The organism is Marinobacter sp. BSs20148 (assembly GCF_000283275.1).
Lineage (GTDB): Bacteria > Pseudomonadota > Gammaproteobacteria > Pseudomonadales > Oleiphilaceae > Marinobacter > Marinobacter psychrophilus.
On record NC_018268.1, the window covers coordinates 3,852,998 to 3,909,473 of the forward strand.

General features: G+C 56.0%; 57 protein-coding genes and 2 riboswitches (2 of these 59 cut by a window edge). Of the genes, 33 read left to right on the plus strand and 24 right to left on the minus strand.

What is annotated here, in order from left to right; all coding sequences use genetic code 11:
- Positions 1-778: the 3' portion of an iron chelate uptake ABC transporter family permease subunit gene (locus MRBBS_RS17600; protein WP_014872960.1), read on the plus strand. 29 nt of this gene lie to the left of the window's left edge; the window shows 778 of its 807 coding nt (coding positions 30-807); its start codon lies off the left edge, out of view; its stop codon occupies positions 776-778.
- 40 nt (positions 779-818) lie between these two features.
- Here the strand turns inward: MRBBS_RS17600 and MRBBS_RS17605 are convergent, their stop codons facing one another.
- Entirely contained in the window at positions 819-1,901 is a 1,083-nt protein-coding gene (locus MRBBS_RS17605; RefSeq protein ID WP_014872961.1) for a patatin-like phospholipase family protein, read from the minus strand.
- Between the two features lie 206 nt (positions 1,902-2,107).
- On the opposite strand from MRBBS_RS17605, the gene MRBBS_RS17610 reads away from it, so the two are divergent.
- From MRBBS_RS17610 to MRBBS_RS17650, 11 genes are all read left to right on the plus strand, one after another.
- The gene (locus MRBBS_RS17610) at positions 2,108-2,716 is read left to right on the plus strand and encodes a hypothetical protein (protein ID WP_014872962.1); all 609 of its coding nucleotides are present in this window, start codon (positions 2,108-2,110) and stop codon (positions 2,714-2,716) included.
- A gap of 5 nt (positions 2,717-2,721) precedes the next feature.
- A complete protein-coding gene (locus MRBBS_RS20155; RefSeq protein WP_014872963.1) occupies positions 2,722-2,925 on the plus strand; it encodes a diguanylate cyclase domain-containing protein in 204 nt (67 codons plus the stop codon).
- A gap of 87 nt (positions 2,926-3,012) precedes the next feature.
- Positions 3,013-3,585: a GTP cyclohydrolase I FolE gene (gene folE, locus MRBBS_RS17615; protein WP_014872964.1), complete on the plus strand. Its 573-nt coding sequence runs from the start codon at positions 3,013-3,015 to the stop codon at positions 3,583-3,585.
- A gap of 84 nt (positions 3,586-3,669) precedes the next feature.
- Positions 3,670-4,092: a CoA-binding protein gene (locus tag MRBBS_RS17620; protein WP_014872965.1), complete on the plus strand. Its 423-nt coding sequence runs from the start codon at positions 3,670-3,672 to the stop codon at positions 4,090-4,092.
- Between the two features lie 4 nt (positions 4,093-4,096).
- On the plus strand, positions 4,097-4,273 hold the full coding sequence (locus MRBBS_RS19260) for an EAL domain-containing protein (RefSeq protein ID WP_014872966.1): 177 nt from the start codon (positions 4,097-4,099) through the stop codon (positions 4,271-4,273).
- Positions 4,274-4,285: 12 nt separating this feature from the next.
- A complete protein-coding gene (locus MRBBS_RS17625; RefSeq protein WP_014872967.1) occupies positions 4,286-4,594 on the plus strand; it encodes a hypothetical protein in 309 nt (102 codons plus the stop codon).
- Positions 4,595-4,674: 80 nt separating this feature from the next.
- Entirely contained in the window at positions 4,675-5,106 is a 432-nt protein-coding gene (locus MRBBS_RS17630) for a MerR family transcriptional regulator (protein WP_014872968.1), read from the plus strand.
- 3 nt (positions 5,107-5,109) lie between these two features.
- Positions 5,110-7,710, plus strand: coding sequence for a heavy metal translocating P-type ATPase (locus tag MRBBS_RS17635; RefSeq protein ID WP_014872969.1), 2,601 nt, complete (start codon positions 5,110-5,112; stop codon positions 7,708-7,710).
- Positions 7,711-7,810: 100 nt separating this feature from the next.
- Entirely contained in the window at positions 7,811-8,260 is a 450-nt protein-coding gene (locus tag MRBBS_RS17640; protein ID WP_014872970.1) for a DUF411 domain-containing protein, read from the plus strand.
- Between the two features lie 208 nt (positions 8,261-8,468).
- On the plus strand, positions 8,469-10,172 hold the full coding sequence (locus MRBBS_RS17645) for a diguanylate cyclase domain-containing protein (RefSeq protein WP_014872971.1): 1,704 nt from the start codon (positions 8,469-8,471) through the stop codon (positions 10,170-10,172).
- Positions 10,173-10,284: 112 nt separating this feature from the next.
- Positions 10,285-12,261, plus strand: coding sequence for a ribonuclease R family protein (locus MRBBS_RS17650; RefSeq protein WP_014872972.1), 1,977 nt, complete (start codon positions 10,285-10,287; stop codon positions 12,259-12,261).
- Here the strand turns inward: MRBBS_RS17650 and MRBBS_RS17655 are convergent.
- Complete coding sequence (locus tag MRBBS_RS17655; RefSeq protein WP_041635369.1) at positions 12,209-13,132, minus strand: acyltransferase; 924 nt, start codon at positions 13,130-13,132, stop codon at positions 12,209-12,211. The two genes, MRBBS_RS17650 and MRBBS_RS17655, sit on opposite strands and share 53 nt — an antisense overlap.
- A 150-nt stretch (positions 13,133-13,282) precedes the next feature.
- On the opposite strand from MRBBS_RS17655, the gene MRBBS_RS17660 reads away from it, so the two are divergent.
- From MRBBS_RS17660 to MRBBS_RS17675, 4 genes are all read left to right on the plus strand, one after another.
- A complete protein-coding gene (locus MRBBS_RS17660; protein ID WP_014872973.1) occupies positions 13,283-14,194 on the plus strand; it encodes a LysR family transcriptional regulator in 912 nt (303 codons plus the stop codon).
- Between the two features lie 103 nt (positions 14,195-14,297).
- The gene (locus tag MRBBS_RS17665) at positions 14,298-15,512 is read left to right on the plus strand and encodes a multidrug effflux MFS transporter (RefSeq protein WP_014872974.1); all 1,215 of its coding nucleotides are present in this window, start codon (positions 14,298-14,300) and stop codon (positions 15,510-15,512) included.
- Positions 15,513-15,627: 115 nt separating this feature from the next.
- A complete protein-coding gene (tpx, locus tag MRBBS_RS17670; protein WP_014872975.1) occupies positions 15,628-16,125 on the plus strand; it encodes a thiol peroxidase in 498 nt (165 codons plus the stop codon).
- Positions 16,126-16,321: 196 nt separating this feature from the next.
- Complete coding sequence (locus tag MRBBS_RS17675) at positions 16,322-17,614, plus strand: MATE family efflux transporter (protein ID WP_050996759.1); 1,293 nt, start codon at positions 16,322-16,324, stop codon at positions 17,612-17,614.
- Between the two features lie 38 nt (positions 17,615-17,652).
- On the opposite strand, the gene MRBBS_RS17680 is transcribed toward MRBBS_RS17675, so the two are convergent.
- Positions 17,653-18,081 (minus strand): thioesterase family protein, encoded by a 429-nt coding sequence (locus tag MRBBS_RS17680; protein WP_014872977.1) that lies wholly within the window; start codon positions 18,079-18,081, stop codon positions 17,653-17,655.
- A gap of 94 nt (positions 18,082-18,175) precedes the next feature.
- Here MRBBS_RS17680 and MRBBS_RS17685 point away from each other — a divergent pair, with 94 nt between their 5' ends.
- Positions 18,176-19,813 (plus strand): MBL fold metallo-hydrolase, encoded by a 1,638-nt coding sequence (locus tag MRBBS_RS17685; RefSeq protein ID WP_014872978.1) that lies wholly within the window; start codon positions 18,176-18,178, stop codon positions 19,811-19,813.
- Between the two features lie 231 nt (positions 19,814-20,044).
- Positions 20,045-21,442, plus strand: coding sequence for a succinylglutamate desuccinylase/aspartoacylase family protein (locus MRBBS_RS17690; RefSeq protein ID WP_014872979.1), 1,398 nt, complete (start codon positions 20,045-20,047; stop codon positions 21,440-21,442).
- Between the two features lie 24 nt (positions 21,443-21,466).
- On the opposite strand, the gene MRBBS_RS17695 is transcribed toward MRBBS_RS17690, so the two are convergent.
- A complete protein-coding gene (locus MRBBS_RS17695) occupies positions 21,467-22,663 on the minus strand; it encodes a MalY/PatB family protein (RefSeq protein ID WP_014872980.1) in 1,197 nt (398 codons plus the stop codon).
- A gap of 119 nt (positions 22,664-22,782) precedes the next feature.
- On the opposite strand from MRBBS_RS17695, the gene MRBBS_RS17700 reads away from it, so the two are divergent.
- The 3 genes from MRBBS_RS17700 (at position 22,783) to MRBBS_RS17710 (ending at position 27,433) form a co-directional block, all read left to right on the plus strand.
- Positions 22,783-23,676, plus strand: a complete 894-nt coding sequence (locus MRBBS_RS17700; RefSeq protein WP_014872982.1) for a prenyltransferase — start codon at positions 22,783-22,785, stop codon at positions 23,674-23,676.
- 190 nt (positions 23,677-23,866) lie between these two features.
- On the plus strand, positions 23,867-26,368 hold the full coding sequence (locus MRBBS_RS17705; protein WP_014872983.1) for an acyl-CoA dehydrogenase: 2,502 nt from the start codon (positions 23,867-23,869) through the stop codon (positions 26,366-26,368).
- 165 nt (positions 26,369-26,533) lie between these two features.
- A complete protein-coding gene (locus MRBBS_RS17710; RefSeq protein ID WP_014872984.1) occupies positions 26,534-27,433 on the plus strand; it encodes a DMT family transporter in 900 nt (299 codons plus the stop codon).
- Between the two features lie 103 nt (positions 27,434-27,536).
- On the opposite strand, the gene MRBBS_RS17715 is transcribed toward MRBBS_RS17710, so the two are convergent.
- Both MRBBS_RS17715 and bamE read right to left on the minus strand, forming a co-directional pair.
- Entirely contained in the window at positions 27,537-28,175 is a 639-nt protein-coding gene (locus MRBBS_RS17715) for a MarC family protein (RefSeq protein ID WP_014872985.1), read from the minus strand.
- Between the two features lie 175 nt (positions 28,176-28,350).
- Entirely contained in the window at positions 28,351-28,659 is a 309-nt protein-coding gene (gene bamE, locus MRBBS_RS17720; RefSeq protein WP_014872986.1) for an outer membrane protein assembly factor BamE, read from the minus strand.
- 167 nt (positions 28,660-28,826) lie between these two features.
- On the opposite strand from bamE, the gene MRBBS_RS20520 reads away from it, so the two are divergent.
- The 3 genes from MRBBS_RS20520 to MRBBS_RS17730 all read left to right on the plus strand — a co-directional run bounded on the left by MRBBS_RS20520 (position 28,827) and on the right by MRBBS_RS17730 (position 30,051).
- A complete protein-coding gene (locus MRBBS_RS20520; RefSeq protein ID WP_014872987.1) occupies positions 28,827-29,012 on the plus strand; it encodes a hypothetical protein in 186 nt (61 codons plus the stop codon).
- Positions 29,013-29,044: 32 nt separating this feature from the next.
- A complete protein-coding gene (locus tag MRBBS_RS20525; protein ID WP_014872988.1) occupies positions 29,045-29,212 on the plus strand; it encodes a potassium channel family protein in 168 nt (55 codons plus the stop codon).
- 152 nt (positions 29,213-29,364) lie between these two features.
- Positions 29,365-30,051 (plus strand): OmpW/AlkL family protein, encoded by a 687-nt coding sequence (locus MRBBS_RS17730; protein ID WP_014872989.1) that lies wholly within the window; start codon positions 29,365-29,367, stop codon positions 30,049-30,051.
- A gap of 169 nt (positions 30,052-30,220) precedes the next feature.
- Here the strand turns inward: MRBBS_RS17730 and MRBBS_RS17735 are convergent, their stop codons facing one another.
- The 3 genes from MRBBS_RS17735 to rlmE all read right to left on the minus strand — a co-directional run bounded on the left by MRBBS_RS17735 (position 30,221) and on the right by rlmE (position 33,950).
- The gene (locus MRBBS_RS17735) at positions 30,221-31,555 is read right to left on the minus strand and encodes a DEAD/DEAH box helicase (RefSeq protein WP_014872990.1); all 1,335 of its coding nucleotides are present in this window, start codon (positions 31,553-31,555) and stop codon (positions 30,221-30,223) included.
- Positions 31,556-31,869: 314 nt separating this feature from the next.
- A complete protein-coding gene (locus tag MRBBS_RS17740) occupies positions 31,870-33,216 on the minus strand; it encodes a hypothetical protein (protein WP_014872991.1) in 1,347 nt (448 codons plus the stop codon).
- A gap of 113 nt (positions 33,217-33,329) precedes the next feature.
- Positions 33,330-33,950, minus strand: a complete 621-nt coding sequence (gene rlmE / locus MRBBS_RS17745; RefSeq protein ID WP_014872992.1) for a 23S rRNA (uridine(2552)-2'-O)-methyltransferase RlmE — start codon at positions 33,948-33,950, stop codon at positions 33,330-33,332.
- A 237-nt stretch (positions 33,951-34,187) separates the two neighbouring features.
- Here rlmE and MRBBS_RS17750 point away from each other — a divergent pair, with 237 nt between their 5' ends.
- Positions 34,188-34,988 carry a TrmH family RNA methyltransferase gene (locus MRBBS_RS17750; RefSeq protein WP_014872993.1) on the plus strand — a complete coding sequence of 267 codons (801 nt, stop codon included), beginning with the start codon at positions 34,188-34,190 and terminating at the stop codon, positions 34,986-34,988.
- A gap of 56 nt (positions 34,989-35,044) precedes the next feature.
- Here MRBBS_RS17750 and ahpF read toward each other — a convergent pair whose 3' ends face one another.
- Positions 35,045-36,613, minus strand: a complete 1,569-nt coding sequence (gene ahpF / locus MRBBS_RS17755; RefSeq protein ID WP_014872994.1) for an alkyl hydroperoxide reductase subunit F — start codon at positions 36,611-36,613, stop codon at positions 35,045-35,047.
- A gap of 279 nt (positions 36,614-36,892) precedes the next feature.
- Between ahpF and MRBBS_RS17760 the strand changes: the two genes are divergently transcribed.
- Entirely contained in the window at positions 36,893-37,624 is a 732-nt protein-coding gene (locus MRBBS_RS17760; RefSeq protein WP_014872995.1) for a DUF3581 domain-containing protein, read from the plus strand.
- Between the two features lie 234 nt (positions 37,625-37,858).
- Here MRBBS_RS17760 and ahpC read toward each other — a convergent pair whose 3' ends face one another.
- From ahpC to MRBBS_RS17775, 3 genes are all read right to left on the minus strand, one after another.
- A complete protein-coding gene (ahpC, locus tag MRBBS_RS17765; RefSeq protein WP_014872996.1) occupies positions 37,859-38,422 on the minus strand; it encodes an alkyl hydroperoxide reductase subunit C in 564 nt (187 codons plus the stop codon).
- 179 nt (positions 38,423-38,601) lie between these two features.
- The gene (locus tag MRBBS_RS17770) at positions 38,602-39,531 is read right to left on the minus strand and encodes a putative RNA methyltransferase (protein ID WP_041635713.1); all 930 of its coding nucleotides are present in this window, start codon (positions 39,529-39,531) and stop codon (positions 38,602-38,604) included.
- 123 nt (positions 39,532-39,654) lie between these two features.
- Positions 39,655-39,921: a DksA/TraR family C4-type zinc finger protein gene (locus MRBBS_RS17775; RefSeq protein WP_014872998.1), complete on the minus strand. Its 267-nt coding sequence runs from the start codon at positions 39,919-39,921 to the stop codon at positions 39,655-39,657.
- A gap of 336 nt (positions 39,922-40,257) precedes the next feature.
- Here MRBBS_RS17775 and MRBBS_RS17780 point away from each other — a divergent pair, with 336 nt between their 5' ends.
- Complete coding sequence (locus MRBBS_RS17780) at positions 40,258-40,464, plus strand: cold-shock protein (protein ID WP_007348184.1); 207 nt, start codon at positions 40,258-40,260, stop codon at positions 40,462-40,464.
- 196 nt (positions 40,465-40,660) lie between these two features.
- Positions 40,661-41,038: a thiol-disulfide oxidoreductase DCC family protein gene (locus MRBBS_RS17785; RefSeq protein ID WP_014872999.1), complete on the plus strand. Its 378-nt coding sequence runs from the start codon at positions 40,661-40,663 to the stop codon at positions 41,036-41,038.
- A gap of 92 nt (positions 41,039-41,130) precedes the next feature.
- Here MRBBS_RS17785 and MRBBS_RS17790 read toward each other — a convergent pair whose 3' ends face one another.
- The 3 genes from MRBBS_RS17790 to MRBBS_RS17800 form a co-directional block, all read right to left on the minus strand.
- Positions 41,131-42,435, minus strand: a complete 1,305-nt coding sequence (locus MRBBS_RS17790) for a TRAP transporter large permease (RefSeq protein ID WP_014873000.1) — start codon at positions 42,433-42,435, stop codon at positions 41,131-41,133.
- On the minus strand, positions 42,425-42,919 hold the full coding sequence (locus MRBBS_RS17795) for a TRAP transporter small permease (protein ID WP_014873001.1): 495 nt from the start codon (positions 42,917-42,919) through the stop codon (positions 42,425-42,427). Before MRBBS_RS17795 ends, MRBBS_RS17790 begins: the two co-directional genes overlap by 11 nt.
- Positions 42,920-42,991: 72 nt before the next feature.
- Positions 42,992-44,002 (minus strand): DctP family TRAP transporter solute-binding subunit, encoded by a 1,011-nt coding sequence (locus MRBBS_RS17800; protein ID WP_014873002.1) that lies wholly within the window; start codon positions 44,000-44,002, stop codon positions 42,992-42,994.
- A 234-nt stretch (positions 44,003-44,236) separates the two neighbouring features.
- Here MRBBS_RS17800 and MRBBS_RS17805 point away from each other — a divergent pair, with 234 nt between their 5' ends.
- Positions 44,237-45,022 carry a DUF1499 domain-containing protein gene (locus MRBBS_RS17805; protein ID WP_014873003.1) on the plus strand — a complete coding sequence of 262 codons (786 nt, stop codon included), beginning with the start codon at positions 44,237-44,239 and terminating at the stop codon, positions 45,020-45,022.
- Positions 45,022-47,298 carry a mechanosensitive ion channel family protein gene (locus MRBBS_RS17810; RefSeq protein WP_050996668.1) on the plus strand — a complete coding sequence of 759 codons (2,277 nt, stop codon included), beginning with the start codon at positions 45,022-45,024 and terminating at the stop codon, positions 47,296-47,298. The genes MRBBS_RS17805 and MRBBS_RS17810 overlap by 1 nt, the downstream gene beginning before the upstream one ends.
- 80 nt (positions 47,299-47,378) lie before the next feature.
- On the opposite strand, the gene MRBBS_RS17815 is transcribed toward MRBBS_RS17810, so the two are convergent.
- From MRBBS_RS17815 to MRBBS_RS17825, 3 genes are all read right to left on the minus strand, one after another.
- Positions 47,379-48,179 (minus strand): thiazole synthase, encoded by an 801-nt coding sequence (locus MRBBS_RS17815; RefSeq protein WP_014873005.1) that lies wholly within the window; start codon positions 48,177-48,179, stop codon positions 47,379-47,381.
- A 96-nt stretch (positions 48,180-48,275) separates the two neighbouring features.
- Complete coding sequence (locus tag MRBBS_RS17820; RefSeq protein ID WP_144012728.1) at positions 48,276-49,592, minus strand: LLM class flavin-dependent oxidoreductase; 1,317 nt, start codon at positions 49,590-49,592, stop codon at positions 48,276-48,278.
- Positions 49,592-50,365, minus strand: coding sequence for a 3-oxoacyl-ACP reductase (locus MRBBS_RS17825; protein WP_014873007.1), 774 nt, complete (start codon positions 50,363-50,365; stop codon positions 49,592-49,594). Before MRBBS_RS17825 ends, MRBBS_RS17820 begins: the two co-directional genes overlap by 1 nt.
- 47 nt (positions 50,366-50,412) lie before the next feature.
- Positions 50,413-50,509, minus strand: a riboswitch (TPP riboswitch).
- Positions 50,510-50,599: 90 nt separating this feature from the next.
- A riboswitch (TPP riboswitch) is annotated at positions 50,600-50,708 on the plus strand.
- A 110-nt stretch (positions 50,709-50,818) separates the two neighbouring features.
- On the opposite strand from MRBBS_RS17825, the gene MRBBS_RS17830 reads away from it, so the two are divergent.
- Positions 50,819-52,258: a sodium:solute symporter family protein gene (locus MRBBS_RS17830; RefSeq protein ID WP_014873008.1), complete on the plus strand. Its 1,440-nt coding sequence runs from the start codon at positions 50,819-50,821 to the stop codon at positions 52,256-52,258.
- Positions 52,259-52,268: 10 nt separating this feature from the next.
- On the opposite strand, the gene MRBBS_RS17835 is transcribed toward MRBBS_RS17830, so the two are convergent.
- Positions 52,269-52,514 carry a TIGR03643 family protein gene (locus tag MRBBS_RS17835; RefSeq protein ID WP_007348173.1) on the minus strand — a complete coding sequence of 82 codons (246 nt, stop codon included), beginning with the start codon at positions 52,512-52,514 and terminating at the stop codon, positions 52,269-52,271.
- A 77-nt stretch (positions 52,515-52,591) separates the two neighbouring features.
- The gene (locus tag MRBBS_RS17840; RefSeq protein ID WP_014873010.1) at positions 52,592-53,227 is read right to left on the minus strand and encodes an SOUL family heme-binding protein; all 636 of its coding nucleotides are present in this window, start codon (positions 53,225-53,227) and stop codon (positions 52,592-52,594) included.
- A 203-nt stretch (positions 53,228-53,430) separates the two neighbouring features.
- On the opposite strand from MRBBS_RS17840, the gene MRBBS_RS17845 reads away from it, so the two are divergent.
- Positions 53,431-53,856 (plus strand): universal stress protein, encoded by a 426-nt coding sequence (locus MRBBS_RS17845; RefSeq protein WP_014873011.1) that lies wholly within the window; start codon positions 53,431-53,433, stop codon positions 53,854-53,856.
- On the opposite strand, the gene MRBBS_RS17850 is transcribed toward MRBBS_RS17845, so the two are convergent.
- From MRBBS_RS17850 to MRBBS_RS17860, 3 genes are all read right to left on the minus strand, one after another.
- Positions 53,853-54,827: a M23 family metallopeptidase gene (locus MRBBS_RS17850; RefSeq protein WP_014873012.1), complete on the minus strand. Its 975-nt coding sequence runs from the start codon at positions 54,825-54,827 to the stop codon at positions 53,853-53,855. The genes MRBBS_RS17845 and MRBBS_RS17850 overlap by 4 nt on opposite strands.
- A gap of 86 nt (positions 54,828-54,913) precedes the next feature.
- Positions 54,914-55,588: a hypothetical protein gene (locus tag MRBBS_RS17855; protein WP_007348170.1), complete on the minus strand. Its 675-nt coding sequence runs from the start codon at positions 55,586-55,588 to the stop codon at positions 54,914-54,916.
- 143 nt (positions 55,589-55,731) lie between these two features.
- A complete protein-coding gene (locus tag MRBBS_RS17860) occupies positions 55,732-56,403 on the minus strand; it encodes an SDR family oxidoreductase (protein WP_014873013.1) in 672 nt (223 codons plus the stop codon).
- Positions 56,404-56,468: 65 nt separating this feature from the next.
- Between MRBBS_RS17860 and MRBBS_RS17865 the strand changes: the two genes are divergently transcribed.
- Positions 56,469-56,476 carry the 5' portion of a zinc-dependent peptidase gene (locus MRBBS_RS17865; RefSeq protein ID WP_014873014.1) on the plus strand. It continues 826 nt past the right edge of the window, so 8 of the gene's 834 nt are visible here — the first part of the coding sequence; it begins with the start codon at positions 56,469-56,471; its stop codon lies off the right edge, out of view.

The following is a 56,476-nucleotide window of genomic DNA, read 5'->3' on the forward strand; positions in this document are numbered from 1 at the left end:
CTGGCGTGCGCTGATCGGCGGCTTGGGTGTCGCTCTGGTAGCGGGGCCTCTCGGCTGTTTTGTGGTTTGGCGGCGGCTCGCCTATTTTGGCGACACACTGGCCCATTCGGCGCTTCTAGGCATTGCCCTGAGCTTCGTGATTCAGGTGCCTATTAATGTCGGGGTGATTATCACTTGCTTGGGGTTGGCTCTGGCGCTGGTGCTGTTTTCCCGCAGCAAAACATTAGCCACCGATACCCTGCTGGGCATACTGGCCCACAGTGCCCTGGCCATTGGACTGGTCACCCTGAGCTTTATGCCCTCGGTGCGAATGGACCTTACCGGGCTGCTGTTTGGCGATCTGCTGGCCATGAGCCGCAGCGATCTATGGTGGATTTACGGCGGTGCCGCCACTATTTTGTGCCTGCTGGCGCTGCTGTGGCGTGGCCTGCTGATGAGCACCATTCACGAAGAACTGGCGCGGGTTGAAGGGGTGCCGGTAGAACGCCTGCGGCTGGCCCTGATTCTGATGTTCGCTATTGTGATTGCGGTAGCCATGAAAATTGTCGGCGTGCTGCTGATTACTGCGCTGCTGATTATTCCCGCCGCCACCGCAAGGCGCCTGGCACGCACACCCGAACAGATGGTGGCCATGGCGATGCTGTTCGGCTTTGTTGCCGTGACCGGCGGGTTGGCCCTGTCATGGGAACTGGACACACCGGCGGGGCCGTCGGTGGTGGTTACCGCATTCAGCTGTTTTCTGCTGATCTCCGCGGTTGGCGGCAAACAACGTGCATAAATCGGCTTAACAGAAGAGTTCTCGCATCCAAACGCAGCGGCTACAGCGGCTGCATCACTGAATCCCACTGGCGCTTTTCCACCAATTCCATGAATTCATCACCCAGGCGCTCACTCTCGGCAATCGCCCGACGCCAGGCTTTTTCGCGGCCGGCATCGTCGCCCAGGTACTTTTCAAAATCACGACGGTCCGGCAGCTTTCCATTGGGCAAACTCGCCAGATAGTCCGCCGAGGGCGCCAGCAACAGCACATCCTGCACATGTGACGCGTTAGACTTGCGCCAAGGTAAAGACTTATCAAACCAACCGGGAATTATTCGGTCGGTAAAATGCGGATACAGCACAACACCGGGCTGCTGGTACGGCAAATCCAGGTGATAATCCAATAAACCGCCGTCGCGATAAAGTCCTGCTGGCGCTCCAGGAATGTTTGCCACCCCCGACATCACCATCGGAATTGAAGCCGAGGCCAGCAACGCCGTGAGCAGGTTGTCTTGATTCAATGCAATGGTGTGGCTGGCGAAATCGCGCAGCTCCTCTAACGGTACCGGTGTGCGAGTGTCCTGCACAATGGCCCGTTCCATGACCCGACCCAGATGCCGGCGTCCCAGCATGTTGCTAGCTATGGCGTGCAGCAGCCCCAGGGTCAGACGACCGCGGCTATCGTGCCGCAACAGTCCCAAACTGCGCACCACCATGACGCTCAGCCGATACTGCGGGTGATTCAAAATATGCTGTTCACGCCCACCCAGTAACTGTTGCAGAAACTCGAGGCTTTTACGGGTTACTTCGGCGGCGCTGACCCCTTTTGTAAAACGCTGCTGGGTGTATAGCTCCGCTAGCAACTCCAACTGAGCCACCGGGTTATCAGACGACGCCACCGCCGCAAAGCGCCAGCTGCCAATAGACGATCCCACCAACGCTCTGGGCTGCGGCGCGCTCGGCAGCCAATGACCAAACAGGGTTTTATCCAGGCCGCTCAGGCCCAAGGCTTTGGGCCCACCGGCAGCGCCAGGAATCACGTGAACATCCCCGGCGCTCAGCGGGTTATCCCGTAACCGCCTCATGGCACGAGTACCGGCTCGAATCGTTAAAGCCGGTGTGCGAATATGAATAGCGGTCATGGTTTCTCCTTAACAGGGGACGCGGGCAAGAAAGCCGCAAAGTGTCATCATTATTGGGTTTGGCCGCGGTTTCTCCAGCGAACACGACAACGATTATTCAACAGGGCAGCTTTTTTTCACGGCAAGCCGTGCTAAATTTGACGTATCGAGTAATAAAAAAACCAGCGCGCCAAGCCGCAACATCGGGCTGACGAAGGGAGCTCTAGGTGGCCATACCTTTTTTTTTATCGGAAAAATTTACCAGCAACCCAACTTTGGTGGTGATGGGGTTTCGCCGCCAGTTGGTTTATCATCTGCATTTCTGGGCTTGCCTGGCCGTAGCCCCGCTGATTGTGGTGCAGTGGCTTCATCAGAATTACCTATTGTCTGCCCTACTCTTTCTTTTCTGCGCCAACGCCTTACTGGTGATTGGCTTTTTGCGCTTCCGCCAGCACTACTTCTTGCGGGGCTGGCTGTTTCCGCTACTGGCGATGATCTGCGCGGTCTATTCTACCGCCATTAACGGCCATGCCGGGCTTTACTGGGCCTACCCTGCCATTACTGCTGTATTTTTTCTAATGCCCCTGCGGGATGCCGCCATCAGCAACTTTGTGTTTTTAGCTCTGATGGTGGTCATGGCTTTTTACGTATTTCCCCTGCCAGAGTTTTGGCGTATTACCACATCACTAGGGCTGACTTGCCTGTTCGCACTGATTTTTGCCTGGCTGGTGGGGCGCTTGCAGCAAGAAATGACAGAACTTGCCACCACAGACCCACTCACCGGCTGCCGGAAACCAGCCTGCCCGAAGCCGAGACACTGGCCCGTGAGCTGGTAAAGAGCGTGGCCGTTGGACCGTTCCAGACGGGTATTGGGGTCACCATCAGCGGCGGCCTGACGCAAGCCTGCGCCAACGAGACCTGGTCAGTCTGGCTCAAGCGTGCAGACCAGGCACTGTATAAAGCCAAATCCGATGGCCGCAACCGTGTTGTGCAGTTAACTGGCAGCTCGCCGCCAGCCGATATCGGCCTTCAGGGCGACCGCTGAAACGCTACGGCGCTTACCCATAGAGATCATGGCCATTTTGCCTTAAGCTTCCGCCCTTGCCAGATTCAGTAAACCGGACCCTTATTTATGAGCAATTCCCTGACAGACGATCTTGCTGGCCACTACCGCGCCATTATTAATGGCTTGGGTGAAAACTGTGACCGCGAAGGCCTGCAAAACACGCCTCTGCGCGCGGCCAAAGCCATGCAGTTTCTAACTCGCGGGTACCAGCAGGATCTGAACGAGTTGGTCAACAACGCGGTGTTCGAATCCGCCATGGACGAAATGGTGGTGATACAGGACATAGAACTGTACAGCATGTGTGAACATCACGTGTTGCCTTTTATCGGCAAGTGCCACATTGCCTACCTGCCCCAGGGCAAGGTCCTGGGGCTGTCCAAATTCGCGCGCATTGTCGATATGTACGCAAGGCGCCTACAAATTCAGGAAAACCTGACCCGACAGATTGCGGAAGCGGTAGAAAGTGTGACCAACGCCAAGGGCGTGGCCGTCGTGATCGAAGCCCAGCACATGTGCATGATGATGCGTGGCGTCGAAAAACAGAACTCGAAAATGAAGACCTCGATGATGCTCGGCCAGTTCCGAAAGTCACAGGCCACCCGCCTGGAATTCTTCAATCTGATCAGTACCAACCGTTGATCAGGTTCACATTGGCCAGATGGGACACTAGGTAACTGGTAGCACTTACATTGCTATTTTCTTCCTCGACAGGAGCGTTACATCATGACTGAGGCGTCTGACTCGCAGATTCTCGACATTCTGCAGCAGGTCCGCACCATAGCGTTGGTGGGCGCCAGTGAGAAAACCAGCCGACCGTCCCACGAGGTTATGCATTACTTGCAACAGCAGGGCTATCGGGTAATACCCGTTAACCCACGTTTGGCCGGCCAACAGCTACTGGGTGAAACCGTTTTTGCGGATCTTGAATCACTGCCGGTCGCGGTCGACATGGCAGACCTGTTCCTGGCTGTGCAACGCACCGACGCGGTGATCGACCAGGCTATCGCCATGAAAATTCCGGTCTTGTGGCTCCAAATTGGCGTTATTAACCACCAAGGCGCCGATCGCGCGCGACACGCGGGCATGAAAGTGGTGATGGACCGCTGTCCAAAGATGGAAATACCTCGGCTCATACACCGAGGCTGAAATAATGGCCAACAATCTAGGCATCCAGGTGATGGCCGAAGGCGTAGAAACTAAGAGCCAGCTTAATTTTCTGCGCCAGTATGGTTGCGATGTGGCTAAAGGTTATCCGATCAGCCGTCCTATTCCCGCCGTCCAGCTGGAGCAGTGGCTGAAGCCGCAACACGCTGAAATCCCACTTTAACCGTGAGACTCCATGACACATTATCTGACCACCGAACAAGACGCGCGCCTGCGCCGCTGGGAACGGTGGAACCGCAATTATTTTCTATTCGCCTTTACGGCGTTAATTATCATTTTGGTGTTCAGCAGCCAACTAGGGTTGTCTAGCGCCGATGATTGGGACGGGCTGGGCATCATTCTGGTGCTATTGGTGGGGCCAATAGTGGCTATGCAGCTGAAGCTGACCTGTCCCGCATGTAGCGAAAAGCTGGGTTGGCAAGCCAAACTAATGGTTCCGGAACAGTGCAAGCACTGCGGCTGCTTTCTTCGCGCCAAAGGCTGACAACAGGCTCGTAACATTTGACCTATGAGCGGCTAACAGGTTTTAAGCTACACTTATCGTAAAAGGCGACGGGGTAGTTTATGAAAGTAAAAGACATGGCTCGTGCCGCTGGGGTAACGCCCGACACGGTGCGCTTCTATTCTCGCGAACAACTGTTGGCACCCAGCCGCGATCCGGCGAACAACTACCAACATTTCTCCAGCGATGATTTGCGCCGCCTACGTTTTGCCCGTAAGGCCCGCCAGCTTGGTTTTTCTCTGCCCGAGATCCGCGACATTTTGAACCAAGCCGACGACGAGCATTCCCCCTGTCCCATGGTACGCGGCGTGTTTGAAAAACGCCTGGCCGAGGTTGAACGCCGGATTAACGAACTCCAGCAATTGCACCAGCGCATGCAAAAGGCCCTGGAGGCTTGGCGAGACATGCCCGATGGCACGCCAGACGGCCATACCATCTGCCGTTTAATTGAACACTGGGATCAGGCCGAACCTAACTTGGCAGAGGAACTCTAAACCATGGACAGCACAGCCGCTAACACCGAAAATCGGCTCAGCATTGCCGGTGCCACCTGCCAAGGCTGCGCCCGTAAAATCCGTGTGGCATTAGAACCGTTGGTCACCGACAGTGCCGCGCTGGACGTGAACATCGAGCAGAAAACCGTCACTTTGCCCGCCGGCATTGACCCCACCGACGCGGCCCTCAGAATCACCGAAGCGGGCTACCCGGCGGAGATTCTTCATGCCGAGCCCGCCGCCAAAAGCTGCTGTGCCAGCAAGACAACGCCACCCTGTCGCAGCGAAAAAGGTAACGCTGTTGGAGCAGAGGCCCCTGCGCCAGAGGCAGTCAGCGCCGCCAGCAACAGCAACGACGGCATTCAGCTGGCGGTCACCGGCGCCACCTGCGCGTCTTGCGTCAGCAGCATCGAGAAAGCCTTGAAGTCGGTCAGCGGCGTTACCCACGCCCACATGAACCTGGCCGACAATACCGCCAGTGCCAGCGGTCAAGTCGCTCCGCAAGCACTGATCAAAGCCATCGAAAGCGCCGGCTACGGCGCCAGCGTGATTGATGATCCAGACACTGCAGACGAACGTCGCCAGCAACAAGATCGCAAACGTTACCGCACCTTGCTGGTAAAAATGGCGATCAGTCTGTCACTGGGTGTAGGCCTGATGATCTGGGGCATGGGTTTCGGCTCGATGACCGTAGATGCCGGTAACCAGACCACTTGGATCAATCTGGGCATTCTGACCCTGGGCGTGATGATTGCCACCGGCAGCCATTTTTTCACCAGCGCTTGGAAAGCATTACTCCATCACAACGCCAACATGGACACCCTGGTAGCGCTGGGGACCGGCACCGCGTGGATGTATTCCATGGTGGTGGCGGTGTTCCCCGCAGTTCTGCCAGAAATGGCGCGCCACGTGTATTTTGAAGCTTCAGCGATGATCATCGGTCTGATCAATCTGGGCCAGGCATTAGAGCTGCGCGCCAAGGGCAAAACCTCCGAGGCCGTGCGCCGGCTGCTGGATCTGCGCGCTAAAACCGCCCGCGTGATCCGCGACGGCCAGGAACAGGACCTGCCCATAGAGCAGGTGCGTAAAGGCGACCAGATCCGCGTTCGACCCGGTGAACAGCTGCCGGTGGACGGTGTAGTGCGCGAAGGCAACACCCGCGTTGACGAAAGCATGCTCACCGGCGAGCCCATGCCGGTCAGTAAAGGCGAAGGCGACGAAGTGTCTGCCGGCACGTTGAACACCCGTGGCAGCATTGTGTACGAAGCCACCCGTGTAGGCAGCGACACGGCCCTGGCGCAAATTATCCGTCTGGTAAAAAAAGCCCAGGGCTCGAAACCCTCGATAGGCCGCCTGGCGGATAAAATTTCCTCGGTATTTGTGCCCAGTGTGATGCTAATCGCCATAGCCGCCGCGCTGGTCTGGTACAACCTGGGGCCAGACCCGGCGATAGCGCACATGATGGTGGCCGCCACCACCGTATTGATCATCGCCTGCCCCTGCGCCTTGGGCCTGGCCACGCCCATGTCGGTGATGGTCGGCGTCGGCAAAGCCGCTGAATACGGCGCGCTGATCCGCCAAGGTGAAGCCCTTCAAACCGCTGGCAAAATCAACCTGGTTATTCTGGATAAGACCGGCACTATTACTGCCGGCAAACCCGCGGTTACCCAAGTGCATGTAGTAGACGGTGATGAAATTCATCTGCTGGCCCTGGCAGCTGGTCTTGAGCAGCATTCAGAGCACCCGCTGGCCTACGCCATTATGGAAAAAGTCCGGCAGGACACTATTCAACCGGCCGACATAACCGGCTTCGACAGCCACAACGGCAAGGGTGTCGCCGGGCAACACAATGGCGACACCCTGCGCCTGGGCAACCGACGTTGGCTGGTAGGTGAAGGGCTGGATGTAACCCCGTTGGACCAGGCTGCCCAAAGTATTACCGACAACGCCGGCACCCCGCTTTTTGTGGCTCTGGGCAAACGGGTACTGGGCGTTATTGGCGTTGCGGATGCCATCAAACCCGATTCCCAGGCCGCCATTGAACGGCTCCATCAGGCCGGCATAAAGGTAATGATGGTCACCGGCGATGTGGACGCCACCGCCAAGGCCATCTGCGCCAGTGCCGGTATTGACGATTATCGTGCCGGAGTGTTGCCGGAAGACAAAGCCGACGTGGTTAATGACATGCGTAAAAAAGGCTATACCGTCGCCATGGTGGGTGACGGCATTAACGATGCCCCGGCTCTGGCCGCCGCCGATGTTGGCTTTGCCATTGGCACCGGCACTGATGTAGCCATTGAAAGCGCCGCCATTACGCTGATGCGTGGTTCCCTGCACGGGGTTCCCGACGCCATCGAAATATCCCGCGCCACGGTGAAGAACATTCACCAGAATCTGTTCGGCGCGTTTATTTATAACAGCCTGGGCATACCCATTGCCGCCGGCCTGCTGTACCCGTTGTGGGGCATTCTGTTAAGCCCGATCATTGCCGGTGCAGCCATGTCGATGTCGTCGGTTACCGTGGTTACCAACGCAAACCGGCTGCGACTGTTCAAAACCAGTCGCAAAGTAGACATCCCCACCAAACAGGAACAGAACCAATGACATTTTTTTTGGTCAACCTCACAGGTTTAGCGCTGATGGCCGCCGTCGTCTGGTGGTTCTGGTTGGCGCCCACTGACACCAAAACGAAGAGGTAACACTGATGAAGCAACGTACTCTAGCCATGTTACTGGGCGCTAGCCTGAGCTTTGGCTCGGCCCTGGCCAACGCCGAATCTGAGCACAACATTCACGTCTACAAATCGCCCACTTGTGGCTGCTGCACCGACTGGGTCAAACACCTGGAGGACAACGGTTTTGAGGTGGAAGTCAGCGAAGTCGACAATGTCACGCCGGTGAAAACCGAAGCCGGCCTGACACCGGCCCTGTCCAGTTGCCACACCGCGTTTATCAACGATTACGTGATTGAAGGCCACGTGCCGGCAGGCGACATAAAACGCCTGTTAAGCCAAGCGCCCCAAGCCCGTGGCTTGAGCGTGCCGGGCATGCCTGCAGGTTCACCAGGAATGGAAATGGGCGACCGCAAGGATCCGTACCAAGTGCTGTTATTCAACGCCAACGGCCAGACCCGAGTGTTCGCCGAACACAACTGATTGCCGCACGATTCTGGGTGCGGTTGCGCCGTGCCGGGCCAATGCACCCCGATCGAGCTGATTCTGAACAACAATGCCAATCGGCCCTTACACCGAACAGAACGTGTAGAGCACTGCGACATTTTTATATAGTTTAGTGATTATTTGCTCTAACATCGGGCCCCTTATTTTATGACTTCATAAACGAAATCATCGAGAGGGTGCCTCGTTGAATCTGAAAAATCGAATTCTCAGCCTTGCTGCTGGCCTGATGATCGTGGCAAGCATTGCCACATGGGCCGCGTATCAGCAGTTGTCAGATAATCTGATCGAACGCTGGGGTAAGCAGGTCGCTGAAATTCAGGTGCATTATGATAGCGCCCGTCTGCTGCAGTCGTTAGAGCGCGAAATAGCCCTGGCGCGGCAAATGGCGCGCTCTCAAGCCCTTCTGGCACTGGCAAGAACCCCTGACGGCCCGTTAATCAAAGCCGCCGCCATTGGTGAAATGGAAAGCTTCCGCAATAATTTTCGCGACCACAGCTATTTTGTCGCCTTTTTAAGCAATGGCCACTATTACTACAACAACACATCCAACGACTATCAGGGCCAGCAATTCCGCTACACTCTGGACCCAAACGAGCCCGATGACGCCTGGTTCTACCGACTGATTGACGAAGGCCGCGATTTCCATCTGAATGTGAATCCCGACACCAACCTGGGTGTAACCAAACTGTGGATTGACGTACTGATGCGCAACAAAGAGAACGTCATCGTGGGTATGGTAGGAACCGGACTGAACCTTGATGACTTTCTGAAGGACATTGTCGACACCGGCCAGCAGGGCATAACCACGTTGTTTGTGGACCTGAACGGCGCCATTCAGCTATATCGCGATCGCAATTACATCGATTTTGCCACCATTATCAAGCCCGAAGGCCAGAAAAGCACCATTGACCTGCTGTTCGACAGCGCCGACGACAAACGCCAAATACTGGATATGCTGGCCAGCCTGAAAGACACAAGCCACACCGTCGAAAGCCGTTTTGTGACCGTCAATGGCCGCAAACATTTAGCAGGTGCCGCTTTTTTACCCGCTATAGGGTGGTATGAAGTCACGCTGATTGACCTGAGCACCTTGCTACCCAAAACGCATTTATGGCCCCTGATAGCGGTTTTTAGTGCCAGCTTGCTGATTACTCTGGCAGCGTTTCACCTAGTGGTCCAGTTTCGCATTCTCTCCCCGGTTCTGCGTCTCGGCGCCGCCGTTAATCAAGTACGTCGCGGCAATTTTGACTTGCCACCGTTGGCCAAGCCCGGCAACGAAATTGGATTGCTGGCCGCCGACTTTGAGGAAATGACACGTACACTCAAACATTCTCGCGATGAGCTTGAACAAAAAATTGCCGAACGCACTACAGACCTGCATTCGCTAGCGCGGGTAGATTCGCTGACCGGACTTTGTAACCGCCGCAGTCTGGATGAAATCCTCGAGGTCGAGATCCAGAGGGCCAGTCGGCGAAGTGCCGGCTTTGGCGTTATCTGGCTGGACATCGACCACTTTAAGGTGATTAACGACAGCCTTGGCCATCAAACCGGCGATGAAGTTCTGTGTCAAACAGCGCTCTGGTTACAGGAAAGTCTGCGCCCATATGACCAACCCGGGCGATGGGGTGGCGACGAGTTTATGGTGGTGTTGTCGCCCTGTGATCATAATATTCTACGCTTTCTGAGCGAGCGTTTGCGCCAGACAGTTGAACGCGAAAGTGCAAACGGTAGTCTACCGATTACGGTCAGCGTAGGCGCTTACCTGTGTCAACCCGGCGACAGCGCCAAAACCATCCTGCACGAAGCCGACCAAGCGCTTTATCAGGCCAAAGCCGGCGGTCGCAACACAGTGTTCATCACGAATAAAGACCATCAAATCCTGGGCTGATCCGACAAATAAAGCCTCAACCACGCTCTCATTGCCTAACGGGTCTGACTCACTGCACCTTTACAGTTATACTGCGCGGCAACATTCATTTTTTTATCAGCCAGGTTACTTCATGCTCAATGCCGACGCTATCAGCCAGTTGCGCCAGCTGAAATCCAATATCGAAGAACACAAAGTGGTTCTTTCCGGCACCGTAAAAGCAACCAATGGCCGCTTTGGCTTTGTTGCTCTGGACGACGGCAGAGATGTGTTTCTTCCGCCCGAGGAAATGCAAAAAGTGCTGCCCGGCGACCGCATCAACGTCACCGAACAGGAGGTCGAGAAAGGCAAAACCCAAGGCTTGGTAGAAGAGCTGCTGAACAGCTCGCTGGATACTTTTGTAGGCCGCTACCAGGTCAAGGGTAAAGGCCACTTTGTGGTGCCGGAAACAGCGGGCATTAACCGCTGGATCTTCATACCGCCAAAAGAGCGTAACGGCGCCCAGCCCGGTGATTACATATATTGCCGCTTGCACCGCCACCCGATCAAAGACGGCAAAGGCCAGGCCCGGGTACTGCGGGTAATAGGCCAGGCCGGCGATGCCGGTATTGAGCGGGCGCTGACCATGGCCGGTTTTGATTTGTCTGACGCATGGCCAGAGGCAGTGCAGCAACACGCCCAAGCGCTCAGTGAAGACGCGATAGCCGCACACAGCGCAGGGCGAGAAGACCGCTGCTCGCAGCCCTATGTCACCATCGACAGCCCCGGCACCCAAGACATGGACGACGCCCTACTGGCGGTGCCAAATGCCACCGGCTGGGCGCTGTCGATTGCCATTGCCGACCCCACCGCATTGATTGAGCCAGGCAGCGCCACCGAACGCGAAGCCATGCGCCGAGCCACCGCCATTTACTTCCCGGGGGAGCCGCTGCCGATGCTGCCCGATGCCGCCAGCACCCGCTTGTGTTCGCTGCAGCCCGATACGACGCGCCTGGCTTTAGTGTGCGATTTGCAGGTTAACAACGATGGCAGTCTGGGCGATTACAGTTTTCACCAGGCCAGCATCCGCTCCCACGGCAAGCTCAGTTATGAACTGGTTGCCAACTTGATTGATGGCCGCGAAGACGACGACATTAAAGCCCTGTCGTCAGCCGTGTCTAACAGCCTGGACCAGCTGCACCAGGCCGCTACGGCGCTGCGGCGCTGGCGCGTCGAACACGCTCTTATTAATGGTGACCGCACGGAGTTCCGCCTGCGGCTGGACGAAAACCGCCGTATTCGCAGCATTGAACCCACAGTTCAAAATGAAGCCCACCGCCTGGTAGAAGAATGCATGGTAGCGGCCAACCGCTGCGCCGCCGACTTTCTGTCGCAGCACAACAAAGGTCTGTTTATTTGTCACAGCGGCCTGCGCGCCGACCGTCACGACAACATCCGCAAGCTGCTGGAACAGCACATGCCACAGCTTGCCGAGCTGGATGTTGCCCAGGCAGAGAGTTTCAAAACACTGATGAAAACCGCCGACAGCCTGAACGCGGATGCCCCGGTAAGATCCATTGTCGCGCGCCAACTGGCCCGCGCCGAGCTGGCCTTCAGCCCCGCGCCACACCAGGGTATGGGGCTTGCTGCCTACACCACATTCACCTCGCCACTACGCAAGTTCACCGACTTTTACGTACACCGGGTGATCAAATCGCTGATCTGGCAGGCGCCGTTAGAAGAATTGGACAACAACGCCCTCAGCACGCTTCAGGCGACTCTGATAAAGGCTCGCCAAGCCGCCAACAGCGTAGAGAACTGGCTTAAAAGCGACTTTGCAAAAACCTTGGGCGATGATGACATGGGCGGCGTTATCAGCCGCACCATTCCCGCCGGCTTTTTTGTGCGCTTAAATTGCAACGGCCTGGAAGGGTTTGTCAGCTGCCGTGACCTGGATGGGAAATACAGTTTTGACCCGGTCACCCTGCGCCTGATTCACAACAAAAATGGCCGCATCTTCCAACTCGACCAGGCGGTTACCGTGCGCCTGGCCGGGGTGGATGACGAACGCCGTCAGATCAATCTGACGCTGCAGGAGCCGAAGCAGGAACCTGTCCCAGCATCTGCGTAATGCGCTGGTCTTTGGCTTGCCACTGTTCGGCAAGCCAAAGCTTTACGTTACGGCGGTATTCAGAGTCGGCCATGTAGTCGCGGCCTTTGAGGTTGTCGGGAATGGCCACGGTATGAATTTCCATTTTGATTTCTGGTACCTGGCCACACAAGAACTGCCAGAAGGTCGGCGCACCGCCGGGGTAGGCAATGGTCAAATCCACCAATGTTTTGACGGAGTCACCCATAGCGTCCAACACAAAACCGACACCGCCAGCTTTGGGCGATAGCAGGTGAGTATAGGGTGATTTTTGAGCGGCATGCTTGGCCGGCGTAAAGCGCGTGCCTTCTACGAAGTTCATAATGCTGACAGGCGTATGCTGGAACTTCTCACACGCGCGGCGGGTGGATTTCATGTCTTCACCGCGTTTTTCGGGGTGCCTTACCAGATACTGGCGCGAATAGCGCTTCATAAACGGGAAATCCAGACCCCACCAAGCCAAGCCGATAACCGGAACCCACACCAACTGTTGCTTCAGAAAGAACTTCAAAAACGGTGCGTTGCCGTGAAAAACCCGCTGCATGGCCAGAATGTCCACCCAGCTCTGGTGGTTACTCAGCACCAGATACCAGCTTTTCTGCTTCAGCTCTTCGGCCCCGGTCACTTCCCAGCGGGTGCCCTGGGTGAGTTTCATCCAGCCACTGTTACAAGCTACCCAAATTTCGGCCACACGAATAATCAGCTTGGTGCACAGCACACCAAAACCCTTGTGGGGAATAATCAACTTCAACAGCGCCGGGATATATAAGAGTAGGCACCACACCAAGGTGTTCAGTAACAACAGCAACGAGTTCAGTACACCAATCACCGGCGCAGGTAAAAAACTGAGCATGGGTTCATTCCACTTTAAAAATTCATGACCGCTAATCATAACAACCACGTTGGGTCTTGGGCAGAGGCGAATGCCATCTACCATTCCCAGCGTGGTATCGTTACTACATTATTATGGTGCCATTATAGCAACAAGAACGGACTCCCGCTGATGAACCCTGTTGAGCCTTTTAATTTGGACCTGCGCGCCCTGGCCACTTTTTTGGTGGTGCTGGACGAAGGCAGCGTATCGCGGGCCGCAGTAACGCTTGGGGTTAGCCAGTCGGCCGTCAGTCACACCCTGGAGCGTTTGCGCCAGGCTTTGGGTGACCCTCTGTTTGTTAAATCCGGGCGTGGCATTACCCCTACCCGTTATGCCCAGCAGGCCGGCCCGCACATTCGTCAGGTGCTGGATGATTTGCGTGCGCTGTCCTCCGGCCCGCTGTTCAGCCCGCAAACCGCAGAGCTGGTGTTTACCATCGCCGCCAACGATTACGAGCGCGACCTTTTGCTGCCCGGCTTGCTGGCTATTTTGCGTGAGCAGGCGCCGGGCATTCGCCTGCAGGTGATTGCCGCCGGCATTCCCAGCGCCGAGCTGTTACGCCAGGAAACCTGCGACCTTATTGTGTCGCCGCATCCACCGGAAGCCAGCGATATTATGCAACGTGGCCTGATGGCCGACCGCATGGTGGTGTTTTATGATCCGGCCCAGCGCGAGCCGCCTCATACCCTGGCCGATTTCCTCAAAGCCGACCACATCAGCCTGATGCTGGGTTCGGCCGAACAGCCGGGGCTGGACCAAGCCCTGAGCGCCCGCAATCTGCGCCGTACCAAACGGGTCAGCGTGTCAAACTTCTCGGCTCTTTCCAGCCTTTTATACGGTACCGACATGTTGGCAGTGGCGCCGGAACGTATGGGTCAGCAACTGTTGTCGCGGGCCGCCTGGGTGCCACTGCCGTTCGACTACAAGCCCTTTACCCTGTTGATGATCTGGCACCAACGCTATCAGAACGATGCTGCCCACCGCTGGTTGCGCAACCAGATAAACGCGGTGGCGGCCACCATGAATGGAATGACGCAATAATCAATCGATATCATTCATAGGTTGTATGACAACCGACAGGCTTACCCGCTGCCTTTAAATCCGTAAACTGCCTGCCCGAATCAACGCTTTTACGGAATGTTTCATGCTTGCCTTAACCAGTATCTGGACCACCATATTATTAGCTGCCGCGGTGGCACTGGGGCCATTGGCAACCGATATGTACCTGCCGGCACTGCCGCAGATTGGCAGCGACCTGAACGCCAGCACCGGCGATGTCCAGCTTACCCTAAGCTTTTATCTGGCCGGTTTTGCCATGGCGCAGCTGTTTTGTGGCCCCTTGGCCGATTGCTTTGGCCGCAAGCCCATCATGATTGCCGGCTTTTTTATATTTGCCCTCGCCAGTATTGGCTGTGCCCGCGCCACCGACGTTGACAGCCTGATGCTGTTTCGCTTTTTACAGGCGCTTGGGGGGTCAGCTGGCCCGGTGCTGGGGCGCGCCGCGGTACGCGATATTTACACGCCACAACAATCGGCCCGCATCATGGCCATTCTGGCCAGTATTATGGCCCTGGCTCCGGCCCTGGCTCCCACCATTGGCGGCGTCATGGTTACCCATCTGGGTTGGGCCTCGATTTTTTACGTGCTGGCCGGTTACGCCCTGGCAATGATGGCCATTGTTGCTATTGGCATACCCGAGCCCATGCGCCCGGAATACCGCCAGCCACTGCGGCCCGCATCGCTGCTCAAAAACTATCGCCTGATTGGCAGCGATGTCAGTTTTCTGGGTTATACCCTGACCAACAGCCTGATGTATTCAAGCCTGTTCGCCTTTATTTCCGGCTCGTCCTTCGTACTTATCGACTTTCTGGGGGTCTCACCACAACATTTCGGGCTCTACTTTGCCTTTGTGGTGGCCGGCTACATAGTCGGCAACCTGCTGGCGGTGCGCTTGGGCAAACGCCTGTTGCCCGATCAAATTTTGCTGCGTGGTATTTTGCTCGCGGTGGCCGGTGGCACCGTGATGGCATCGTTGGCGCTGGCTGAGGTGTATTCAGTATGGGCGGTTATGCTGCCCCAGGCGGTGATTCTGTGCGGCACAGGTATGGTACTGCCACAAACCATGGCCGGCGCACTGGCAAATTTCCCGCGCATGGCCGGCTCAGCCTCGTCCCTGTTCGGCTTCGCACAGATGACCATAGCCGCCGGTTCCGGCGCTCTGGTAGGTTACCTGCACGATGGCACGTCACTGGTGATGGCGCTGGTGATTGCTCTGTCGACGCTTGCCGCGCTCGCCAGCTATGTTCTCCTGGTACAACGATTCCCGGCACCGGGCTTCGAGGCGGAAGCCCGTGTTTAATCAGGCGCCTGGCAGCCAAAAACGTGCAAATGCATCCAATTTAGACTAAAAAGGGTAAAGTACTCGGTGTTACAAAGTCTGTTTTTCTGCAACTTCCATCCTTAAGGAGAATGTTATGAGTAACGTAACACTTGGCGGCGATCCCGTAGAGTTGAGCGGAAACTTCCCCCAACCTGGCGAAACCATCCAGCCTTTTACCTTGACTAACAGCAGCCTGGAAGACGTTAAACTTAGCGATTGGGACGGCAAGCGTAAAATTCTGAGCATTTTCCCCAGCATAGATACCGGCGTGTGTGCCGCATCTACTCGCAAATTCAACGAAAAAGCCGCTGATCTCGACAACACCGTGGTGTTGGTGATTGCAGCAGACCTGCCCTTTGCCTTTGCCCGTTTCTGCAGCGCCGAAGGCCTGGACAAAGTAATTCCCCTATCCAGCTTCCGCAACTACAGCTTCCAACAGGACTGCGGCGTTGCTATGCAAACCGGCCCGCTAGCAGGATTGTGCGCTCGCGCCGTGATTGTTCTAGACCAGAACAACAAAGTACTGCACAGCGAACTGGTTGGCGACATCAAAGACGAGCCCAACTACGATGCCGCTCTGAACGCTCTGTAACTTGCCATAACGAGTGCCGGTATCGCGCCTGCGGTGTCGGTTTTTCTACCCGGCTTTGCTATTCAACTCAACGCGCAAGCATCCAATGCCCCGGCGCTTGCTGCTACACTGCTCGACGTCATTCAAAACCGACATTCGGATTGCCCCTGTGAGTCAATTACCCACTAACGCCAGCCTGCATCGCCAGCTTTACGACATGACATGGCCAATGCTGTTCGGTGTGTTATCGCTGATGACCTTTCAGCTTACCGACAGCGCATTTATAGGCCAACTTGGCCGCGACCCGCTTGCAGCACTGGGCTTTACCATTCCCATGCAGCAACTGGTCAGCGGCATGTATGTGGGCTTGGGCATTGCCACCACCGCGGTGATTTCACGCACCCTGGGCCAAAACAACAGCGATCGCGCCCGCCAATTGGGTGGTCTTGTGGTACTGATTGGCGCAACCCTGGTGCTGGTGCTTTGCCTGCTGGTGTGGCTCGGCCAGCAACCGATTCTAACCCTGCTAGGCGCCGAGCCCGAACTTTGGCCGGTTATTCGCCAGTACTGGGCGCCCTGGCTGATTGCAGCCTGGATCGGCGCTATGGTGTATTTTGGCTATAGCCTATGCCGCTCCCACGGCGACACCAAACTGGCCGGCGCTGTGATGGTTGCCACCAGCCTGCTGAATATAGGGTTGGACTGGCTATACATCTTTTATTTTGGCTGGGGCCTGCCCGGCGCGGCCTGGGCCACCGCCACCGCGTTCAGCCTGGGCGCTCTGGTGATCTATCCGCTGCTGATCAAACGCGGCTGGCTCGGGTTTGACCTGGCCGGCCTGCAGTTGGCTCGCGCGGTGCGTCAGTTAGGCGGCATTATGGCGCCTGCCATGGTCAGTCAGATGATGCCGCCAATGGCCGCGGTGCTGGCCACAGCGCTGGTAGCCAGTTTCGGTTCTACCGCCGTAGCGGCCTGGGGGTTGGGGTCGCGGCTGGAGTTTTTCTCAATTGTGGTGGTATTGGCGCTGACCATGTCGATGCCGCAAATGATCGGGCGCATGCTGGGCAGGGGTGAAATAGAGAGTGTCCGTCGCCTGGTGCGCCTGGCCGTGCGGTTTCTGGTGGTCTGGCAGCTGGCGATTGGCCTGTTATGGCTGCTGGGTTCCGGCTTGGTGACCGAATTGTTCACCACCGATGCGGAGGTGCAAAGCACTTTGGCCAGCTATCTATGGCGAGTACCGCTAAGCTACGGTGGGCTGGGCGCCTGCATGCTGATGGTGTCGGTGTGCAACGCTCTGGGGCTGCCGCTGCGAGCGCTGCTGATTTCCACCTTGCGACTGTTCCTGTGTTACCTGCCCATGCTCTGGCTAGGCAGCCAGCTTAATGGCCTTCCCGGCCTGATGACCGGCGCACTGGTGGGCAATTTGCTGGCCGGCATTATCGCCTGGCAGCTTTACCGCGCCGGTATGGCAAGGCTATCCGCAAAAGCAGACAAGAACCCGACGAAGTAACGGCCCGTAATGCTGGTTAGGCTAACGTTAAGCGTGCCTCAGGCGGCGAACTTCAGGCGAAAGCTATCCGGCATGGGCGTTACCTGCTTTTCATCATAATCAAAAAACACAAAACCGTATTTGGCCTGCGCCACTGCAGCGCCGTCCCGTTCGCGGGTTACGCGGAATACAAAATCACCGCCGTAGAGATTAAAGTCGGTTACCCCTACGTCAAACATCAGGGTTTCCGGGTAGTAAATTTCGGCCTGATACACGGTAGCCAAGTCAGTCACCAGAATGCCCACACCATGGTGACCGACCTCGTCGATCCCGTGATGGGAAAGAAGCTGCACCCGTGCCTCTGACAGCATGGAAATCAGCGCATCGTTACCCAAATGATTGGCTCCGTTCAGATCGGTGCTGCGCACTGCCAGACGAGTTTGAAAACAAAACACCTGTTCGGGAAATTCCAGTTTTATTCGAGCCACAATCCATTCGCCTATGCCAAGAAATGAGGTATGTTGGCATAATCACGCAAAAATCCGAATTGCGCCATATTGACGACTGACTGCTGGTGATTTTATGGATATTCGCCCCGCTGCTACTCTTGCTTTGATCCGCGATAGCGACAAGGGTCTTGAGGTTCTACTGCTACAACGTACCTGGAAAGCCTCTTTTCTGCCGGGTTATTTCGTGTTTCCCGGCGGCGCGGTGGATGACGCAGACCAAGCCTGCCGCGCCCACATTGCCGGCCCTGACGACAGCGCCATCAGCCAGACCATGAGCCTAAGCGAGGGCGGCGCAGACTACATGGTGGCGGCATTGCGGGAATGCTTCGAAGAAGCCGGCCTGCTGCTGGCGGTTAAAGATAACGGCGAGCTGGTGGGCGCAGATCACCCTATTCATCAGTCACGGCAGGCATTGTTTCGCGGCGACGTGAGCCTGCAGGTGCTGTGCCTGCAACACAATCTGATTCTGCCTCTGGACCGGCTGGCTTACCTGAGCCACTGGGTAACCCCACCGGGGCCACCGCGGCGCTTTGATACCCGCTTTTTTGTGGCGGTTACCCCAGAAAACCAGATCGCCAGCCACGATGGCGAAGAAACCATTGACCACTTGTGGATAACACCGCAACAGGGCCTGGCGCAATACCGCAGCGGCGAACGCCTATTCAGCCTGCCAACCTTGCGCACCCTGCGGGTGCTGCACGATTTTACCCATACCGGCGAAGTGATGCGTTACGCCCATGCCAATCCGCCCGAGCCTTTGCCCAGCGAACCCTGGCCCGCCAGACGCCGCGATAAAACCATCGTTCTGGAACCCGACGCGCCGGCGTACGATGAAGCCCGCAAGCTTGACCCTGAAGGCGCAGGCACCACCAACGCGGTAATTGTCCCCGGCGAGCCGGTAGAAATTGCCGCCGGCGTTATCCGCTTGACCTCACCCAACCCAGGCGTGATGACGGGGCCGGGCACCAACACGTACCTGGTAGGCCACGATCGTTTCACTGTGATTGACCCGGGGCCGGAGGACCCAGCCCACATCGAGCGCATTCTTCAGTTAACCGGTGGCCGTGTTGATCAGGTGCTGGTAACCCACACCCATCAGGACCATTCTCCGGCCACCAGCCTACTAAAACAACGCACCGGATGCCGGCTGATTGGGCGTGCCGCACCGGCAGGCGCGTCACAGGACAGCAGTTTCATCCCGGATAACGAGCCCGAACACGGCGACCTGATTGCCACGGACGCCGGCATCCTGAAGGTTTTACACACACCGGGCCACGCCTCGAATCACCTGTGTTATTTGCTGTTGGAACAGGGAATACTGTTTTCTGGAGACCACATCATGCAGGGATCCACCGTGGTGATAAATCCGCCAGATGGCGATATGAAGGCGTACATGGAATCGCTCTATGATTTGCTGGCCGAACCGCTGAGTTTTATTGCACCTGGCCATGGCTTCGTGATGGCGCGGCCAGAGGCGACGGTAGATTATTTAATTACCCACCGATTGACCCGAGAACACAAAATTGCCCGGGTGCTGAAGAAGCTGGCACCGGTCAGCTTGAAAAACCTTACCGCCAGCGCCTATGACGACGTACCGGCGGCGATTCACGGGGTGGCCGCGCGCTCGGCGCTGGCACACCTGTTAAAGCTGGAGCAGGAGGACCGCGCCAGTTGCAACGGCGACGCCTGGCATTCCACCCGCCATACCTGATGACGCCGATACCGGGCGCAGAAGGCTTATGAGCTCGACTCATTGTTTGATAACAAAAGCGTGCTGCTAAAACACTCGTTCAATCCGCCACCTATCATCCCTAATCCGGCGAAGGCTTCATGAAAACGGTATTAAACCTTTGTCACAGCCATATCAACCATCTATAAAGCGCTCTAATCTATCCACACTCAGGCTCGGTAAAAGCAAGAAGTCACGATTTCAAGGGGTAGTATGGCCAGCAAACACAGGGTGGTAGTGGCATTTTGGCAGCACTTGACCAGGCGTTCTCTGGCAAGCGCCATCGTTATGACGGGTGCTTTTGGCGCGCTTTTAGCCCAAGCCGACGATAACAGTGACGGCGACACCTTAATGGTCGACTTGGAGAGCGAACAGGCACCCGCAGAATCACAACCGGCCGCCAGCCGCAGCGCACCGGATATCGATTTGAAGGAGGTGGCGAGGCCCCCGGCAACCGCGGCCGAACTGACAAGTCCTGACGCTGGTGCAAAGCCGCTTTCTGAGCCGCTCTCAGACTCGATTCAGCCCGCACCCGCGGTGGAGACCCCAAAAATTACCGCAAATTTCAGCCTGCTGGGCAGTGATATTCGGCCGGGCATTTCTACCCGCCTGGCTTGGTCTCCCAACATCCAGATTGCCGGTCTATCGCATCCAACGCCGGTTCTGGTGGTCAACGGCATCAATCCCGGCCCTACCCTGTGCCTGACCTCAGCCATTCACGGCGATGAGCTAAACGGCATCGAAATTGTGCGCCGCACCCTGTATGACCTTGACGCGACCAAACTGTCCGGGCGAGTTGTGGGTGTGCCGATTGTGAATCTGCCGGGTTTTGAGCAAGGCAGCCGTTACCTGCCTGACCGCCGCGACCTCAACCGGCACTTCCCCGGCAGCGCCAACGGCAGCCTGGCGGATCGCATTGCCCACTCGCTGTTTACCCAAATTATCAACCATTGCGACATGCTGGTGGACATTCATACTGGCTCGCAAAAGCGCACTAACCTGCCGCAACTGCGCGCCGATATGAACAATCCGGATGTAGCAGCCTTCACCCTCGGCTTTGACCGCATTGCGGTGGTGCACAGCAGTGGTTCACCGGGTATGTTGCGCACCGCGGCCGTTAACGCCGGTATCCGCGCAGTGACTCTGGAAGTCGGGGAATCCCACCGAATTCAAGAGCACCAGATAAAAGCCGGGGTGAACAGCCTGATCAGCCTGCTGGAGAAACAGGAAATGATTTCGCGGATGTTTGCGTGGGGTGCACCCGAGCCGGTTTACTACGACTCACTTTGGGTGCGGGTTGATCACGGTGGCATTCTTTTCAGCAAGGTGGACCTGGGCGACAATGTAAACAAGGGCGATCTGATGGGTCATGTTACCGACCCCATTACCAACGCCCAGTATCCGGTGCGAGCCACTCGCAGCGGGCGGTTGATTGGCATGGCAGTAGACCAGGTGGTTATGGCGGGATTCGCCGCGTACCACCTGGGCACCAAAGCTGACAACCCGGAATTTCACATCAACGGCGAGCTTGGCCACGCTGACAGTGCGGGAATGAGAGAGAGCGTGGAAGATGAAGAAAGCGGCGACGATCTCATCGACAACGATGGTTAAGCCGCCACCCCACTCATCGTGAATCTACTGCCGAGCGCCAAGCGCCGCCTGGATACGCTCGATCACCTGCTCCAGGGTGGCTCGCGGGCAGCCGATGTTCAGGCGCATAAAACCACTGCCATTGGCGCCAAACGAAACACCCGGATTCATACCCACACCAGCCTGCTCCACAAACAAGCGTTTCAGGCCGGTGTCGTCCAACCCCAGTGCGCGGCAGTCCAGCCACATTAAATAAGTGCCCTCGGGGGCGCTCACATTTATACCCGGCAGACGCTGGGAAACCTGGTTCACCACAAAATCGCGGTTGGCCTGCAGGTAATCCATCAACTGGTCCAGCCAGGGGCCGCCGTGGCGGTAACCGGCTTCGAAACTGGTTACGCTAAACGGATTACTCTGGGGCATGTGGAACGATTTCAGCACATCCGCCATTTTCTGCCGAAGCCCGCTGTTTGCGATCACCATGGCCGACAAACCAAGGCCGGGGACGTTAAAGGTTTTACTCGGCGCAATGGCGGTAATTAACTGGTCGTCGGGGCGCGCAAGGGCCGCTAGCATACGGTGGCGGCGGCTGTCGGAAAACACGAGATCGCAATGAATTTCATCGCTCAGCAGCACTAGGTTGTGGCGTCGGCAAATGTCGAGCACCGCTGTCAGTTCGGCTTCACACCACACCCGCCCGATTGGATTATGGGGCGAACACAAAAGCAGCATCTTTGCTTGCGGGCGCGCCGCACATTGCTCCAAGTGGGCCAGATTCATGCGGTAGTACAAGTTGCCGTCTTCTTGTTTTTCCGCCAGCAGCGGATTTTCCAGAACCTGACGCCCGGTTTGTCGCACCGAACTGAAAAACGGCGGGTATACTGGTGGCTGTATAATTACCTCATCGCCCGGATCGGTACACGCCATGCACGCGGCATTTAATGAGGGCACTACGCCCGGCGCCATCAGCACCCATTCACGCTGAAAACTCCATTGGTGGCGCTGGCGAAACCAGTCGTGCATGGCGCTGTAAAGGCTATCGGGGAACATCGTGTAACCGTATACCGGGTGAAGGGCGCGCTCGCTGAGTGCATCAGTCACCGCTTGCGGCGCAGCAAAATCCATATCGGCCACCCACACCGGCAGTACATCGGCGCGGCCGAACACCGCTTCGCGGGCGTCCAATTTCACCGCATGGGTGTTTTCCCGGTTTACCGGCTGATCAAAATCTGTCTGGGACACACATCACTCCCTGAAATTGCCAAAAGCAAGGCCGCTCGCCGCTGCGAGCCTGACCCAAGCTTGAGGTTATAATTAATTGATAGCAAAGTCTCAGCATACATCAGAAGGCCCCGTAATCCATGTCTCAAACCGCCGTTGTTATTCGCACTTCCCGCCCCAATTTTTTAGTGATGGCCCCGCTGTGCGTAGGTCTGGGAGTTGCGCTGGCCTGGCGGCGGCCCGAAACTCCGCCGCCCTTCTTGGACATCCTATTGGTTTTCATGGGTGCGCTGCTGGCCCACGCCGCGGTGAATATGCTGAATGAATACGAGGATTTTACCTCCGGACTGGATTTGCACACCCGCCGTACGCCGTTTTCAGGCGGCAGCGGCGCCCTGCCACAGCTGCCGTCGGCGGCGCGCTCCGTTTTACTGGGAGCACTGGTTACATTGGGTCTGGCAGTGGTTATTGGCCTGTATTTTTTATCGCAACGGGGCTTGCCGATGCTAATACTGGGGGGGGCTGGCGTTGCTCTGGTCATTACCTACACCCGCTGGATTACCCGTTCGCCTCTGCTGTGTCTGCTGGCGCCCGGGCTGGGGTTTGGCCCGGTGATGGTGCTGGGGACTGTAGTAGCACTAGGGGCGCCGATCAACGCCGCGGCCGTCGCGGTGTCTGTCATCAGTCTGCTGCTGGTAAGCACACTGCTTTTGATGAACCAGATTCCCGACGCCGAAGCCGATCGCCGTGGCGGCCGTTATCACGCGGTGATCGTGCTGGGCGTTTATAAAGCCGCGTGGCTGGCCGGAGCCATGCTACTGGCCAGTTATGGCGTACTCGCGCTGGCTCTGGTCAGCAGTTGGTTGCCGCCGGCAACGGCGCTAGGTTTTATAACCCTGCCCCTGGCACTGTGGATTACCTTCAAATTGCCCCAGGTGGCAGGCGATCATCACAGCCTGCCACCGGTTCTGGCCGTAAACGTAGCCTGCCTGCTTGCCACACTGGCTTTGCTGGTTGTCGGGCTGAGCATGTAACGGGGGGTGGCGATCACGCCCTCAGCTCATTTCAGCGCTGCTGAATGTCGCTTTTTGTTACAGTATTTAATCCATATTACAAGTCGTTACAGGGCGCAGAGTACAACCCGCTCTACGGAGGCCTGCTATAGTGTTTGTTCCGGGCATCATGGGTTGTTCCGGACATTTTTCATTGTGACAAGGAGTTGCCATGAGTGTTGTGCTTCTGTTGTTAAGCGCGCTGGTACTGATTTACCTCAGTATTGGCGGAAAGACGGCCAGCGTTGTGCTGTGCGTTGCTACGCTGATTGGCCTGGCCCAAGACGACTGGCATCTGGTCAGCTTTGTAGTCGGCGGGCTTGCCCTGGCTTTGGCGTTAATTCTGCTGAACCCCAGCGATCTGCGTCTCAATAGGTTCAGCAGACCATTGCTGAACTGGGTACGCTCACGCTTGCCACAATTGTCAGATACCGAAGCCGAAGCGCTGAAGTCCGGCTCGGTGGATTGGGACGGCGAGCTGTTTTCGGGCAAGCCACAGTGGTCGAAACTGCTGGGCGCAAAGCCGGCGCATCTGAACAGCGAAGAACAGGCGTTTCTGGATGGCCCGGTAGAGGAACTCTGCGCCATGCTGAACGACTGGGAAATCACCCATGAGCATTACGATTTGCCCGAAAAAGTGTGGGCGTTCATACGCGGTAACGGCTTTTTCGGGCTGGTCATACCCAAGAAGGACGGCGGCATGGGGTTTTCTAACACCGCGCACTCCGAAATCGTGATGAAAATATCCACCCGCAGCGTGTCCACTGCGGTCACCGTGATGGTGCCTAACTCTCTTGGGCCCGGTGAGCTGTTGATGCACTATGGTACCGATGCCCAAAAGCAGCATTATTTGCCACGCTTGGCCGGCGGCCAGGAAATTCCCTGTTTCGCTCTGACATCGCCGGTAGCAGGCTCAGATGCCGGCGCTATTCCAGACAAAGGCATTGTGTGCAAAGGCCAATGGAAGGGCGAAGAAGTACTGGGCCTGAAAGTCACCTGGAACAAGCGCTACATCACGCTAGCGCCGGTGGCTACCCTGATTGGGCTGGCCATCAAAGTGTATGATCCAGACGCCTTGTTGGGCGACATCCCCGACATGGGTGTTACCTGCGTGATGGTGCCGCGGGAAACCGATGGCGTTCACGCCGGCGCCCGCCACTTGCCGATGAACACAGTGTTCATGAACGGCCCGACCTGGGGCAACGACGTATTTATTCCCATGGACCAGGTGATCGGCGGCCAAGACATGCTAGGCAAAGGCTGGACCATGCTGCTGGAATGCCTGTCCATAGGTCGTTCTATTTCGCTGCCGGCTTTGGGCACAGGCGCCGGCAAAGTTGCCAGCCTGGCCACCGGTTCTTACGCCCTGACCCGAGAACAATTCGGCCGCTCTATCAGCCAGTTTGAAGGCGTGCAAGAAGCGCTGGAACCCATCGCCGGTTACACCTGGATGATGGACGCAGCGCGCTTGCTCACGGCAGGTATGCTGGACCGCGGAGTACGCCCGGCCGTGCCCTCTGCGCTGCTGAAATACCGCAACACCGACCTGATGCGCATTGTGATCAACCACGCCATGGACGTCGTTGCCGGCCGCGGCGTTATTACCGGGCCGCGCAACTTCCTGGCCCGCGCCTACCAAGCTATACCCATCGGTATCACCGTAGAAGGCGCCAACATTCTTACCCGCAGCCTAATGGTGTTTGGCCAAGGCGCCATCCGCTGCCACCCATTTATTGTTGACGAAATCGCCGCGGCTGGAATGGAAGACCAAGATCAGGCCACCAAAAAATTCGATGGCGTTTTCTACAGCCACCTGGCGCACACCACCCGTAACGGTTTGCGCGCGCTGGTGCTAGGCCTGACCGGCGGCCTGGCCGAACCGGTGCCGCGCCAAGGCAACCTGAAACCTTACTACCGCCAACTGGCGCGCTTTTCGGCGGCCCTTGCGCTGATGACCGACGTTACGCTGCTTTCCGTAGGCGGCGGCCTAAAGGCTCGCCAACGCCTGTCCGGGCGCATGGCGGACTGTCTGGTACAGCTGTATTACGCCACCGCAGTGATCAAACAATGGCACGAAGAAGGCTATCCGGAAGAACAGCGCCACATGGTCGAATGGTGCCTGAAAACCTGCCTGCGCGATTTGCAGGGTTCCATGCGTGAAGCCATCATCAACTTCCCAGTTCCAGCCCTGCGCTGGCCCCTGCGATTATTGGTGTTCCCCTTGGGCGCGACGGGCCTGAATGGCCCCGACGACCGCCTGGGCACCAAAGTGGCCGCCAGCATTGTAGAAGACACACCGCTGCGCCAGCGCATACACCGCGGCGCCTATATACCCACAGACAGCAGCGATTCTCTGGGCAGGGTGTTGAACGCCTACCGCCTGGCCAACGAAACCACCGACATGCGCGCTCGCTTGCACCAAGCTATTCGAGACCGCGATGAAGACGACCTGGACGGCATTGCCCTGCTGATGGGCCACGAACGCAAACAGCTGGTCGACTGGGCCTGCGCCCAAGGCGTAGTGAAAGCCAATGAGTGCGAAAAACTGGAAGAGGCACTCGCCGCGCTCTACGACGTTATTCGCGTAGATGCGTTTGACAGCGACGGCCTGAAAGAGCTGTCAAAGTGCGTCACTGGCAAACGCAAAGTGGTCGAACGCCCCGCAGGACACTGATCGCTGAGCTGGCAATCCGACAAAGATTGCCAGCACTTTCATTTAGATAGCTTAACTATTAAATAAATGCCTATACATTAGATAGGTACTAAACGGCATTCAGGCTGACCAAAGCCACGGCTATACTGCCGTGCTGAATCCATTACGCGTTTTCTGAGGTTATTCATGTCTGGCAAAACCGTTGGCAGCGCCATCTTTCTGCTGGTGATCGGCAACGCCATGGCGTTAATGTCCGATGTTCTTATAAAACTGCTGGATCCCGGCGCGCCTATATTCCAGTTCGCCTTCCTGCGCTGCGTGCTCACTCTGCTGCTGCTGTTACCGCTGGCCAAAAAAATAGACCGCCGCCAGTTTTTTGCTGGCACCGGCATTCACGCCATCCGCGCCCATGTTCACCTGATTGGCATGCTGTGCATGATCATCGCCCTGGCCAACCTGCCCTTGGCCACCGCCAATGCCGTATTCTACGCCGCGCCCATACTGGTGATGCTGTTATCAGTCGTCATTTTCCGCGAACGCCTCACACCCCTGAGCGTGATTGCCGTATTCAGCGGCTTTGCCGGCATTATACTGATACTAAGACCCATAGATTTCACTTGGGCAGCGTTTGCGGCCCTGGGCTCGGCGTTTTCACTGGCCATCAACGCCGTACTGGTGCGTAAACTGCCAAAGCAACAGACCACCGTGCACAAACTGGTCCTGAACTACCTGCTGATTATCCCCGCTACCGGCGCACTGGCAATCTGGGACTGGCAGCAAGGCTCGCGCTGGAGCACCGACCTGGTCATCATCGCCGCCGGCTCCTCCCTGTTTATACTGGGTTACAACATCACCGTCCTTTTGGCTTACCGCCAAGTAGACGCCAACCAAGTCACCAGCGCCGAATACACTGGCCTGATCTGGGCCGTCGCCATCGGCTGGATATGGTTCAACGAAGTCCCCGATTTATGGTTCCTGGCCGGCAGCCTGATGATCGTAATACCGCTAATCCTGATCGGCCTGACCCAAAGAAGAAAATACCCGGCAAGAGACTTCAACCCTGCGCTGCGGAGCTCAAAAAAATAGATGCTGTAAGCGGTAGAATGACGGGAAACCGGGGACAAACAAGACAGGGGACAGATTTGAAATCTGTCCCCTACGCTGTGGCGGGACAACCACATCTGGTGCGTTACCTAACAACCAACCCAGAAGCCGTAATAAACCCAGACAACCCGGTCAACACAATTTCCGCCGCCATAGCCGACAAAATCAACCCGCTGATCTTCGACATAATATTCAGGCCATTCTTACCCATCGCCTTTTCCAAATAACCCGATAATCGCAACAAAACCGCCAGAATCAGCAAACTCGACACCAACCCCAACAAACCCCCAGCCACCGCCGCAACCTGCTTCAGCTCAGCACCGTAAACCAGAATCGCACCAATCGTAGCCGGGCCAATCATCACCGGTATCGCCAAGGGCACCACCGCAATATCATCGCGACTATCATCCGGCAGACTCGTGGCGTGACTGCGAGTACCGTTGTTAACCAGACTGATGGCCGTCAAAAACAACAGTGTACCTGCACCAATGCGGAACGAATTGAGAGTAATACCAATGGCACCAAACAACAGAGGACCGGCAAAAAACAGAATCACACCCAACACCAGCGCCGATATGCAGGCACGACGAATAATCGCGGTTTTCTCGTCCGCCGGCAGCCCGCGAGTTAACGCTAAAAACATGGTCACGACGAAAAACGGCGCCAGCAGAAACAAAAAGCGGATAGAGCTGCTGATGTAGGTCGAAAAAAACAATTCAATCATTACCGAAGAATTCCACAGAAGGAGATTTTGGGCGCTAAGCATAATCCCCTCACCCCGAATTTGCCGTAAGGAAGTGGACCTACTCAGCGTTATAAAGACAGCCTGGAAATGTAAGATTATTTAAAACAAAACGGGCTGCAAATGCAGCCCGTTTTGTTTATTCACTCTTCGCGGTTTACTGCGTGGCGTTATAATTGTAAGACTGCACCACTCCGTTGCCATCAAACGTGATAATCAGGTCTTCGGTTTTGTCGTCGCCAAACGCAGACCAGCGATACTTGCCGTAAGTCCAGGTGCGCTTACCGTCTTTCATACCGGTACGCCAAGGCTCACCAAACAACGCCTGCACTTCTGAGCGAGTGGTTTCGTTGACTGTAATCTGGTCAACATTGTGGGTGGCAAAATCCTGACCCACAGATGCACAACCTGCAAACGTCAGGGTAGCGGCCACCAACACGGCTGCTGAGATTTTTTTCACAAACATTGCCTTTACTCCTGTGGAAACTATTCTGCATTTTTCGGCCTGTATCATAGCGCCAATCGGATAACAGAAAAAACAAACCCAACCATAATATCTGCAAGAACCCATTATAAACTGGGGTAGTCGCACCCGCTCTGCGGGCCTGTCATCCCGCAGGGAGAGCTTCACTTTTGCCTTTAGAAGAACCCGGTAGCCTGCCTATCGCCACTGTCGCCTTCAGTGTGCTGGTTGCGACTGTGGTGCTGATTCATCACGAAGTGCTGGTGCTGGTGCGGCTGAGCAGCGTACTGGGAAAAATGGGTAGTCATCAGCATTTCCGACTGGCTGTAGCCGTACTCGGGGCTGGGGGCTGCTGATTGGTAACTTTAACGGCACCCTTCTGGACTGCGTGTACTTTTCGTTCAGCACATTTACCACCGTAGGCTACGGCGACATTGAGCCCATAGGCAACCTGCGTTTTCTGACCGGCATTGAAGGCCTGGCCGGGCTGGTACTGGTGGGCTGGAGTGCGTCCTTCCTGTTTATGGAAATGCAGCGTTACTGGCCAAGGCGTTAAAAAACACCCCGCAATACGCTCATTATTTGAGCTGAATCAAAGGTGCCGTGAAATAGCGCTCCTCTTTTTTTAATAATTGCGCTAAATCAAGATTGCCTTTGTAGCAACCATTACTCTTACAGCCAATACGAATCGAACCTTGGAGATTTATTATGTCCCGTACTTTCAAAATTGGTGTGTTGGCTGCGGCCGTAATGGCGGTTGCGCCGGCTGCTCAGGCTTTTGAAGCTGGTGATTTTATTCTGCGCGCGGGTGCTGCTCAGGTTGCACCGGATGCGTCCAGTGAGAAGCTTAGAGTTGGTGGCGCTCCTTTGCTTGGCCTCGCCGACGCTCGCGTTGATGTTGATGACAACACCCAGTTAGGTATTCGCGCGACCTACATGTTCACCAGTAATATTGGTCTCGGTCTTTTGGCGGCAACGCCTTTCAAACACAATATTAGTGGTGCAGGCGATCTTGCTGCCCTTGGCAAGCTGGCTGAAATCAAGCACCTGCCACCCACTCTGACGCTACAGTACTACCCGATGCACAGTTCATCGGCCTTTCAGCCATACGCGGGTGTTGGTGTGAACTACACCACTTTTTTTGAAGAAAAAATGACCTCAGATTACGCACCACTGGTGGGAGCCGATATCAAGCTGGACGACAGTGTAGGCGTTGCTGCTGAAGTAGGATTTGACTACATGTTGAGTGACAATTTTGGTTTGAACGCTGCGGTATGGTGGGCTGACATAAATACCGATACACAGATTACACTTGCCGACGGAACGAAAGTCGATGAGTTCGAAGTCGAAATCGACCCAATGGTCTACATGGTAGGTTTCACCTACAAGTTCTGACAGCTGTCCCGATTACTTGCTGAGCCAATGGCCCAGCACACTCTGAATGCACTCCCTTTTACGGGGCCCTGTTTTTACACGGCCCCGCTTTTTATTTTCAGATTCTGAACAAAAAAATGCGAAGCCAAAGCTCCGCATTTTTAACCTGCTACCTCAAGCCCGTATGGCCTCAGGCTCCCGGGTTTTGGCGCTGACCTGAACGTCCGCGTTGGCCGCCATCGCCATTCTGGCTCCGGCCTGCGCTGCGGCCGCCTGGCTTATCGCTAAAGCTGCGGGGCTTATCACTTGGCCGGCCATTGCCGCCACCATTTCCACCGCTGCGGTTACGGGCTTTGCTGGGATCGGCCTTGGCTCTGGGCGCCAGTGCCACGTGGTTCTTCGGCTCAAAGCCTTCTACTTCCTTGCGCGGCAGCTGCTTCTTGATCAGCTTTTCGATACCCACCAGCATGCTGAGTTCGTCAGCACTCACCAGCGACAACGCGTGGCCACTTTCGCCCGCGCGGCCGGTACGGCCAATACGGTGAACGTAGTCTTCCGGCACGTTAGGCAACTCAAAGTTCACCACTTGGGGCAACTGTTTGATATCCAAACCGCGAGCAGCAATGTCGGTCGCTACCAGCACACGGATATCACCCTGCTTGAACTCGGCCAAAGCGCGGGTACGGGCGCCCTGGGACTTATTGCCGTGAATCGCAGCAGCGGTAATACCGTCTTTGCCCAGCTTCTCGGTCAGGCGGTTCGCACCGTGCTTGGTGCGGGTAAACACCAGTACTTGTTCCCAGCTGTTGTCGCGCACCAGTTTGCTCAACAGCGCCGTTTTCTGGCTCTGATCCACCGGATAAACGGATTGAATAACGCTTTCGGCAGTGGTGTTGCGCACTGCAACATCAATCTGCACCGGGTCGTTTAGCAGGCCCTTGGCCAGGGTGCGAATTTCGTTGGAGAAGGTTGCAGAAAACAGCAGGCTCTGGCGCTTCGCAGGCAGCATAGCCAGAATCTTGCGGATATCGCGAATAAAGCCCATGTCCAGCATGCGGTCGGCTTCGTCCAGCACCAGAAACTCTACTTCGTTGAAACGCACAGCGTTCTGCTGATACAGGTCCATCAGGCGGCCAGGTGTTGCCACCAGTACGTCCAGCCCTTTGCGCAGCTTCATCATCTGCGGGTTAATTTTCACACCGCCAAATACGACAGCCGCGCGGGTGGGCACGTAACGACTGTAAAGGTTCACGCTGTCGTGCACCTGAGCGGCAAGTTCGCGGGTAGGCGTCAGAATCAGCACGCGCGGGCCTTTGCCGGTACGCGGGTTCTGTTCCAGCATCTGCAGTATCGGCAGAACAAAACCGGCGGTTTTACCGGTGCCGGTTTGCGCGGCGGCCATCACATCTTTACCGGCCAATACCGCTGGAATTGCTTTTAACTGAATGGGTGACGGGGTTTCATAACCCTGGTCCAAAGTGGCACGGACTAGCGGCTCAGACAAACCGAGTGAAGAAAAACTCATAATAGATTAACTCTTGATTGTTCTGCCTCCACGAACACCGTTGTCGGCGAATGCGGGCAGATGCCATGAAGACTCATGGCGTAAAAGACGACTACGGTCACACGCCGTTAACGGGGTGACGTCCTCTGACAGGTCGTATGGATGGTTCGCATGTGGGTTTTACGCCTAAAACTGCGGAATCCCTAGAGGCAGGATTGCGCAGACAATAACAGAGGGCTTTGGCATACGCCATAGGTGATTGCCATCAGACCGGGACGCAGGGCGTTGACCACAAGATCGCACAAAATGAAACGAGGCCTTAACTGGCAGACGAACTACACCAGAACGAGCGTCAGGCCGGCCGCCAGCGCACTGGCGACGGTTAATCCCGACAGCGCCAAACTTAGACTCCAGCGCAATGATGCATCTACCGCCTTGTAACCGGTTAAGCGTTCCATAATTAGCGCGTTAGCGGCAAACGGTGTACCAAAGGCGGTAATTCCCCAACCGGTTACCATCGCAAAGCCCAAACCCACCAGACCGTTTTCCGGCCAAACGGCTCCCAGAATGCCCCCTGCCAGGGTACCGATAACAATCGGGTTTACGCCGCCCAGTCCGGCGATGAAAAACGCCCAGGGTACGGCCGCGGCTAGCACCGGCCAAAGCCAGTTGGGCACATTCAAATCACCACTAATCTGGCCCAGCACTGCGGCGCTGATGACAGCACCAATAAACGCCGAGCCGCCCACAATCGCCAACTCGTTACTGACGTTAGCCATACTCACCAAGGGCGGGTTGGTTCGGCGGCTCCACGCCAGAAGCCTGGCACCTATGACCGCGCCCATACAACTGAGAGTAACGGCGTAGGCATAGCTGAGCTGAAACTGATGGCTAAGCAAGAAAACACCGGCACAAATTGCCAAGATCAAGGCGCAGAATCGAAACCAGGGTGCCAGACCGGCGCCGCTCACACCACTGCTGGCAGTGGCGCTGGCGCCAGAAACCTCAACTTTAACGGGTTCTATTTCAGATTCTGGCTCAGGTTCGCACCAGACCAACCCGGAAAACAGCAAAACTATGGAAAAAGGAATGGTGAGCATCAATAACTGAAGGCTGCCAAGGCCCGGCAGCAAGGTCAGTGTAAGCACCACAGAAATCGACAGCGGCGAAAAAGTAGGCGATACACCAAAGCCTCTAAGCACGGCTCGTGTGGCGTTGCGGGTAGATGGGGAATCGCCGTTGCTGCGGATACGTTCGCCCACCACACTTCCGACCACCGCTACCGAACCAAAATTGAGCGGTATCGACACCATCGCGGTTCCAAAGGCCAGGCTGAGATAACGCACCCTTGGCCGCCCGCCAAAAAGGCTGGTCGAAATTTTTTGCAGATCTGAAGTACGGGCGAGCACCGACGATAGCAGCATAACCGCCAGCACCAAACCGGCCAGGCGGCTCATGTTCTCCGCCGCTGCCGCAATCATGCCCGGGTCGCGACCCAGAGCAAACGCCAACGCAAAACCCGCCACTAGAAAAACCACCCTGGGTACCAGGCGCATATCCCGCCAACCCAGAATAACCGCCAGGCTGACCGCTGCAGCGCCCAAACCGGCCATGCCGGGAAGCAATGCCAGAATGGCGGCAATCAACGCAAGGTAAGCAAGAGCAGAACGTATCAGCAGCAAAGGAGCGCGTCTCTGAATGGCAAGGGCGAGTATAATAGTAGGTAACTGACACCCGTCCCGGTATCAGCCATCATGAGCATTCATAGCTGGTAACGGCTTATTTAGACAAGCGATCAGCCACGAAAGCCCTTACCCACGAGATAAACCTCCCGCGAGCGGGCACGGGAAGAATCCGGTTTGCGCACCACCACCTTGTCGAACTGTTCGCGCACAGCTTTCACGTAGCCGTCATAACCTCCACCGTGGAACACCTTGGCAACAAAACTGCCCTTGGATTTTAGCACCTGGCTTGCCATGTCCAGCGCCAGCTCGATCAAATACATAGACGCGGCCTGGTCTGCCGCGTTCACACCGCTGATGTTGGGCGCCATGTCTGAAATCACCACGTCGACTTTTGCATCGCGCAGTACCGCCATGATTTCCTCAAAAACAGCGTTCTCGGTAAAATCGCCCTGAATAAATTCGACACCGGCAACGGCGTCCATGGGCAGAATGTCCGAGGCTATTACCCGGCCTTTATGCCCCACCAGATCGGTGGCGACCTGGGACCATCCGCCAGGCGCAGAACCCAGGTCCATCACCGTCATAGTGGGTTGGATGAGCTTGTCTTTGGCGTTAATTTCAAGAAGTTTGTAGCTGGAACGGGAGCGATAGCCATCCATTTGCGCTTTTTTCACGAAGGGATCGTTAACGTGTTCTTCCAGCCAGCGGTTACTGCTTTTTGATCGGGCCATAGTGTCTCTTTGTTTACCGAACGATAGTGTCTCTTTGTTAACCGAATGATGGTGGCTCTTTATGAGTTCGGTTATTAGTCGGGTTATTCATCGCACCATTGTACGCCGAGCGCCAGAGCGCCGCAAAAGCGCCCCGCGCGTCGGCACCAGCGCACTGACAGCCAACCGGCAGCCACGTACAATAGCTCCACTCATTAGCCGCCATCTGAGCTCTGCACACACAACCGGGACATAACCGTGAAGCTGGACGACATCAAAAAACTGCATCAAAAAAAATATCGCCAGACTTTCGGACACTATCTGGTAGAGGGCGAGCACTTGGTGCTGGAATTGCAGAAAGCCGCTGGCACACAGCCTGCCTTAAAGTCTTCAGAGCTTTACGTGACGGCGGCTTATGCGCACTGGCAAAGCCCGTTCACCACTCACCTGATCGGCGAACGCCAGATGGCGCGGCTAGCCGATACCCAAACGCCCCAGGGTATTTTGGCGATAGTGCCCATAAAAGCGCCTATAAGAGTGCCCATAATAGCGCCCGAAGTGGCGCCGACAGTCACGCCCATGACCCAGTCGCAAAAACAGCCAGCCATTGACACACAACGCGGCCCTGAAAAAGCCATCTATCTGCACGAGGTACAGGACCCAGGCAACTTGGGCACCATTTTACGCACCCTGGCCTGGTTTGGTGGTTTTCGCTGCCTGCTCAGCCCCGGCAGTGTCGACCCTTATAACCCGAAAGTGGTGCGTGCCAGTATGGGCGCGATATTCCATGTGCCGCTTGAAACCGAGGTTGAGCTAATCAGCCTGGGCCAGCGATTTCAACGTCTGGCTTGCCTTGACCTGAATGGCCGCAGCTTAACCGAGCCCGGCTTTGCCGACCACGACTGCTATCTGTTTGGCAACGAAGCCCGCGGCATTCCGGCTCAGGCCCTTGATGCACTAAACGCCACTGCCTACACCATAAACGGCAAAGGCCAGATTGAATCTCTCAATCTGGCCTCGGCGGTCAACATTTGCAGCTGGGAGCTGATGCGCAGCTGATTCGTTATCAGCAATTGCGCGTCAGCAAACACCCATCAACGAACGCTCTTCAACACCTATTCGTCAGTAGAGTTGCGAATCAGGAAGTCAAAGGCACTTAGGGCCGCTTTGGAACCTTCACCCATGGAAATCACGATCTGCTTGTAGGGCACGGTGGTAGCATCACCGGCGGCAAATACGCCAGGAATGCTGGTTTCATTGCGCTCGTTGATGACTACCTCTCCGTGCTTGCTGAGTTCGATATCGCCTTTCAGCCACTCGGTGTTGGGTAACAGGCCGATTTGTATGAACACGCCTTCCAGCTCTACGTGAACATTTTTACCGCTGTTGCGATCCGTGTAGTCCAGGCCATTCACCTTACCGTTTGCACCGGTCACTTCAGTGGTCTGGGCCGATACCGCGACATCCACGTTCTTCAGGCTGCGCAGCTTACGCTGCAGCACTTCGTCAGCGCGCAATTCGACACCAAATTCCAGCAAGGTTACGTGGCCAACAATACCGGCCAGGTCGATGGCGGCTTCCACGCCTGAGTTACCGCCGCCAATGACGGCTACGCGCTTGCCTTTGAACAATGGGCCGTCGCAGTGCGGGCAGTAAGCCACGCCCTTGTTGCGATACTTGTCCTCACCGGGAACACCCAGCTGGCGCCAACGGGCACCGGTCGACAACACCAAGGTGCGGGCTTTCAACGAAGCACCATTGGCCATACGAATTTCATGAGGCATGCCCGGCTTTGTCGCCGGAATCAGCTTTTCGGCCCGCTGCATGTTCATGATATCCACACCATACTCTATGACGTTCTGCTCCATCGCGGCCACTAACTTGGGGCCTTCTGTGTAGGGCACGGAAATCAGATTTTCAATGCCCATGGTGTCAGCAACCTGACCGCCAAAACGTTCAGCGGCAATGCCGGTGGTGATGCCTTTACGGGCCGCGTAAACAGCCGCTGCGGAGCCAGCGGGGCCACCGCCGATTACCAACACTTCAAAGATGCCCTTCTGGCGGATTTTATCAGCTTCACGGGCGTCGGTGTTGGTGTCCAGCTTGGCTACAATTTCTTCCAGCTTCATACGGCCCTGGCCAAACAGCTTGCCGTTCAGGTACACGCTGGGCACCGCCATGATTTCACGCTCTTCCACCTCGGCCTGGAACAAGGCGCCGTCAATGGCGGTGTGCTTCACGCTTGGGTTCAGCACACTCATCAAGTTCAGCGCCTGCACCACGTCCGGACAGTTCTGGCATGACAGCGAAAAGTAAGTTTCAAATTCAAAATTGCCGTCCAGTTCCTGTACCTGCTGAATCAACTCGGGAGTGGCCTTGGAAGGGTGTCCACCCACCTGCAACAATGCCAACACCAGTGACGTAAACTCGTGGCCCATAGGGATACCGGCAAAGCGCACACCTATGTCGGTACCAACACGGTTAATAGCAAATGACGGGCGACGCACGTCAGAGTCGCCATCTTCACGCAGAGTAATCATGTCAGACAACGCGTCGATTTCCTGCAGCAGCTCATACAGCTCGCTAGCTTTTGCACTGTCGTCCAGCGCCACAACCAGCTCAATGGGCTGTTTTACATTGTCCAGGTAACCTTTCAACTGGTCTTTCAGCTTGGCATCTAACATTTTGTCGTCCTTTATAAGGGATAGAGTCAGTAAACCGGCGCGGTTTTATCCGGTTGTTCTAAGTTGATGTCGATAAGATACGGCGCCGGAAAAAAAAGCTCAAATCAATTGATTCAAAAACTGCGATAGGGGTTTGCTATCAACGGGCATCGGCCGATTCACACCCTAACGAAAGATATTCTTCAGTATTTTTGCATTAAGCCAGATGGTGCATTTTGATATGAGTGCAGCTGGACTATCATGGGAAGCTGAATCTGGCCACTCGGAATAAGGTACTCCATGTTTCTAGAACGTTTTCACTGTGAAAAGGATGGTCGCGTATACATCAGCGCCGCCCAGGCCAGCTTGTTTGCCAAAGAAGTGGCCGGGGACTTCAACCCCATTCACGACCCGGATGCCCGCCGCTTTTGCGTGCCAGGGGATTTACTGTTCGCTGTCGTACTTTGGCGTTTTGGCTTGTCGACGAATATGACCTTCCACTTTCGCGCCCTGCTGGGTAAAGACGTGCCCCTGGAATTTCGCGAAGGCGCCGATGGCACTATTCAGGTGTGCGATCAAGCCGGCAAGGTGTATCTGGAAGTCGCCCGCAGCGGCGACATAACCACCGACAAAGTGTTTATCGAAGAATTCACCTTGGGTTACGTGGCAGCTTCGGGCAAAAACTTCCCGCACACCATGAAGCCTTTGATGGAATCCAACGGCGTGATGTTCAACCCGGACCGGCCAATGGTCATGTACGACAGTATGACCGTAACATTGGATAGCCTGCATGCAGCGTCACCGGAACTTGAACTGCATAACGCCACCCTGGAAGCCAATGGCAAGCGTGGTCGGGTAACTCTGGAGTATCGCCTGATGTCTGGCGACCAGGCGCTGGGCACCGTATCCAAACGGTTGGTGCTGGGCGGTTTGCGCCCCTACTGCTCAGATGCCATGGCCGATGTGGTAGAACAGTTCTACCGCCTGAAAGCCCGCGGTGTCAGTTACGGCACCGACATCGCCAGTACCTGACGCAGATCGTTTTTATAGCCAGATTTTTAGCGACACGGGTTGTTATGGATTTCATCGTCCTGGGGACCCGTAAGCATGGACAACGGACGCTAACCAAAGAAGCCTCAAGCCCCTGCACGCAGTTTGTAATCCGCCTTGCCCTGAACGCAAAAAACCCCGGATTTCCGGGGTTTTTTGATAGTAGCAAGCCCGTAACACAGGCCTGTACTGTTTGATTCCCTGTTAAAAGGAGTCTTAGATCTTACCAACCAGATCCAGTGAAGGAGACAGTGTCGCTTCGCCTTCCTGCCACTTGGCGGGGCAAACTTCGCCCGGATGTTTGCGCACGTACTGAGCAGCCTTAACCCGACGCATCAGCTCGGACGCATCACGACCAACGCCTTCCGCGGTGAGCTCAACGGCTTGGATGACGCCATCTGGATCAATCAGGAAAGTAGCACGGTCTGCCAGGCCTTGGCCTTCACGCATCACACCAAAGTTGTTAGTGATGTTGCCGGACTGATCACCAACCATGTAGTACTGAATCTTGTTGATGGTTTCAGAGCTGTCGTGCCAGGCTTTGTGAGTGAAATGGGTGTCTGTGGATACAGAGAACACTTCAACGCCCATCTTTTGCAGTTCTTCATACTTGTCAGCTACGTCGCCCAGCTCGGTGGGGCATACGAAAGTAAAATCAGCCGGGTAGAAGAAAAATATAGACCACTTGCCTTTTACGTCTGTTTCAGAAATCTCAACGAACTCGCCTCTTTTGAAAGCGGTTGCGTTAAACGGTTTAATTTCTGAGTTAATGATACCCATAAGATATTGCCCTTTGCTTGCCAAATGATTAGTAACTGACTCCTATTGTAGGGATGCTGCGCGCTTAACAAAAATTGATAATGCCCAAACAAGAGATAGCTTGAAGCTATTACTTATACTCCCGTTACACCTCCGAGAAGCAGCAGCGGGTAATACGAATGTATGAATGCCAACCCGTGCTATTTCACGGCAGCGCTTGGAGCGCTGGCGCCGTCACCCGGTTTGGCTTCCAGCACCGTCAGCCGTACATCCACTGTTACGTCCAATTCGCCAAGCGCAGCGGCGCGGGCCAGGCCCTCGGCTTTGGCGCGATAAAGGTGCGGGGTCATGGCCAACAGGTCGGCAATGGCGCCTTCGCCGACCAATGCAAGGCTGAAATTAATCGTCTGCCGCCCTATTGTCTGAAAGCCGGGAGGCGCTTCGCTGGCGTTGGGTTTGTCGACATCGGGCTTGAGTACCGGGTAAATGACTTCTCGCAATTCGCGCAAATGATCCGGCCCCGCGTCGACAACCATTACCCGGCCGCCAGGGCGCAGCACCCGCCGGAACTCCGGATACACCGGAAACCCGAACAGGCTCAAAATGCAGCCCAAAGACCCGTCAGCCAGCGGTATATTGGCGTTGCTGGCGACCAGCCATCGCGTTGTTTTTGACTGTTTTGCCGATGCCAGAACCGCCGGTTTTGAAATATCCAAGCCTACCAGCGACAACTGCTGTTCGTGTTTCTGAGCCGACAAGCACGCATCAAGCTGGCGCAAATAATAGCCTTCGCCGCAACCCGCATCCAAACAGGCGAAAGACTCTTTTGTGCCTGGCGGGTGCTCAGCACCCGCGCCCGCAGCGTTCAATGCTTCCGCGACCGATTGCACAACCGCAGCGGCTATCGGCTGATAGTGCCCGGCACTTAAAAAGCGCTGGCGCGCCGCCACCATTTCCTTACTGTCACCAGGGGCCAGTGACCGCTTGTTCTGCACCGGCAGTAAGTGTACATAGCCCTGGCGGGCGTTATCGAAACTGTGTCCGTTGGCGCAGCGCCAACTGTTTTGCTGCATCAGCAGGGATTGTCCGTCTAACGGGCAAACAAGATGGTTAAATGGCGTTATGGTCATAATCACAGGGTATCGCTGGCAAAATGTGCGGGGAACGCCTTGGTCACGGCGTTGCTGGGCGTTTTCTCAGCGCTAAGATAGCATTCTCGTAGCACCTTTATTAAATGGCCTCATACCCGAGGCTCAGCGCAGCTGGCTGTCTTTACTGGCGCGCCTGTTAACGCCGCCACTTTTGCCCTGCTGCTTTTCCAGCTCGGTCTGGCACTTTATACACAGACGCACACCCGGCACCGCAGCCCGCCGGGCCTCAGGTATTTCCCGGCCGCATTCTTCACAATGGGTCAGGCTATCGCCCTTGCCCAGGCTGCTTCTGGCTTTGTTAACCGCATCTTCAACGCTGGCGTCGATCTGATCTTGCACGGCGCCATCCCGTGCCCACCCTCCGGCCATAATCCCTACTCCTTTGGCACCTACGTTGTTACAACTATAGCTTGGTTGTTGCTTTATTGACGTGCTGCCGCGTTTTCACCATTTCAACACGTGGCTTATCCGTTGCTGTACCTACAGGTTACAAAAAACCACACAAAGGCTTTGCAATGTTCTCGTTTACGTGTAGAGTGCATCCCGTCGGAAAGATTTAGCAAAGCACTTCATCAATAGAACGTACTAAGTAACGCATCGTCCTGTTTTTGATCACGCCTCATTTTTTGTTTCCCGCATACCGCTGATCCGTCGTCACAAAGGACGACTGACAGCACATTACTTAAAGAATTCAGGATTATTATTATGTCTACAGTTACCGGTACCGTTAAGTTCTTCAATGAAGCAAAAGGTTTTGGCTTTATCACTCGTGAAGGCGGCCCCGACGTATTTGTTCACTACAGCTCTATTCAAGGTGGCGGATTCAAGACCTTGGCTGAAGGCCAACAGGTTGAGTTCACTGTTACTCAGGGCCAGAAAGGTCCTCAGGCAGAGAACGTTGTAGCTGTCTAAGCTAGAACAGATAATTGTGCTGTGAATAACAGCCAATAATCAAAAAAGGCAGCTTCGGCTGCCTTTTTGCTGTCTGCTTTTTTTATACATGCCTTTCCTACCCCGCCAATGAATACGCTTCGCCCCCGCCAACGTAACCTCAGTAACGCAACTTCGTTAACGTACGACTCGAACAGACTGACCACAAGGCCACGCTATGCCCGCAAAACCGATTTTATTCTACGATGGCGAATGCCCGTTGTGCCGCCGCGAGATTGACCACTACCGCAAGGTCGACAAGCAATCACGCATCGACTGGCAGGATATATTCGCCAGCGACACGACCTTGGCCCAATATCAGCTTAGCCACACAGACGCGATGAAAGTTATTCACGCAGTAGACAGCGCAGGCACCCTGCAGTCCGGTGCTCACGCGTTTGTGGTGGTGTGGCAGGAACTGCCGGGCTACCGTCATTTGGCGACAATATTGAAGAAACTGCACCTGGTTGGTCTGGTGAACCGAGCCTATCTGGTCTTCGCCCGCTTGCGCTTTCGTTCGCGCTGCAAGCAGGGTTGTCAGTTGCCACCGCGCTAGCTTTTAAGCATCGTACCTTACGCAACAGCCAACCTGCCGATTACTTAACTAAGGGCCCTTTAGACTATGGCCCTCAAACTATGGCCCTGTCATTACCAAGGCCCAACCACAAAGCCAAGCTTGTCGGGCAGCCACAGCGCAATACCCGGCACCAGTGCGACCAGCAACAGGCTTACGCCCATAGCGACAACGAACACCAAGGCCCAACCCAGGGTGTGCTCCAGGCGGATATTGGCAATACGGGTGGTAACCATCAAATTCACTGCAACCGGCGGAGTAAACTGACCAATAGCAATGTTCATGGCCAGCAGAATACCGAACCACACCGGGTTCCAGCCAAAGTGGTTCATGAGCGGCAATACGATGGGAATCAAAATCAGGTAAATGGATACCGCATCCAGCAACATACCCGCCAGCAACACCAGCAGCATCACCAGCCCCAGCAGCACCCAGCCGTTGTCCGACAGCGACAATAACGCGTCCGCCAGATGCTGAAAGGTGCCCAAAGTGGTGCCAGCCCAGGCAAAAATACCCGCCAAAGCGATAATCAGCATAACCACGCCGGAGGTAACCGCAGCATCGGTCACCAGATCGTAAAGCCCACGCAGGCTCAGATTGCGATAGATCAGGCAGCCCACAATCACCCCGTAGGTAACCGCCACCACCGCGGCTTCGGTGGGTGTGAACAAGCCGGAACGCAGGCCACCCAAAATAATCACCGGCGCGAACAAAGCCGGCAAGGCCGCTTTAAAGCTGGGCCAAAAAGGTGGACGCTCCGAGGTTTTCGGATCTTCCCAGCGATATTTTCGAGAAAAATACAGCGCCGGTATCAGCAGCGAAAGCCCCGCCAGAATACCAGGGAACACACCGGCGGCAAACAGCGCGCGCAAATCTACCCCCGGCACCACAATGGAATACAGAATCAATGCGATGGACGGTGGAATCAGAATGGCGGTAGACGACGATGCCGCAATCAGCGTGGCAGAAAACGGCTGCGGATAACCTGCCTTGCGCATGCTGGGCAGCATCACCATGGCCACGGCGGCCGCATCGGCTGGGCCGGAGCCACTCATGCCGCCCATAATCAGGCATACCAGCACGGCAACAACGGTCAGGCCACCGTGGCGCGGGCCAATAATAGCTTGGGCAAAGCGCACCAGACTGGCGGCTACACCAGCACGTTCGAAAATCAAACCGGTTAGTATGAAAAGCGGTATGGCAATCAGCGGGTACTTCGCCACGCTGTTGTAGGTGTTGGTGCCAAAGGTGGCCAGCATGTCTGGCGACAGCCCGGCCACAATACCTACTGCGCCGCCCAGCCCCAAGGCCATGGCCACGGGTACACCCAGCAGCAGCGCCACCATAAAACTGGCGATCATTAACAGATCAGGACTCATGAATAATCTCCGGATCGGCTTTACCGCGCAGTCGATCTATCAAACTCTGAGTCATGCGTACAATAATGGCCAACGCCATGAGCGGCAGCCAAATCACGTAAATCCAGTTGGGCAAACCCAGCCCGGGTGACAGCGATTCCCACTGGTACTCCTGCCAAGCAAACACACTGCCGTACCAAGCGGTAATGGCAAACACTGTCACGCCCATTGCCCATTGCACTATGTACACGGCTGTTCTTAAAGGCGCCGGCAAGTGATGTTCGATCAGCTCAATACGGATGTGCTGGTTGTTGCGCGCCGCTACCGCAGCGCCCGCAAAAGTCACCAGAACGAGAAAAAACACCGAGAACTCTTCAGTAAAGGCAAAAGACGCATTGGTGGTATAGCGCACAATTACGTTACCCAGGCTGATCAAACAGATCGCAATCAAGGCAACAGACGCGAGCCAGGCTTCGGGCCAGCACTTAGGGGGGCGGGTAGACATGAAAACTCCGGGTTGGTCAGCCCGGCTTTACGCCAGAGTAATGTTCTCGGCGCAAAACTCGGGCCAGAACGCTTATTGCTGGCGGTCAGCGACGGCTTGCTGGGCCTTCTTGACCAGGTCTTCACCAATCCGCGGTGACCAGTCCTGATAGACCGACTGGGTAGCGTTGATGAACGCATCGCGCTGGGTCGGCGTCAGTTCGGTGACGGTTACGCCACGCTCTTTGATAGCGGCCAAGGTGGAGTCCAGCTCACTGCGAGACTTTTCAATTTCCCATTGGCCGGCGTCTATTGCAGCCTGCTTTAACAAGTCCTGATCGTCGGCGCTGAATGTCGCCCAAATCCGATTGTTAACAGCAAATACCAGCGGGTCTGCCATGTAGTGCCACAGGGTCAGGTGCTCCTGCCCTACCTGATCAATACGTGCCACATCAAACACCGACAGCGGGTTTTCCTGGCCGTCCACGGCACCAGTGGTCAGCGCCGGCTTGGCATCGGCCCAGCTCATCTGAGTGGGGTTGGCGCCCAGAGCATTAAAGGTATCCTGAAACAATGGCGAACCTACCACGCGGATTTTCAAGCCCTCAACGTCTGCCGGCTCGCTGATCGCGCGCTTGGAGTTAGACAGTTCACGAAAACCGTTTTCGCCCCAGGCCAAGGGCGTTACACCACGTTTCTGGATGGCGGCAAAAACGGCCTCGCCGACCTCGCCCTGGGTAATCGCATCAATGGCGGAGTAATCCGGCATCAGAAACGGCAGCGAGAACAGATTCAGTTCCGGCACCTGGGGTGACCAGTTGATGGTAGAGCCCACCGCCATATCAATCAGTCCGGAGCGCATGGCAGAAAATTCTTTAGTCTGGTCACCAGACACCAGCTGGGAGTTGCTGTAAATTTTCATGTTGATACGCCCTTCCGAGCGCTCGTTCACCAGCTCTACCCATTTGTCGGCCGCCTGACCCCAGGGAAAGGCCGATGGCAACACGGTAGATACGGTGTACTCGTCTTTGTATTGAGCATGGGCAATAGACCCAAACAAAAGCGCGCCTGCGGCGGCGGCAATTAACGTGCAACGTTTCAGCATGTTCTTTTTCCTTATTGTTTGACGTGAAGCTGGCCGCCGGAGAGAAGCGTAGCAGGCGGCAGACCCGCGATTATAGGAGGGTCGCTCGGCGCGACGCAAAAAAAACTGCTGCGTGCCAGCGGTTACGTCTATGTCGCCTTGAGACTTCACCTCATTGCACACTATGCTTGTAAGCAGAACCAACCCAATGCTGCTCTTATTAAACGTAGCTCAACACAACCAGGAGTAATTGCTATGTCATCGCTTTCACAACCCCATCGTCGCGGTGGCAAGTGGCCTGTACTGTGCGCCTGGCTGGCAGTCACCGCACTAATTGCCGCCGGTGCGCTAATGACGACGTCCGGGACAGCATTTCGCATGGAATGGATTGCCCTGGGCGATGCCTTTAGCTGGCTGCGAATGGGCGCGCAGCTGGCTGCGGTAGCCGCCATACTGGGCATAGTGAGCCTCTTGGTTGCCGGTCTGTGCAAGCGCTGGGGTGCGGCTTTGACCGGAGCAGTGGTCGCCGTGGTGGCAGTTACGATGATTGCGATGCCGGTACAAATGCAGCAGCGGGCACAAACGGTACCGCCTATTCACGACATTACCACTGACATGGACAATCCTCCGGCGTTCGTGGCCCTGGCCAACGCCCGTGAAGCTGCGCCCAACGCTGTGGATTATCCCGGCATTGAGACCGCGCGCCAACAACGGGCTTCTTACCCCATGTTGCAGCCCGTCACACTGGCGGTACCCATGGCGCGAGTGCAAACAGCGGTACGGGATCTGATTGCTGCCCGCGACTGGCAACTGGCCGAGGCTAGCCCAACAACCCTTGAAGCAACAGCCATCACTCTTGAAGCGACAGCCTCTACCCGCTGGTTCGGTTTTAAAGACGATGTGGTGATTCGCCTGACCGACACCAGCGACGGCGTGCGTGTAGACATGCGCTCCGCCTCACGCCTGGGTAAAAGCGATTTGGGCACGAATGCCGAACGAATACAGGATTTCCTGGAAGATCTACAACGCGCGGTACGCTGATGATACTACCGCACATAAAAGGCCAACCCATGGGTTCCCGTTTGTTCACGGCACCATTTTTTGCGCTTGTTATAGGTGTTGCGCTGCTGTGCCTTGCGGCCACCGCAACCCAGGCCCAGGGGTTGTCGCTGCCAGCAATTCCGGGGCTGCCCGGATCGAGCCAGGAAGAACAGAAAAAAACGGCTTCTGCAGAAGAATTGAGCCAGTCACTTGAAATTACCATTCAGGCCCTGCAAGACGACAGCAGCCGCGAAGACCTGATCAAACAGCTGCGAACTCTGCAACAGGGCCTGCAGGCGCAAGCCATTGAAGATCAGCGAAACTCGCCCACTCAGCAGGGCCTGCTGGGGGCGCTGGCGGAATTTTTTGATGATCTTACACGCTCTGGCGGTGCTGCTGGTGAGTCACTGGGGCGCTGGAAAGTCAATTTTGATAACGCGCTGAGCGCCAGCAAGGGACTTATAGCCGCTGCCTCATTCAAGGTGGTGGCAGAAACCGCCATCGGGCTGGCACTGGGGGCGGCGCTTTTGTACAGCCTGTCGCGCCTGGCCCGAGTGCTGTTTATTCGCCGCGACTGGCCGCTGGAAATGCCCCGGCGCGCTAAGCCGTGGATGCTGATGGCGCATTTTGCACGCCGGATAATCCCCTGGATTCTGACACTGGTTGGCCTGTTCCTGCTGCTGGGTCTGCGCATGCTGGCCATTTCAGACACCGCGCAAAGCACCGTTCTTGTGCTGGCTTATATCAGCCTGTGCGGCCGCCTTTTGACATCATTATTCGATGTCATGATTTCGGTTTTTTCCAGCGGCCACCGAACCGCCGCTGTTGCTATTTTACATAAGCGTACGCTGTTTCCACTGTTCATTATCGGTGCCATGTTCGCTTTGGAAGACGCTCTCGGATCGGCAGAGCTGGTGTCGCAGCTCGGCGCCGATCTGGCCTCTACTCTGGCACTGGTGTTCAGCATGTTTGGTGCCCTGCTGGCAATCTTCGTGATTATCCGCAACCGCCGCCCGATCACCCATCTGATACGCAACCAGCCTTATAACCAGCGCAAGAATCAAGGCGTATGGCGGGAACTCGTCGGCCTGCTGGCACGGCTCTGGCATATTCCGTTGTTGCTGGCGATTGGCGCCTCTATGGTGGCTGTTTTTGCCAAAGGCGGTTCAGGCGATGCGGCCCTGGGCAAGGCGCTTATTGTTTCACTGGTATTGATTGTCACCTTGGCAGCGCAGGGCGTTGTCGGCATTCAGAAAAGCAGCTCCCGCCACAAGTCCCTGAGCACCTTCAGCCGGCGCCTGGTGAAATTCGGCTATCGCCTATTACAAATTGCGTTATGGCTGGCATTCTTTGAAATAGCACTGCAAGTATGGGATCTGTCCCTGCTAGGGCTGGCCGACAAGCCATCCCTCAGTGCTGGCCTGGCAGACAGCCTGTTTGCGCTGACGGTTACGGGGCTGGTCGCCAGCTTAACCTGGACCTTTGCCGATGAGCTTCTGGAGCGTGCTGTACGCCGTGGCGACCGCAAAAAACGCCTTAGGGCAGCGCGCGCCCAAACCATCGTTCCCATTCTCCGCACCACCATTTTGATCATCATTGTTGTGGTGGCCTTTCTCGTCAGCCTTTCCATTGTCGGGGTAGACGTTACGCCGCTGCTGGCCGGTGCCGGTATTATCGGTCTGGCGGTCGGTTTTGGTGCCCAGACGCTGGTACAGGATTTAATCACCGGGCTGTTTATTGTGGTGGAAGATTCAATGTCGGTGGGCGACTTCGTAGAAATCAACGGTTTTATGGGCACGGTAGAAGGCTTCAATCTACGCACCGTGAGGCTGCGGGACCTGGAAGCGGTGGTACACCACATTACCTTCAGCAAAATCAGCTCGATTCACAATATGTCACGGCAGTTTGGCATTGCGCTGATAAAGATCCGGGTACCGCCGGACCTGCCTATTGATGACGCCATCAAACTGATGACTGACACCGCAGAAGAACTGCGTGCGGATCCCGCCATGCGCTGGCTGATCTGGTCGCCCCTTGAAATGCAGGGTATTCACGCGTTTGAAGACGGTTGTCCGGTTTTGCGCATGCGTATGCGCACCAAACCAGAGTACCAGTGGGATGTGTCACGAGCCTTCAATCTATTGCTAAAACGACGTATGGAAGACCTGTATCTGGACGTGGCTGCACCGCGCATAAGCGTACAAATGGAGGCCGAAGGCGGCGCTCGTGCGCCGGGTCGCGGAGGTAAAGCAGTCAATATGGAAAATCAGAATTAACCCAGCAGACATTAAAAACCAGACTCTGCGAACAAAACAAAGCCTGGCAACAGTCAACGCTGCATCTTAAAATCGAGGTGTTAGGCGCCGGCGATGCGCCCGACCAGCGGTGATGACGGATCTGCCAGTTGGCGGCGGGGCATGCGTCCGGCAAGAAATGCTTCACGCCCGGCTTGCACCGCCAGTCGCATGGCACGGGCCATGGCAATAGGGTTTGGCGAATGAGCAATGGCCGAGTTCAACAATACTGCATCACACCCCAGTTCCATCGCCATAGCAGCCTCGTGAGCGGCACCAATACCGGCATCCACCAACACGGGCACGCTCGCGCGCTCGACAATCAGACGAATGTTGTGGGGGTTTTGAATACCAAGGCCAGAGCCAATCAACGAGCCCAGGGGCATTATCGCGCAGCAGCCGATCTTCTCCAGCTCCAGCGCAACAATGGGGTCGTCGCTGGTGTACACCATCACGTCAAAGCCATCACGAATTAGCACTTCGGCCGCTTTTAGAGTTTCCACCACATTCGGATAAAGAGTGGCGTCATCGCCCAGCACTTCCAGCTTGACCAGATTGTGGCCATCCAGCAGCTCGCGGGCCAGCTTACAGGTACGCACCGCAGAACGGGCATCGTAACAGCCGGCGGTATTAGGCAGCAGCGTGTAGCGGTTTGGTGGCAGAAAATCCAGCAGGTTGGGTTCGTCGGGGTTCTGACCAATGCTGGTGCGGCGCACGGCAAACGTTACGACCTCGGCACCGCTTTCGTAAAGTGCCCGCGCGGTTTCATCGTAGTCTTTGTAGCGGCCAGTGCCTACCATAAGGCGCGATGTGAACTGCCGCCCTGCGATCACCAATGGTTTGTCCAAGGTTTGTTCTGTCATATTGTGTTCCTGTTTGTGTGGGTACCGACTTGCACAAGCGGAGACTGTTGCAAGTGTTTGTACCGTGATTTGATATTGGGCAGTAAAAATAGCGTTTCAGCGATGATCAGGCCTGGCCAACCCTAAATGTTCGCGCAAAGTGCTGCCCTGATATTCAGTACGAAACAGCCCGCGACCTTGCAGCACCGGCACCACCTGCTCGATAAAGTCTTCGATGCCACCGGGCAGCGATGGCGGCATCAAGTTAAACCCGTCGGCGCCCTCGTTGCGGAACCAGTGCTCCATCTTGTCCGCAATCTGCCGTGGCGTGCCAACCATAGTGCAGTGGCCACCCCCCGCCGCCAGCCGGCCCAACAGCTGGCGCAGAGTCGGCTGTTCCGTTTCGATAATGCGTAAAATGGTGCTGTAACGACCCTGTGGCCCGCTAAACTCCTCCAATGGCGGAAGTGTTGGCACGGGTGCGTCCAAATCCCAGCTCGAACAGTCCTGGCCGATAAACATGGCCAGCTGACGCAAAGACGCATCGACAGGTAACAACTCATCAAGCTCACGCTGCTTGGCTTTTGCTTCCGCCTCGGTGGGTGCCACATAAGTGACCAAGCCAGGCAGAATCGGCACGTAAACCTCGCGGCCAGCGGCTTTTACCCGCTGTTTGATATCGCGGTAATAGTTTTGCGCCGCTGGTAAATCATAGGCAACTGCATAAATCGCCTCGGCGCATCTGGCCGCCAGCTCCCGCCCAGGCTCTGACGCGCCGGCCTGAAACAGCACCGGATGCCCCTGTACCGGGCGCGGTACGTTCAACGGTCCGTCTACCCGAAAAAACTCACCCTGGTGGTTTATCGGACGCACCTTGGCGGGATCGGCGTAATGGCCCTGGCGATCAAACCGCAAAGCGTCATCGGCCCAGGAGTCCCACAATCCCAATACCGCCTGCACAAACTCGTCGGCGCGGCGGTAACGCTCGGCGTGGCCGGGCATAGCTTCATAACCGTGGTTGCGGGCTTCTACATCAAACATCGAAGTAACTACATTCCAACCAATGCGGCCGCCAGAGATATGATCCAGCGACGCGACAAGACGCGCAGCATGAAACGGTGTGTAAAACGTGCTGGATACGGTGCTGATAAACCCGATCTTTTCTGTCGCCCGACTCATGACTGCCATGGCCGTTAGCGGTTCCAGGTAAAACCAGCTGCCATCTGACACATTGCCCGCCGAATTGCTGTCGGCGAAAAATACGGCGTCTAGTTTCCCGCGTTCGGCGGTTTGCGCCAAGCGCTCGTAATAGCGAATGTCTCCCAACTGCTCCACCGCCGACTGCGGGTGGCGCCAGGCTGCCCGATGATGGCCGCAGCCCATCAAAAAAAGATTTATGTGCATCATCCGTTGATGTGCATCTGGAGCCGTCATCAGTTTTTCACCAACCCACCGTCTACCACCAGGTTCTGCCCGGTGACCGAGCGCGACCAGGGTGACGCAAAAAATAAAGTGGCATCGGCAAACTCTGCCGGCGTAGTCACCCGCCGCAACGGTGTGCTGGCTGCGATGAAATCAAACACCGCCTCGGGCGTAGCAGCCGATGCGTCCGTGGTGCGCAGCAGGCCACCCGACACCATATTGACGGTGATGTTGTCTGGGCCCAGATCCTGAGACAAGGTACGGGTAAGTGACAGCAAAGCCGCTTTACCCGCAGTGTAATCGTGGTACGGCACCACCGGGTTCTGGAACAGGTTGGTTCCCACATTCACAATGCGACCAAAACCCACTTCACGCATACCAGCCAGTGCCGCCTGAGTGGTGTTCAGCGCACCGCCCACCACGCCGGCAAACTGCTGGTTCAGATTCTCCCAGGTCAGCTGCTCCGCGTTCGGGCGAGCATCGCCGTTGAATGAGAAATCCGGTAAGGCATTATTGATGACCGTGGTCACCGGAAACCCGAAATGCTGCCGCGCCTGGGCAAACATCGCCTGTACAGCGGCGCGGTCGGTCACATCAGCCTTCACCGCAAGCGCACGCACCGGTTCTTCGGCGGCCAGTTTGTGCGCCGCTTCGGCGCTGTTGCGATAGTTGATGACCACACTGGCGCCTTCGCGCAAAAACGCACGCACCAGATGTTCCCCCAAACCGCGGGCAGCACCGGTTATCAAAACCAGTTGTTGATCAAGACGGATGGATTTATGCATAGACACCTCATGGCTGAGGCGAAGGTATGAATGGACAGATTTGGTACCAGCGCACCTTCTGACATCCCTTCGCCAGTGTGAACTGGATCAGGTTCAACGGGTGTGCTCTCAGCCCTGCAAAGCAGGACACCCCGTGTCGAGCCCAAACCATAGCATAACGAATGCGCGAATATGCAGGCCAAACCGCCACAAACTAGCTGCAATTGACAAGTACGAGCAGACTTCCTACTCTACTGACATTCCTGGGGGCGCCATTGCGATGGCTGAGACTCCGCACTTTGTGCGGTAACCCTTCGAACCTGATCCGGGTAATGCCGGCGAAGGGAAGGATAAAGCCTGCTTTACGCTTGCCTGTGCGCTCCTTTCTTTCCCTGCGGTTTGTCCCGGTTGTCCCAGTCGTTCGCCACCTTTGGCGATGACACTCCCGTCTGCCACGGCAAGGAAGTTTTACCAATGCTAAGCACCTCTACCGCCCTTGTGTGGCTTGTTTTATTTGCTGCACTTTTTGCCATACCCGGCCTGATTTACGCCCGCCACAAGCAAGACAAATTGGACGATTTTCTGGTGGCCCGCAACAGCCAGAGCAGCTCCGCTACCCTGCTGACACTGCTGGCGACCACCATGGGCACCTGGATTCTTTTTGGCCCGGCGCAAGCCGCCACCTGGGGTGGTATTGGTGCCGTTACCGGTTATGCGCTGGGTGCCCTGGCGCCGCGGCTGATCATGATTCCCTTGGGTAAACGCATTCGCACACTGATGCCCGAAGGCCACACCCTCACCGAATTTGTGCTCGGCCGCTATGGCCGTGTTATGTACGGATTCGTGCTGGTGATCATGGTTTTCTATCTCTTTATCAGCCTGACAGCGGGCCTGACGGCCATTGCCAAAATGGTGTCTTTGTTGGCGCCAGTTCCTCTTTGGCTAACCGCCAGCATCGTCATGGGCGCCACCCTGCTGTACACCCTGTACGGCGGCCTACGGGTCACTATTTTTACCGACCGGGTACAAATGCTGGTGATTTTGCCATTCCTGGCGCTATTGATTGGTTTTGGCTGGCAGGCCACCGGGGGTTTGGCTCCGGCGCTGCAAGGCTTGCAGGAAAAAGCTCCGCATCTGCTGGACCCGCTGGACATCAACGGCCTAAAATCCGGCCTGACTTTTTTCCTGGCGGTGGTGCTGACCGGATTATTTTATCAGGGCGCCTGGCAGCGCATTTTCGCCGCCCGCGATAACAAGGTTATCCGCAACGGTTTTATTATCAGCGGTCTGCTGAGCTTCCCCATCATTTTCATCATGGGCTTATTCGGGCTGGCGTTTGTCGGTTTGGGCTTGCCGGGGGACGGCTCGGTGGCGCTGTTTAGCGTGCTACTGGCGGATGTGCCCGTGTGGTTTGCGATTGGCCTGCTACCCTTCGGGCTGGCACTGATTATGAGCAGCGCAGACTCCACCATCAGCGGGCTGACCAGCATCATGGTCATAGACCTGCGCAGACTGCTGCCCAAGTTGGGCAACCATAGTCTGCTGTCGCTATCGCGTTGGCTGATTGTGTTGTTGTCGATACCAGTGTTGTTCGTGGCGGCCCAAGGCTACAGCGTGCTTTACCTGTTTCTGCTGGCCGACCTGTTGTGCTGCGCCGCCGCTTTCCCGGTATTTTTCGGCTTCTACAACGCCCGTTACCAAAGCTACAACGCCGCGATTAGCACGTTTGCCGGCCTAGCTACCGGGTTGATGCTGTTTCCCGCACCGGGGGCGCCGCTCACCTATTTGCTGGAATCTTTCCTGCTGGCAACCTTTGTACCGATTGCGGTGTCGTTATTGTTGCTGCTACTGCCAAAGGGCAAGCTCTTTAATTTCTCTGTGCTGGCGCAGCGGGTCAAAGAACTGGAGGGGTAATGCCAGGGGTTTAGCGCTGTTTGTACTGAGTTGGGCAATAACCCCGGCTTATGTCCGGGCTTCTCAACTTCAGGTGTTTTGTTGAGCGGCCCGACACCCGCGCCCGCCACAGTCTGAAGCTACCTGGCTTCAGTGACTTGCGCATAAACCGGATAACCTCGGGTTCTGACATGCCGTACAGTTGCTGAATGGCTTCGAAAGGCGTTCGGTCTTCCCAGGCCATCTCAATAACCCGGGACTCGTCGGATGGACTCATGGCTTTTGCTCTAACAGAACAGAATTGTTCAAAGCGTTACGTGCTACTAAGGCTTTTGGATGCAGGCTGGCAGAGCATCACTCAATGTCCACCGGAATTACGATAGGAACCAACACTTCATTCCGGCGCAAAAACCAGGGCATAAAGGGCGGATTGTAGCGCGCCCAAACCGGCTCGCCAATCGCGCGAAAGCCGTTTTCATTGATCCACGCGTCTAGCTTATTCTTGTGGTTCTGGTAACCCTTTTCACTCCAGGTGCCTGAATAGCGCACCACAGCCATGCGCTGCCTGGGAACCTGACGTAACGTTATTTTGGGGTCTTTGGGCTGCGGCAGCGTCTCCATTGTATAAGACGCGGGCATCATAAAGCTTACGACCCAGCTGTCGTTTTCCCGCTTCTGACCGACCGGCGACGTCATATCAATCTTTTCGCTTTCAGCTTCCTGCGCGACCGGTGAGGTCATTTCAATTGTCTGCTGGGACGCATTGTCACCGGAGATGTATTTGAATAAGCGGCCGAAGGCCTTGTCACCGGCGTTAGAAAACTTTCCGTCTACGATGGTCTCGGCCAGGATGTGTGGCTCGTAATCGCGCACCTCAAAGCTCTGATCCTTGAGTACAACGGTGTATTCGGCTTCTTCTGTCGCCATAACGTTGCCAACTCCGAGAATTGCCACAATCATCACCCAAACTGTCTGCTTCAGGTGAGTCATTAGCGCCCACCCCCAAAAGGTCTCTGGAGATCCATAGAAACACCTCACTTTTTGTGTACTCTTGAAGTCTGGCATGGAAGACAGAAAGACGCCATGTCCAAACTTTTGAGCCTTCATACGTGGCAATATCCGGGAATTACTGCCACGCTTTTAATTGTGGAAGGAAATGGCTCCACGTTTGAATGTGGATAGGGAGAAACACTATGTATCGCAAAATTCTCGTGCCCGTCGACCTGTCACGTACGGCGCAAATGTCAAAGGCGCTCAACACGGCAATCGACATCGCCAAGCACTATAACGCCAAACTCTGCTACATCGCGGTCACCAACACGAATCCGTCCGCCGCTGCACACAATCCGGAAGAACTGGCCAAAAAGCTCAACACTTTTGCCCAAGAGCAGGGAAAATTACACGGCGTCGCTACCGACAGCAAAGTGATCTCGACGGCAGATACCGCCGTGGAACTGGATGACCGATTGCTGGAATCCATCAAAGAAACCGGTGCAGACCTGGTCATCATGGCGTCACACTCGCCTGGCACCGGCGATCGCTTGCACATTCTCCACTCGAATGGTGCAAACATCGTCAGACACAGTAACGTGTCGGTTTTCGTTGTGCGTGAGGATTAATCTTGTGCGGCGCCGGGGCCCGAGACCTTAATCCTGTCGTTTCGAATGTAAAAGTCTCCGTTGATCGTCAAAGCCAGAGGCTGTCCACTTAGCGGAGCCTCTTCGGGCAAGCTTCTTTGGGCATGCACGTGCAAATGCGGCTCTGAACTATTGCCGGAATTACCCATCTCCCCAAGCTTGTCGCCAATTTCCAGACTGTTTCCGGCCCGAACCTGAACGCTGCCCTGGCGCAAATGCGCTAACACCACAAAGAAATCACCGCAATCAACAGCGACGTAATTGCCTACTATATTCTCAGGGTCTATTTCAGGAACCTGCATGTCCTGAATACCATCCACAATTCTGGTGACTTCCCCCTTACAAGGTGCTAACACCGCTGTTCCGAAGGTGACATAACGAGCTGGGTCAGCGGGTTGCCAGCCTTCTACATGACGGCCAAATGGCGTAATCCGTACAATGTCGAGCGCGCGGCTCTGGCCCCGCCAGGGCCGGAATCGCTCTACCGATTTGTCCAGTGTATGCAGGTGAATATTGACCAGCCTGCCTGAGCCCCCTTGCGCCACCAGATAGTCGCCCGCGCCGAAAGGCGGTGCAATATTCACGGTGTCTACCGGCGGGAGTTCACGGCCCAGCCACGCCAGATAACCCATATAACCGCCGATCGAGCCGAACCCGGCTACTATAAGCACCAGCGTCGTTGGCCCGGCTGACGCTTGCCAAAATCCGTTGCCCAGGAGGCGGCCTCGCACAAGATGCCAAGCTGTAATCAACAGGAACACAACGGCGTAAACATACGGTATCCAGAAAGGCGGCATAGTCCATAAAGCCGCGAGCCCTATCCCCAGAATAACAGCGCCAACTGAAATAGCCTGAAGCCCAAAGGCCAGAAAGCCAGCTGCCGGAAACCGTGCAAACCAAAATAGCAGCAGCACCGGAAGAAGAATCTGAGTAACCATGACCATCCAAGACATTAATCGGGGTTCCTTAATTTAAGCCGCAATACTGATAGGGAATACACACAAAGAATTCTTACAAAGAGCGCTCATAACCAAAGCCACTACCACGCCAGCCAGATGACATGCTTAGCACCCTTTCCGGGGCGATGGGCACGCACCGTCACCGGCTCAACAGACAGCCCGGCACGCTTGATCCGTTCGGTAAAAGTGGGGTCTTGCCCTGCCGACCAGTAAGCCAGAATGCCTTCGGACGTTAGCGCGGCCTGAGCGGCGGCAATACCGGCGGCGGTGTACAACCAATCATTTTCCTTACGGGTCATTCCTTCGGGACCGTTGTCGATATCCAGCAAAATGGCGTCATAGTGGCCCGGGGAGTCTTTGATCAGCTGCACCACGTCGCCGACGTGCACTTTTGTTCTGGGATCCTTTAAGGGATAACCCGCCGCAAGGCCCAGTGGCCCGCGATTCCATTCAACGACGTCCGGCACCAACTCAGCCACGGTTACTTCAGCCTTACCACCCAGCGTGCCCAGGGCCGCTGCCAGCGTAAAGCCCATGCCCAAACCGCCAATTAGTACGCGTGGTGCGGGGTGATCGGCAATCCGCTCGCAAGCGAGCGTTGCCAAGGCATCTTCGGAGCCGTGAAGGCGGCTGTTCATCAGTTCGCCGGACTTGCCGGCAATTTTGATCGAAAACTCATCATTGCGCTGGAGCAGACGCAGCTCCGTGCCTTTGCCCGGAATGGTGGCGGTACCCAGCAGTTCAAAACGGGCCATAAAAACCTCAAAAGTCGTCAACACACCGGCAAAGGATTCGCCGCAATATTCAGGCGCAATACTCTACCACGCCCTTCTCTCCACTATGCCCTTCTCGCTAACACGCTGTTCCTTTCACCCCACCCTCTATCACCGTCTTCCTTCTACCAGGGCAACTGCTCGCCGTTGCTGTGCCAGAAGGTTCCGGAATTCTCCAGATTGAGCCCTTCAATCAGCGCAACCAACCCTTTCGCAGAGTCTTCTGGCGTAATCAGCCCGCCAAAATTCACCATGCGAGTTTTCACATAGCCCGGGTGAAGCTGGGCGACGGCGATACCGTGGGGTTTCAAGTCTATCGCCAGAGATTTCGCAAGCGCGTTCAATGCGGCTTTGGAGGCACGGTAGCCGTAGCGACCGCCAGAGTCGTTATCAGCAATCGACCCCATGCGGCTGGTGATATTCGCGATCTTGCCACCGGAAGAAATTTGCGGGAACAGGGCTTCGGCGATTCGCAACGGTGCGTAGGCATTGACCTCCATCTGGGTACGCAGGGAGTCAAAATCGATGCTGCCCAGTACTTCATCCTGCAACAGACCCGCGTTGTTAATCAGTACGTCGATTTGAACGCCCTGCAAGCCGGCCATCAGCCTTTCCACACCGGCGTCGGTTGTAACATCCACACCAACAACAACCTTGGCAGCTACTTCCGTAAGCTCGGTCGACGTTTCACGACACACGCCAATCACCTCACAACCCTTTGCAGCAAAGAGCCGGGCTAGCTCCAGGCCTATTCCGCGGTTCGCACCGGTGATGACCACTACTCGTTTATTCGACATAACAACACCTCATAGATGAATAGGATAAGATGGCAAAACCGCTCTCCAGACAGGACACAGCCACATTGTCTTC

What these genes read in the sequence shown, in the direction of transcription:
- MRBBS_RS17605 (WP_014872961.1), bottom strand. Translation starts at nt 1,901, where the DNA reads ATGACCGCTATTCATATTCGCACACCGGCTTTAACGATTCGAGCCGGT.
- folE (WP_014872964.1), top strand. Translation starts at nt 3,013, where the DNA reads ATGAGCAATTCCCTGACAGACGATCTTGCTGGCCACTACCGCGCCATT.
- MRBBS_RS17620 (WP_014872965.1), top strand. Translation starts at nt 3,670, where the DNA reads ATGACTGAGGCGTCTGACTCGCAGATTCTCGACATTCTGCAGCAGGTC.
- MRBBS_RS19260 (WP_014872966.1), top strand. Translation starts at nt 4,097, where the DNA reads ATGGCCAACAATCTAGGCATCCAGGTGATGGCCGAAGGCGTAGAAACT.
- MRBBS_RS17625 (WP_014872967.1), top strand. Translation starts at nt 4,286, where the DNA reads ATGACACATTATCTGACCACCGAACAAGACGCGCGCCTGCGCCGCTGG.
- MRBBS_RS17630 (WP_014872968.1), top strand. Translation starts at nt 4,675, where the DNA reads ATGAAAGTAAAAGACATGGCTCGTGCCGCTGGGGTAACGCCCGACACG.
- MRBBS_RS17635 (WP_014872969.1), top strand. Translation starts at nt 5,110, where the DNA reads ATGGACAGCACAGCCGCTAACACCGAAAATCGGCTCAGCATTGCCGGT.
- MRBBS_RS17640 (WP_014872970.1), top strand. Translation starts at nt 7,811, where the DNA reads ATGAAGCAACGTACTCTAGCCATGTTACTGGGCGCTAGCCTGAGCTTT.
- MRBBS_RS17650 (WP_014872972.1), top strand. Translation starts at nt 10,285, where the DNA reads ATGCTCAATGCCGACGCTATCAGCCAGTTGCGCCAGCTGAAATCCAAT.
- MRBBS_RS17655 (WP_041635369.1), bottom strand. Translation starts at nt 13,132, where the DNA reads ATGCTCAGTTTTTTACCTGCGCCGGTGATTGGTGTACTGAACTCGTTG.
- MRBBS_RS17660 (WP_014872973.1), top strand. Translation starts at nt 13,283, where the DNA reads ATGAACCCTGTTGAGCCTTTTAATTTGGACCTGCGCGCCCTGGCCACT.
- MRBBS_RS17665 (WP_014872974.1), top strand. Translation starts at nt 14,298, where the DNA reads ATGCTTGCCTTAACCAGTATCTGGACCACCATATTATTAGCTGCCGCG.
- tpx (WP_014872975.1), top strand. Translation starts at nt 15,628, where the DNA reads ATGAGTAACGTAACACTTGGCGGCGATCCCGTAGAGTTGAGCGGAAAC.
- MRBBS_RS17675 (WP_050996759.1), top strand. Translation starts at nt 16,322, where the DNA reads ATGACATGGCCAATGCTGTTCGGTGTGTTATCGCTGATGACCTTTCAG.
- MRBBS_RS17685 (WP_014872978.1), top strand. Translation starts at nt 18,176, where the DNA reads ATGGATATTCGCCCCGCTGCTACTCTTGCTTTGATCCGCGATAGCGAC.
- MRBBS_RS17690 (WP_014872979.1), top strand. Translation starts at nt 20,045, where the DNA reads ATGGCCAGCAAACACAGGGTGGTAGTGGCATTTTGGCAGCACTTGACC.
- MRBBS_RS17700 (WP_014872982.1), top strand. Translation starts at nt 22,783, where the DNA reads ATGTCTCAAACCGCCGTTGTTATTCGCACTTCCCGCCCCAATTTTTTA.
- MRBBS_RS17705 (WP_014872983.1), top strand. Translation starts at nt 23,867, where the DNA reads ATGAGTGTTGTGCTTCTGTTGTTAAGCGCGCTGGTACTGATTTACCTC.
- MRBBS_RS17710 (WP_014872984.1), top strand. Translation starts at nt 26,534, where the DNA reads ATGTCTGGCAAAACCGTTGGCAGCGCCATCTTTCTGCTGGTGATCGGC.
- MRBBS_RS17715 (WP_014872985.1), bottom strand. Translation starts at nt 28,175, where the DNA reads ATGATTGAATTGTTTTTTTCGACCTACATCAGCAGCTCTATCCGCTTT.
- bamE (WP_014872986.1), bottom strand. Translation starts at nt 28,659, where the DNA reads ATGTTTGTGAAAAAAATCTCAGCAGCCGTGTTGGTGGCCGCTACCCTG.
- MRBBS_RS17730 (WP_014872989.1), top strand. Translation starts at nt 29,365, where the DNA reads ATGTCCCGTACTTTCAAAATTGGTGTGTTGGCTGCGGCCGTAATGGCG.
- MRBBS_RS17735 (WP_014872990.1), bottom strand. Translation starts at nt 31,555, where the DNA reads ATGAGTTTTTCTTCACTCGGTTTGTCTGAGCCGCTAGTCCGTGCCACT.
- rlmE (WP_014872992.1), bottom strand. Translation starts at nt 33,950, where the DNA reads ATGGCCCGATCAAAAAGCAGTAACCGCTGGCTGGAAGAACACGTTAAC.
- ahpF (WP_014872994.1), bottom strand. Translation starts at nt 36,613, where the DNA reads ATGTTAGATGCCAAGCTGAAAGACCAGTTGAAAGGTTACCTGGACAAT.
- MRBBS_RS17760 (WP_014872995.1), top strand. Translation starts at nt 36,893, where the DNA reads ATGTTTCTAGAACGTTTTCACTGTGAAAAGGATGGTCGCGTATACATC.
- ahpC (WP_014872996.1), bottom strand. Translation starts at nt 38,422, where the DNA reads ATGGGTATCATTAACTCAGAAATTAAACCGTTTAACGCAACCGCTTTC.
- MRBBS_RS17770 (WP_041635713.1), bottom strand. Translation starts at nt 39,531, where the DNA reads ATGACCATAACGCCATTTAACCATCTTGTTTGCCCGTTAGACGGACAA.
- MRBBS_RS17775 (WP_014872998.1), bottom strand. Translation starts at nt 39,921, where the DNA reads ATGGCCGGAGGGTGGGCACGGGATGGCGCCGTGCAAGATCAGATCGAC.
- MRBBS_RS17780 (WP_007348184.1), top strand. Translation starts at nt 40,258, where the DNA reads ATGTCTACAGTTACCGGTACCGTTAAGTTCTTCAATGAAGCAAAAGGT.
- MRBBS_RS17785 (WP_014872999.1), top strand. Translation starts at nt 40,661, where the DNA reads ATGCCCGCAAAACCGATTTTATTCTACGATGGCGAATGCCCGTTGTGC.
- MRBBS_RS17790 (WP_014873000.1), bottom strand. Translation starts at nt 42,435, where the DNA reads ATGAGTCCTGATCTGTTAATGATCGCCAGTTTTATGGTGGCGCTGCTG.
- MRBBS_RS17795 (WP_014873001.1), bottom strand. Translation starts at nt 42,919, where the DNA reads ATGTCTACCCGCCCCCCTAAGTGCTGGCCCGAAGCCTGGCTCGCGTCT.
- MRBBS_RS17800 (WP_014873002.1), bottom strand. Translation starts at nt 44,002, where the DNA reads ATGCTGAAACGTTGCACGTTAATTGCCGCCGCCGCAGGCGCGCTTTTG.
- MRBBS_RS17805 (WP_014873003.1), top strand. Translation starts at nt 44,237, where the DNA reads ATGTCATCGCTTTCACAACCCCATCGTCGCGGTGGCAAGTGGCCTGTA.
- MRBBS_RS17810 (WP_050996668.1), top strand. Translation starts at nt 45,022, where the DNA reads ATGATACTACCGCACATAAAAGGCCAACCCATGGGTTCCCGTTTGTTC.
- MRBBS_RS17815 (WP_014873005.1), bottom strand. Translation starts at nt 48,179, where the DNA reads ATGACAGAACAAACCTTGGACAAACCATTGGTGATCGCAGGGCGGCAG.
- MRBBS_RS17820 (WP_144012728.1), bottom strand. Translation starts at nt 49,592, where the DNA reads ATGACGGCTCCAGATGCACATCAACGGATGATGCACATAAATCTTTTT.
- MRBBS_RS17825 (WP_014873007.1), bottom strand. Translation starts at nt 50,365, where the DNA reads ATGCATAAATCCATCCGTCTTGATCAACAACTGGTTTTGATAACCGGT.
- MRBBS_RS17830 (WP_014873008.1), top strand. Translation starts at nt 50,819, where the DNA reads ATGCTAAGCACCTCTACCGCCCTTGTGTGGCTTGTTTTATTTGCTGCA.
- MRBBS_RS17835 (WP_007348173.1), bottom strand. Translation starts at nt 52,514, where the DNA reads ATGAGTCCATCCGACGAGTCCCGGGTTATTGAGATGGCCTGGGAAGAC.
- MRBBS_RS17840 (WP_014873010.1), bottom strand. Translation starts at nt 53,227, where the DNA reads ATGACTCACCTGAAGCAGACAGTTTGGGTGATGATTGTGGCAATTCTC.
- MRBBS_RS17845 (WP_014873011.1), top strand. Translation starts at nt 53,431, where the DNA reads ATGTATCGCAAAATTCTCGTGCCCGTCGACCTGTCACGTACGGCGCAA.
- MRBBS_RS17850 (WP_014873012.1), bottom strand. Translation starts at nt 54,827, where the DNA reads ATGTCTTGGATGGTCATGGTTACTCAGATTCTTCTTCCGGTGCTGCTG.
- MRBBS_RS17855 (WP_007348170.1), bottom strand. Translation starts at nt 55,588, where the DNA reads ATGGCCCGTTTTGAACTGCTGGGTACCGCCACCATTCCGGGCAAAGGC.
- MRBBS_RS17860 (WP_014873013.1), bottom strand. Translation starts at nt 56,403, where the DNA reads ATGTCGAATAAACGAGTAGTGGTCATCACCGGTGCGAACCGCGGAATA.